Below are 57671 nucleotides of genomic sequence, written 5' to 3'. Positions count from 1 at the left end.
AGATAATTTATCTGAAGCTTTAGAAATTACGGTAAATGAAGAAATCGGAATACAGAATTTACTAAACACTTTAGAAAATAGATTAACAAAAATAGCTTCGTTTTCTAAAGAATATCAAGAAATCTCAGAAAGAATAACTTCTGTAAAAATAGAAATAGATGATATTGTTGCTGAGTTAGAAAGTGCTAATGAAAATGTAGATTTTAACCCAAACGAAGCAGAAGAAATTAACGATAGATTGCAGTTACTCTATAATTTACAGAAAAAACACGCTGTAAGTTCTAATAAAGAATTATTAACGGTTTTCGAAGAAATATCAGACAAGGTAGTTGCGGTAGAATCTGCAGATGAATTTATCAATAAAAAACAAAAAGAAATAGATACTGTTTCTGTAAAATTAGATTCTGTTGCAGAAAAAATAACAAAAGCAAGAAATACGGCAATACCTAAACTAACAAAAGAATTACAAGTTTTGCTAACAGATTTAGGTATGGAAAACGCTCGTTTTTCAATAAAAATAAAACCTACAAAAAACTATTTTTCAAACGGAAAAGACGAGTTAGAATTCTTGTTTTCTGCAAATAAAGGAGGAAGTTTTGGCGAGTTAAAGAAAGTAGCTTCTGGTGGAGAATTGTCTCGAATAATGCTATCTGTTAAGAAAGTATTATCAGAAAACACACAACTACCAACCATTATTTTCGATGAAATAGATACTGGTGTTTCGGGTGAAGTTTCTAATAAAATAGCCGCTATTATGCAGCAAATGAGTAATAATATGCAGGTAATTGCAATTACACATTTACCTCAAATAGCAGCAAAAGGTATTAATCACTACAAAGTTTATAAGAAGGAAGTTAAAGGAGTTACTACAACTAATTTAAAACAATTAACTACCGAAGAACGTGTTGTAGAAATAGCAGAAATGTTAAGTGGTAAAGATATTTCAGACTCTGCACTTACACACGCAAAAGAATTATTAAACTTAAAAAGTTAGAGTGCCATTTCGAAAAGAGCTTTTTAGCAATTTAGAAATCTCATAAAAATATTTAGCAGCATGTACAATTTATTAAAAGGAAAAAAAGGAATTATTTTTGGTGCCTTAAACGAACATTCTATTGCTTGGAAAACAGCACAAAGAGCACATGAAGAAGGTGCAACTTTTGTCTTAACAAATGCGCCAGCGTCTATAAGAATGGGAGAATTAGATGTTTTAGCAAAGAAAACGAACTCTCAAATTATAGCAGCAGATGCAACTTCAATAGAAGATTTAGAAAACTTAGTAGAACAGTCTATGGAGATTTTGGGAGGTAAAATAGACTTTGTTTTACACTCAATAGGCATGTCTGTAAACGTTAGAAAAGGCAAACCATACACAGATCCTAATTACGATTTCACTAAAAAAGGTTGGGATGTTTCTGCTGTTTCTTTTCACAAGGTAATGAATGTTTTATATCATAAAAAAGCAATGAATTCTTGGGGTTCTATTGTGGCATTAACCTATATGGCAGCACAAAGAGTATTTCCAGATTATAACGATATGGCAGACAATAAGGCATATTTAGAGTCTGTTGCACGTAGTTTTGGGTACTTTTTTGGTAGAGATTTTAAAGTACGTGTAAACACCATTTCTCAATCTCCAACGCCAACAACTGCAGGAACAGGTGTTAAAGGTTTCGATGGTTTTATAGCATATTCAGAAAAAATGAGTCCGTTAGGAAATGCAACCGCTTTAGAATGCGCAGATTATACAATTTCTATGTTTTCAGACTTAACAAAGAAAGTAACTTTACAAAATTTATTTCACGATGGCGGATTCTCTAATATGGGTGTAAGTGATGCTGTAATGGAAAAATTTGAGTAGTCTTTTTCGAAGCTATTTCCTGCTTTCGCTACTCGCTTTTTTCGTGCCTCAAAAGAGCTCAAACAAACCGCTCAATCAGGGCTAAACATTTTGTTAGCTTTTAGAAGGCCAAAAAGCAATTATAATTTTAAAATTTCTACATTTACAATATTACTCTTTAGAAAACGAACCTATATTTGAAACTAAAATTTTCCATAATAATACCCGTTTACAATCGTCCTAAAGAAATAGACGAATTATTAGAAAGTCTTACAAAACAAGATTTTACTAATAGTTTCGAAATCTTAATAATAGAAGATGGTTCTAAAGAAAGTAGCGATATTATAGTTCAGAAATATAAATTACAATTAGATTTAAAATATTTTTATAAAGAAAATAGCGGTGCAGGAGCAAGTCGTAATTTCGGTATAAAAAAAGCTACAGGAAACTATTTTATCATTTTAGATTCAGATGTTATAGTTCCAAAAGTATATTTATCTGAAGTTAACAACGCCTTAGAAGCTAATTATACAGATGCTTTTGGTGGGCCAGATGCAGCACATTCTAGTTTTACATCATTACAAAAAGCAATTAATTATTCTATGACTTCTGTGCTAACAACAGGCGGAATTCGTGGTAAAAAACAAGCGATAGGTAAATTTCAACCAAGAAGTTTTAATTTAGGTTTATCAGAAAAAGCTTTTGAACAAACAGCGGGTTTTTCTAAAATGAAAAATGGCGAAGATATCGATTTAACTTTTCGTCTTTGGGAAAAGGGTTTTGAAACACAATTAATAGAAAAAGCCTTTGTGTATCATAAAAGACGAAGTACTATTCCGCAGTTTTTTAAACAAACTTTTGGTTTTGGAACTGCAAGACCAATTTTAAATATAAAGTACCCAGAAACAGCAAAACCAACCTATTGGTTTCCTAGCTTGTTTATTATGGGTTTAGACTTAAGTCTCATCGTACTTGTTTTTGGGTATCCGCAATTATTTTATTGTTACTTATTTTATTTTAGTTTAATTTTTTTAGATTCATTAAGACAGAATAGAAATTTAAAAGTGGCTTTTTTAAGTATAATAACTTCATTTACGCAGTTTTTAGGCTACGGTTTAGGCTTTTTAAAATCTCAGTTTTTAAAGTAAAATGCGTAACTTAATTATATTTCACTATTTTAGTTCACAATTCAGAATTTTAATAAATGAAAATATATAAACTGCCTTTTTATTTCTCTCTATTTTTCTTTCTTATCAGTTGTCAGCAAGAAGAAATAAAAGTGTCACAAAAAGATAAAGCGTTACTATCTTATGTAAATCCGTTTATTGGTACCGGTGCTCATGGGCATACGTATCCTGGTGCAACAATGCCTTTTGGGATGATGCAATTATCACCAGATACACGTTTAGATGGTTGGGACGGTTGTTCTGGTTATCATTATTCAGATAATGAAATTTATGGTTTTTCACATACACATTTAAGTGGAACAGGAGTTTCTGATTATGGAGACATTTTATTAATGCCTACAAATAAACAGATTTTTAATAATGGAGCAGACGGTAAAGAAGGTTACAAATCTACATTTTCACATGACAATGAAATTGCAACTCCAGGTTATTATAAAGTACATTTAGATGATACAAATATTAATGTTGAATTAACGGTTTCTAAAAGAAGTGGACTTCATAAATATAATTTTCCCACAGCAGAAAATCAATTTGTAATTTTAGACTTATTACATCGCGATAAAGTATTAAAAGCTAAAATTACAAAGGTTTCCGATACAGAAATTGTTGGATATCGTTTTTCAGAAGCTTGGGCAAGCGACCAGCGCTTGTACTTTGTTATAAAAACCTCACACTCTTTTACAGATGTTTTACAATCTCCACCTAAAAAAGGAATGGATGGAGCGCAAAAAATAGCACTTAATTTTATAAACCCAAACAACGAACCTGTTATTCTAAAAGTTGGTATTTCTGCAGTTGATATTGAAGGGGCAAAGAAAAATTTAGATAAAGAAATTGGAAAATATACTTTTGAGCAAGTTAAAAAAATAGCAGAAGATTTTTGGGAGAATCAATTAGAAAAAATTGTTTTAGAAGATGATAATAAAGATAACAAGACTAATTTTTATACTTCAATGTATCATGTTTCTATTGCTCCAAATTTATATCAAGATGTAGATGGTCGTTATCGCGGTATGGATTTAAAAATTCATGAAACCAAAGACTTTGATTATTACACCGTTTTCTCTCTTTGGGACACTTATAGAGCAGCACATCCTTTATACACAATAATAGAGCAAGAAAAAACAAATGATTTTGTAAATACATTTTTAGCAAAGTATAATGAAGGTGGTATTATGCCAATTTGGGATTTATCTGCCAACTATACCGGTTGTATGATTGGTTACCATGCAGTTCCTGTAATAGCAGACGCTTATTTAAAAGGAATTAGAAATTACGATGTAAATAAAGCTTTCGAAGCAATGAAACATTCTGCATCACGAGATAAATTAGGTTTAGATTCTTATAAAAATTATGGTTTTATTCCCGTTGAAAAAGAATCTGAATCTGTTTCTAAAACCTTAGAATATGCTTATGATGATTGGACAATTGCAAAAATGGCAAAAGATTTAGGCAAAGAAATAGATTATAAAAATTACATAGAAAGGGCTCAGTATTATAAAAATGTATTCGATCCTAGTACTCAATTTATGCGAGGAAGATTTAGAAATACATGGTTTTCTCCTTTTGATCCTTATGAAGTAAATTTTAATTATACTGAAGCTAATTCTTGGCAATACAGTTTTTATGTTCCACAAGATATTTCTGGTTTTATAAAATTATTAGGAGGAAAAGAAAAATTAGAAGTTAATTTAGATAAATTATTCTCAGCAGAAGATAAAACATCTGGAAGTCATCAAGTAGATATTACAGGTTTAATTGGGCAATATGCACATGGTAATGAACCAAGTCATCATATGGCATATTTATATAATTTTGTAAATAAGCCACATAAAACACAAGAAAAAGTTCGTCAGATTTTAACAGAATTGTATACAAATTCGCCAGAAGGAATTTCTGGTAATGAAGATTGTGGACAAATGAGTGCCTGGTATATTTTTTCTTCATTAGGTTTTTATCCTGTAACACCCGCTTCTAATCAATATATTATAGGAGCGCCACTGTTTGATAAAGCAACAATTAATTTAGAAAGCGGAAAAACTTTTACGGTTAAAGCAAATAATAATTCGCCTGAAAATAAATACATCAAATCGGTTAAATTAAACGGAGAAAATTATGAATACTCATATATAAGTCATTCAGACATTATAAACGGTGGAAGTTTAGTTTTCGAAATGACGAATAAACCTTCAAATTGGGGTACAAAAGATAAATTTATTCCATCAACAAAAATTAAAGATCATCTAATTGTTGCCTCTCCATTTATATCAAAAGGTAATATTGCTTTTAAAGGAGCTACAGAAGTTAGCTTAGAAAATGTAGACAAAACAGCAACTATTTATTATTCTGTAGGAGATGAATTTCAAGAATATAAAAAGCCTTTTTTAATATCATCTAAAGTAGCATTAAAAGTATTTGCACAAAAAGAAGGCGTTAAAAGTAAAATAATTACAACAGATTTTTATAAAATAGATCCTAATCTTAAAATTGAATTAAAAACAACATATGCAAACCAGTACAATGCTGGCGGCGACAATGCCCTAATTGATGGTGTTATTGGTACAGAAGATTTTAGAACAGGCACTTGGCAAGGTTATTTTGATTCAGATTTAATTGCAGTTGTAGATTTGGGGAAAGAAAAGCCCATTTATAATGTAAAGGTTTCCTTTTTAGAGGATCAAAGGAGTTGGATATTTCTTCCTATAAATGTAGAAATATATACTTCTACTGATGGACTAAATTTTGTAAAACAGACAAATTGGGTTTTTAAAGAACAATATAAAAAGGAAGAAGTTAAAATAGAAACTGTTCATATATCTAAATTAGGAAAAGCTAGATATATAAAAGTAATAGCAAAGAAATTAGGCGAATTACCAAAATGGCATTTAGGCTATAAACATAATGGGAGAAGTTGGTTGTTTGTAGATGAAATTCAAATTAATTAATTATGAAAAGAAGAAATTTTTTAAAAAAAGCATCTGCAACTGGTTTCGGTTTGGTAGCAGTTTCATCAACTTTAATAAGTTGTGATGAAGTAATATCTTCAGAAAAAAAAATAGTTACACCAATATTACAACCAGTAAGACCATTGGTAATTGCAACTTGGAATACGCCTTTAGCAGTAGAAACAGCAGCAAAAATTTTACAGAATGGAGGTTCTGCATTAGATGCAGTAGAACAAGGTTGTAGAGTTGAAGAAGCAAATGAAAAAGGGCAATCTGTAGGAAAAGGTGGTTTGCCAGATAGAGATGGTAATGTAACTTTAGATGCTTGTATAATGGACGATAAAGGAAATTACGGAGCCGTTTTAGGAGTAAAAAACATAATGCATGTAATTTCTGTAGCTCGAAAAGTAATGGAAGACACGCCTCATGTAATGTTAGTAGCAGAAGGAGCAGAACAGTTTGCGGTATCTAAAGGCTTTAAGAGAGAAAATTTGTTAACTGCAGCCTCTAAAAAGAAGTGGGAAAAATGGAAGGTGAAAGCAGCATACAAACCAATTATTAATATAGAGAACCACGATACTATTGGCATGTTGGCAATTGATGCAAAAGGAAATATTTCTGGAGCTTGTACAACAAGCGGATTAGCATACAAACTTGCAGGAAGAGTAGGAGATTCTCCAATAATTGGAGGAGGTTTATTTGTAGATAATGAAATTGGTGGTGCGTCTGCAACCGGTTTAGGTGAAGAGGTTTTAAAAACAGTTGGTAGCTTTTTAATTGTAGAATTAATGCGACAAGGCAAGTCGCCGCAAGAAGCATGTGAAGAAGCAATTGGTAGAATTGTAAATAAACCAGGTAAAGATTTTAAGAATTTTCAAGTAGGTTATATTGCCGTAAATAAACAAGGAGAAACAGGAGCATATTCTATACATGAATGGTTTAGTTATAACTTATTTAAAGAAGGAGAGAATAAAAATATTAAATCAGATTATTTCAATAAAAAATAAATATGTTAACAAAATCAACTAATAAATCTTACAAAAGTGCTTTTATATTTCTAACAATGTTGTTTTTCTTATGGGGATTTATAACGGTTTTAGTAGATAGTTTGGTACCTCGATTAAAAGACGTTTTCGAAATGTCTTATTCGAAAACCGTTTTAGTTCAGTTTGCTTTTTTTGTAGCATTCTTTGTTTTCTCTTTGCCTGCAGGGTTTATATTGTCTAAAATTGGCTATAAGAAAGGCATTATTTTAGGACTCTTAATGATGGCATTAGGCTGTTTATTATTTTATCCTGCAGCAGCTTATCGTACTTTTTCTGTATTTTTAATTGGTTATTTTACATTAGCAGGTGGAATTACAATTTTACAAGTAGCCGCAAACCCTTATGTTGCTTTACTAGGAAGTGAAGATGGTGCAAGTAGTCGTTTAAATTTATCACAAGCATTTAATGCCTTAGGAACTACAATTGCACCTGTAGTTGGCGCATTGTTTTTATTAAGTGATTCAGTAAAAACATCTGAAGAAATAGCCTTATTATCAGATTTAGAAAAAACGAATTATTACATTGCAGAAGCTGCTACTGTGCAAACTCCTTTTGTTTTAATTGCACTTTCAATAACTCTTTTAGCATTAATTTTTAGATTTATAAAGCTACCTGCCATTATGGAAGATAGCCCTAAAGGAGGTTATATAACACTACTAAAAAATAAATTAATGGTTATGGGAGCCATAGGTATTTTTGTGTATGTAGGTGCAGAGGTGGCAATAGGTAGCTTTTTGGTAAATTATTTTTCAGACATGAATTTGTCTCTAGTAATATCTCAAAACGAAACCATGATGCAAATTGCAAATACTATAGCAAGCACTTTTAATAAAACTTTTACAAACTCAGATCCAAAATCTTTACTAGGTATCTTTGTCATTTTTTATTGGGGTGGCGCAATGATTGGTCGTTTCGTAGGCGCTTATTTAACCAAAATTATGGCTCCAGGAAAAGTGTTAAGTATTTTTGCTTTTTTAGCAATTGCAATGATTTTAATTTCTATTTATACAGTAGGTTTAATCTCTATGTGGTCTATTTTAGCAGTTGGTTTGTTCAATTCAATTATGTTTCCAACCATTTTTTCTCTAAGTTTAGAAGGCCTAGGAGATTTAAAAGCACAGGCATCTGGTTTATTATGTATGGCAATTGTTGGTGGTGCAATTATCCCTTTTATGTTCGGTAGCTTAATAGATAGTTTCGGGTTTAAAACAGCTTTTATATTAACTATAGTATGTTATGGTTATATATTTGTTTTCGGAAGAATTAAATCCAATAAAATAGCACAAAAATAAAATCTAAAACTAATAACAGTTTTTAAAGAACAATAAAAAGAACATTACTTTAGTTAGAATAGTAAAAATTAGTTTTTGTTTTTGGGCGTTACCTAAAGGTCGGGCTTTACGCACTCGCTTTTTTTCTAAAAAAAAGAAAAAAGAGCTCAAACAAAAGCTTCAATCCCTAACGCAAACACAATTGTTAGCGAAGTTTAAAAGCTAAAAAATATTAAATCCTTATTTTAAGACTGGTTTTAAAAGTAAAAAAAAACAATACAAAAATCTATAGAAAAAAGGATTAGAAGAGCGTACTTTTGTAGTTACAATAAAAAGAAAAGATATTTGTTTAAATTACTAATATATAGTGTTTTAGATTGTATTCTTTTTTAAGTGTAAAGTGGCATAGAAAATGCTATTATACAATTTGTATGTATCTAATTTATAAAAAAATCTAAACCTATTAAAGGTTTATAAGAATAGACTTTAAGTAAATTAGAAAAGAGAAATCAACTTATAAATGATTAAAAAAAACAGTTATAATAATATTACAATGTTGTTTAAAGTGTAGCATGAAATCTAAAATAATTTTTCAATCACACTAAAAGTAGAACATTAGATATCGATTAAAATATAATATTATGGCAACATTAACAAACAACTATGTTTTTAAAGCATTAGAGAATTACCCACACGATTTAGAAGAGGTAATGGAAGCGTTAAGTTTTGCGTTATCTTATGACGAAAACAATACAATGGCTTTAACTTTAATGGGTAGAGTCTATGCTGAAAAGTTGTATAAATACGAAGAAGCAATTTCTTTTTTTAAACAAGCTTTAGCAGAAAATATTTATGCTTTTGAGGCTTATGTGCCTTATGTAAACACACTTTTGTGGAACGAAGACTATAAAGAAGCAGAAGAATTTATCGATTTTGGCTTAACTGTAAAAGGAGCAGAAAAAGCCGTTTTATATTTAAAGAAAGCTATTTTATTCGAGCAATTAAAAGAATATAAAAAAGCATTAACTTTTATAAAATTAGCAAAAGAGTATACTTTTAATTCAGACTTTATGACAGATATAAACGTCGAGCAAGAACGTATAAAAGGAAAAATGCCTAATAAAAAGAAGAAGGGAAAATCATCAAAAAAAGATAAAAAACAAGAGAAAAAAACATCCTAATTTTATTTACTTATAAGTTAGTATTAAAGAGAAAATTTACTATTTTTAAATAAAATTGTTAGATATTTAAAATATGATTCATTCTCAAGAAGAACTCATAGAAAAAGCCGTTCTCTATTTTAAAAGAGGCGATTATTCTTTAGGTTATAGAACCCTTTTAGATGCTGCCTTAAATACAGATTCTGAAGAAATTTTTGTAAAAATTTTAGATTTTGTACAACAATATGAAAAAGAAAGTAGCGAAGATAAATCTTCGCTACTTTCTTTGTTTAAAGACTGTGCTACCGAAATAAAAAGTATTCAAATAAATAAAATAAGCCTGCTTGGTAAAACAATTTTAAAAGCAGAGAATATTACAAAAAACTACAACAATAATAGGTTCTTTCTAGGACCTGTAGATGTAGCACTTAAAAAGGGAGATATTTTTGGTTTGGTTGGTGAAAACGGAAATGGTAAAACAACCTTATTAACTGTTCTTGCTTCTATAGTTAAACAAACATCAGGTAATTTATCGTATTCATTTTCAACAGAAAATAAAGACAAATATGATGTATTGTCTAAGTTAGTTTACATTCCGCAAAGAACGCCTGTTTGGTATGGAAAGGTTTTAGATAACTTAAAATTTGCTTTGGTACATCATGGTGTAAAAGGAAATAAGAATAATTTATTAGTTTTAATGATGGTTGCTAGATTTGGACTCTGGAAATACAAAGACTTAAAATGGAGCGAACTATCATCTGGTTATAAAATGCGTTTTGAATTGGCAAGAACAATGTTACGTAGGCCAGAAATTATTCTATTAGATGAACCTCTAGCAAATTTAGATATTTTAGCACAACAGGTTATTTTAGAAGATTTAAGAATGATTTCTAAATCTCCGGTAAATCCTATTGCAATGGTATTTTCTTCACAGCAATTATATGAAGTAGAGAAAATTTCTGATGAGGTTATTTATCTAAGAAACGGTAAACCTTCTGCACATTTAAACCTAGAAGAGGAAGAAAAGAATTATTTGGTTGTAGAAATTGATACAGAGAATTCTAGAGATGAAATTGAAGCAATTTTTAATAACAATCAATTAGAAAAATTAGAATTTAATGGCGGTGTTTATATCTTATATTTTAAAGAAGGTTTTTCTTTTAATAATTGTTTAGCTACTATTTCTAGTAATAATTTTTCGCTACAATATATTAGAGATATTTCTAAATCTACAAGACGTTTTTTCGTTTATTAATTCTTAAAAAATTTCAAATGAATTTTATCAATAAAGTTAATAAACATCTTTTAGAAAATTATCCTTTAATTTGGAATACACGTTTAGCTTGGATGCTTGTAGCAAATGTTTTTGTGCATTTACTATTTTTTATGATTGGTTATTCTTCTGCAAATACAATAACAGATTTAAAAGAACATTATACATTAAGCAATTTCTTTTTTGAAACATCTACTGTGTATTATAATTTTTTAATATCGATATTTATCTTATTAATATGGATTATTTATTACTTACGAAACAACGCATTTAAGAATTTATACTCTTTTAAAAGGGGTATGTTATTTAAACAGTTCTGTATTATTCTATTTATATTTTTTATAAGTACAACCCAATATTTTTCATTTAAAAAAGGATTGGTAACCAAAATAAAGTCGCTTTATAGTTGGGTAGAAGTAAATGAAGATATTAAAGCATTTAATAGTATTAGTTTATTTCTGATGCATAATCAAGCAGATTATAAAATAGATAAAAAGAAGTATCCAAAACCATTTCCACTAAAAGTAGCTATTAATAATAAGAATAGTACAGATAATATAGATTTTAAGAAACCTTATTTAGAATATGAAGGAACTCAATTTCAATTTTATAACATTAATGAAAAACTTTGGCAAGAAGATTCTAAACAGAATGAATATTTAACTGTATACGGTAAACATAGTTTTAAATACAGAAATATAGAAGATATAAGTGCTTTTAAAGAATTACTACATCCATCATTATATAATTATTCTGTTACTAAATTTACTATTGGTCAAGATTCTATAGATTTAGAAAATCAATTAAAATACTTTCAAAATATACTAAATAACCAAGACGAATCTAAAATTAAAGATGATTTAAAAAAAGGACTTTATTTAGCGAGGAAATATGAATTAAGCACTAATTTAAGTATTGAATCTTGGTTTGACCTTGTTAATAATTCGCCTAACTATTTACTTAAAGAGTTAATTAATGTTTCTAATCCTGTAAATAAAGAATTAAGATCTTATACTAGCAATAGTAATAATGGTATTGATAATGTTGCAGATCTTCCTTACTCTAAAACACTTTATTTTAGCTTTAATAATTTAGATAACTTTTTTAGTAATGTGTATTCTTCATATTACCCTACTTTTAATGATGTAATCTTTAATTTTTTAGTAGCTATTGCATTCTTTTTAAGTGTAGTGCTTTTCGTTTTTAAAACAACAAATACAAAATCATTATTACTTAGTTTTGTAGCTAGTTTGGTTATTTTAGTTATTATAATTTGGTTAATGTCTAGTGGAGATTTTCTTCTTTCTGGAGATGAAGTTAGGAGTTATAGAGAGTTTTTGATAATGATATTTATTTCTCTAATAATATTAATACTTTCTATTATTCTTTATTTGAATAATACGAAGAAATTACTTATTTCGATAACTTTTACTTTGGGGCTTTTTGCGTTACCAATATTATTTGTATTTTCTAGTTTAGCATATATTAAATATCTAGATAAGAGCCATAAATACCTTTATCCTAAAGCATATAATTATGTAAGTGATTTCGAAAAATGGTTTAATAATTACGGTGTTTTTGCCGCAATTTTAGTTTGGTTTTTAGCGGTATTTATGTATGCTACGTTAATAAGAAAACTAAATGCTAGAGCAGAGTAGTGGCTATTTATACAAAGCATCTAAAGTTAATAGATCTAAGTAACCATCTGCGAATAGGTTGTTTTTTTCTTCAAATATTTTTAGAATATTAATGGTGTCTTCTTTAAATACACCGTCTTTTGTAATCTTATATCCTTTAGCTATTAATTTTTTTTGAACCTCATAAATTAAAGGACTTTTTTCTCCGTATTTTATCTTCGAAGAAGAGTTAAATAGACGTTTAATTTTATCTACAGCTAAAGATTCTTGATGACTTTTTAAGTTAGTACCCGTTTCTTCTAAAAATTTAATTTCTAGGTTCGTAAGTCCGTTTTCCTTTAAAATGGCAGATTTTTCTAACTTATTCTCAAAATATTTAACAATTGCTAGTTTATCTGCATATTTATTAACCGCATTTTTGGTTTCATTGTCGTCATCTTCAGGAGTTCTAACATCAATATCGTTTGCTGTCCATTGTAACATTACAAAACTATTTAAGTCTTCAATAGCTTTGTTGTAGTTCATTAAAAACTCTTGGTTATGGTATTCTAAATCAATTCTCTTATCAACTTTATAACTAACTTCAGGAGAATTATATCTTTTGTACTGTTTGTATTTACCGTAACCTATAAAGAAGGTAATAACCAATAATAAAATAATTATAATTTGTTTCATAATAAAGACTTAGGTGGGGAATGAGTTAATGGGCAAAAGTAAGTAAAAGTATCTAAAAATATAGAATTTTAAAATTGAGAATAATCTATGTATTAAGATTTAAAAGAAACGGTTATTTAGCATTTAGATACACCCAATTATTATTTTCTTTACAAAAGGTAGAGTGCTCTTCTATAACCTCTAAATTTCCGTTTTCTAAAAAGAAAGCTTTAAAATTAACGGTATTTTCTGTAAAATTTAATATCTCTAATTTAACCCATTCAACAGATTTCGTCCACTTTTCTAATTCTTTGTACTCTTTCTTAGAAAGTCTTGTAGAACTATGGTGGCTTTTATGCAGATATAGTACATCTGCTAAAACAAAAGCACTATATCTAGAACGCATTAGTTCTTCTGCAGATGAAACAGTTATAATATCTTTATGTGCTTTTTTACAGCAATTTTTGTACAAGTTATTTGGGTTACAAGGACAAATCATAATTAATTTATAAGTTCGTTTTCTTTAATTCTAAAACAGCGTTCTTCACCTAAATACAGAGGGTTTCCATATTCTTCAGACCAAAAACCGTCTAATATATCTTTAGAAATGCATCTATAAATAACAACACCATTGTAAATATCATTTTCGTCTCCTTGATATTGAAAGTTAATCGCTAAAATATTGTCTTTAAAAAAACCTGTACCAAACTGTTGTTGACTCTTATTAATAAGCCATTTTGCAGAAATTCTATTATTTTCATCTAAAGATAAATCTAATGTACCTTTATAGGATTTTTCTGTTTCATCTTGGTTACTACCAAGTATTTGAAACCTTCCAATTAAATCTTCAATTTTCATTTGATATAATTCTTGTTTTCAAAGTGTTTTGTCATCTAAAGATAAAAAAAAACGTTTTTACATTTTATACAAAGAAAAGCAAAGTTTATTACTTTATCATTTCAATATTTTACTTTCTTATAAGTGCTATCAGAAAAAAAAGTATTCATAAAATGAAATTTATTAGTAATTATAAAACTTTAAGAAAATAATATTTAAATAATATGTTGCCTACAATTAATGAAACTTTTCTGTTTTTTCAATTGTGTAAATACTTTTTTTGCTAAGATCTGTTAAATGCTAAAAAGGATAAATACTTGCAGTCTCTATGAATATATTAATGTTTGTTTCTGTCTTTTTATAGGTTTACTACTCAATTTTTTATTAAAAAAATTTTGTAAGTTTTAAGTTTCATACTACTTTAGTGTCCTTGTCATGTAATGGTAACTCTTAAAATAAAGATAAATTGAAACACATAATTAAATACATATTTTTTTTAAGCATTATTTTGTGCTTCAGTTGTAATCAAAAAGGAAAAATAGAAAGTAAAAATGAGTTGTCTAATGAAACAAGTCCTTATTTATTACAACATGCAAAAAACCCAGTAAATTGGAAAGCATGGAATGATAGAACGTTACAATTAGCCGAGGAAGAAAATAAATTAATTATTATTTCTATTGGTTATTCTGCATGTCATTGGTGTCATGTTATGGAAGAAGAAAGTTTCGAAAACGATTCTATTGCTAAAATAATGAATGACAATTTTATTAGTATTAAGGTAGATAGGGAAGAGAGACCAGATATTGATAATGTCTATATGAATGCTGTACAATTAATGACAGGCAGCGGAGGTTGGCCACTTAACTGTATCGCATTACCAGACGGAAGACCAATTTTTGGAGGAACCTATTTTACTAAAGAGCAATGGAAAGAAATTTTATTAAACATCTCTAAACTTTATAAAGAAAACCCTAAAAAAGCAATTGATTTTGCAACAAAATTAACAGAAGGAATTCAGGAATCTGAATTAATTACCATTAGAAAAGATAAAGCAAACTTTAAAGAGATTGATCTAAAAAATGCGGTTTTAAATTGGCAACAAAATTTAGATCTTACTTATGGTGGATCTAAAAGAGATGAAAAGTTTCCAATGCCTAATTCTTTGGAGTTTTTATTAAGATATAGTTATCAGTTTGATGATGTAAAGGTGAAAAAACATTTAGAAAACACATTAACAAAAATGGCTTTTGGTGGAATTTATGATCAAGTAAATGGAGGCTTTTCTAGATATTCTACAGATAAGAAATGGCATATTCCTCATTTTGAAAAAATGCTTTATGATAATGCACAATTAGTTAGTTTATATGCTAAAGCGTATCAAAATGATAAAAAAGAACTCTATAAACAAGTAATAGAAGAAACGTTAAGTTTTGTGGAGCATGAATTAACCGACCAAAACGGTGCTTTCTTTTCTTCTTTAGACGCAGATAGTAAAAATGATGAAAACGAATTAGAAGAAGGTGCTTATTATTATTTTACGAAACAAGAATTACAAAATTTAATTATTGATAATTTTTCCTTATTTGAAGATTATTATGCGATAAATGAAACAGGTTTATGGGAAAAAGATAGGTATGTCTTAATAAGAAATGCTACCAACGTAGCATTCGCAAAAAAACATAAATTAAGTATAGATAGTCTTTTATTAAAAATAAAAAACTGGAAATTAATACTAAAAAAAGCAAGAGAAGAAAAAGCCAAACCAAATTTAGATGATAAGGTTTTAACTTCTTGGAATGCTTTAATGATAAAAGGATATACAGATGCATTTAGAGCATTAAAAAATGATGATTATTTAAAAAAAGCAATTAAAAATGCAGATTTTATTTTAAAGAATCAATTACAAAAAGATGGCAATCTTTACAGGAATTATAAAAATGGAAAAAGCACTATTACTGCGTATTCTGAAGATTATGCAACTCTAATTGATGCTTTTATAAATTTATATGAAGTAACACTTGATGAAAAATGGTTAACAACGTCAAAAAAATTAATGGACTTTACGTTAGAAAACTATTTTAATACAGAAAATAATATGTTTTATTTTACTTCAAATAAAAGTGAAAAATTAATATCAAGAAAAGTAAAAGTTGATGATAATGTAATTGCTTCTCCGAATTCTATTTTAGCAAATTGTTTATTTAAGTTAAATCTTTATTATTCAGAGACTAATTATAACAAAATTGCAAATCAAATGCTTCATAATATGAAAGAAGATGCTTTAAAAAGTCCTTCTAGTTATAGCAATTGGTTAAATTTAATGATTAATTATACAAGACCTTATTTCGAAGTGGCAATTGCTGGTGATAAAGCAAATGCACTTAACAGCGAATTGTTAACCTATTATAAACCTAATATAATTATTGCAGGAACTAGAGCAATAAACAATACAATTCCCCTATTAAAAAATAAATTTATAGAAGAAGAAACTTTCATCTACGTTTGTAATTTAGGGACTTGTAAATTACCTCAAAAAGAAATTATAAAAGCAATTCGTCAAATTGAAAAATAAAATATTTATTACAATGTATTGTTTTTCAGTTGCTAAAAATAAAAAAACTAATTATACCTGCTTAGTTACAAACTTTCCGTTTTTAAGAACATAAATTTAGCTACAAATACATACATTTGTTGCTTAAAATTGTAGCTAAATGAGTAATTTGTCTGAAAATATAAAACATTTAAGAGCTTTAAGAAAGTTAACACAAGAATCTTTAGCAGTAGAGTTATCTGTTTCAAGATCTAGAATAAGTTCTTATGAAGAGAATAGATCTATGCCTACAATAGAATTTTTAATAGATTTTTCTGAATATTTTAAGATACCAATAGATATTCTTGTAAAGAAAAATTTAACAAAATCGAAAGATATTTCTTTTATGGAAGTAGGAAACAAACGCGTCTTATTTCCTATTGCGATAGATAGTAACAATGAAAATTTAATAGAAGTAGTGCCTGTAAAAACATCTGCAGGTTATTTATTAGGTTATGATGATCCGGAGTATATAGAGCAGTTAGAAAAAATAAAATTGCCGTTTTTACCTACCGGAAAACACAGAGCTTTTCCTATAAAAGGAGATTCTATGTTACCAATGAAAAATGGTTCTTATGTTGTTGCAGAGTTTGTTGAAGATATAAAGGAAGCTAAAAATGGTTTTTCTTACATCGTAGTCACAAAAAATGACGGAATGACCTATAAAAGATTAGAGAATTTAGTAGAAGAAAAACAGTCTTTTCTATTAAAATCAGACAATACAAGTTACCAGTCTTATGAAGTTCCCGTTACAGAGATCTTAGAATTATGGAAATTTACATGCAGCATTAATACACAAGAATATGAAGAACATGAGCTAAAGCTTAGTAGTATTATTCAAATGTTTAATGGTTTGGGAGTAGAGTTAGAAGCGTTAAAAAAAACGTTAGTTTAAGTTGTTGCCTTTAATTAGTATACTGCCCTATTAGTAACCTTTTACCAATGTGAAGAAACTTAATAAAGCAGTTTTATAAATAAATTTTTAGGCAGTTATTTTAAATAAATTTGGTTTATTTATTTTTATTTTACCCATACAAAAACCATACACGATATATTTTTTTTCTTATTAAGTTCAATTTAATGTAACTTAGTAACCAAACAAGAGTGTAACTATAGAAGTATGGGTAGAATTAGTATTTTGTTTTTTATTGTAATTTATTTTATTCAAGGAAATCTTCTTTCCCAAGAGTTGCCCCCAATTAATGTTTTTTATGCTTTAGATTATGGCGCAGAAAATCAGAATTGGGAAATCTCACAAGCAGACAATAATTTTATTTACGTAGCCAATAACAAAGGGTTATTAGAATACAATGGATCTTCGTGGCAATTATATGTTACTCCCAATGAGACAATAATGAGATCTGTAAAAGCTTATGAAAATAAGGTTTATACTGGTTTTTATATGGGATTTGGTTTTTGGGAAAAAAATGATTTTGGTGTTTTAGAATTTACTTCAATAGTAAAAGATAAAAACATTCAAATGATTGAAGATGAGCAAATTTGGAGCATTGTTGAAATAGATGGTTGGATGCTTTTTAAATCGTTACAGAGGATTTATATGTATAATTTAACTTCGAAATCTATAAAAATTATACATACCGAAAATGAAATTAATAGCTTGTCTAAGGTAGATGATGTTATCTATTTTCATGAAGATAAAAAAGGATTATATAAAATTGAAAAAGGTGTACCAAAATTGGTTTCTAATCATCCAATAGTAAAGAATAATTTTATAGTAGATGTTTTTAAGAAAGATAATAAACTTCTTTTTTTAACTCAAGAGAAAGGTTTTTTTTATTTAAAAGATGGCAAGGTAGAGCAATGGGAAACTTCTTCAGATAATTTATTAATAGGAAAAACCGTGTATAGTTTTAAACTTCTAAAAGACAAAAGTTTTGCTATTGGTACAATTTCAAACGGACTTATTAATTTAAAAAATAATGGTGAGTTAAATTATCAGATCAACCAAGGTTCTGGTTTAAGTAATAACACCGTTCTTTCTGTTTTCGAAGACAGAGAAAATAATATTTGGCTTGGTTTAGATAATGGTATCGATTGTATCAATAATACTTCACCTTTTAAAATTTACAATAAAAAGAGCGATTTTTTAGGAACCATATACGCTTCAATAGTTTATGATAACAATATTTATTTAGGTACAAACCAAGGTCTTTTTCATAGAGAAGTTAATTCCAATGAATCATTTAAATTTATAGAAGATACACAAGGGCAAGTATGGAGTTTAAAGGAAATTGATAACACTCTTTTTTGTGCTCATGATTCTGGTACCTTTATAATAAAAAATAATAAAGCTAAAAATATCTCTAATAGTCAGGGTACTTGGGATATGATTAAAACAGCCAATAATACTATTATTCAAGGTTGTTATGATGGTTTATATGTTCTTAAAAAAGAGAATTCTGTTTGGACTTTAAGGCAAAAAATTAAAGGATTTAACAATTCAAGTAAATATATTGTTCAGGTAGATGAAAATAGAATTTTTGTTAACCACGCTTATAAAGGTCTTTATAAGTTAACATTAGATAAAGATTTTAAAGAGGTTGTTAATCTAGAGGTAGAAAAAACCTTGTCAAAAGGAATACGTTCGAGTATTGTTAAGTATCAAGATAAGATTTTGTATGCAAATAAAAACGGCGTTTATAGATATTTAGATAATGTCAATTCCTTTGTTATAGATAGTCTTTATAGTAAATTATTCTCTAAAGATTCTTATATCGCAGGAGAATTAGTGCAGAACACATCTAATAATAAGTTATGGGTTTTTTCTAAAGACCATATAAAATATTTGTCTCCCGGTAAATTAAGTAATAAACCAGAAATTAATAAGATATCAATATCAGAAACTATATCTAAAGCTGCACCTGGTTACGAGAATATTATACAAATAAATAATGAAGTATATTTAATAGGAACTTCAGACGGTTATATTCAAGTAGACTTAAAGATGTTAGAAGATACTTTAGGTTTTAATGTGCATATAAATAAAATTAATTCTTTTGTTACAGACGAAAGCAGTAAGCTATTAAACTTGTCTAAAGAAGTTGTGTTAAACTCTAAAAATAATAACATAGAATTTTTTTACAGCGTACCAAATTACAATAAAATGCTTTCAACCAAATATCAATACCATTTAGAAGGTTTTAATAAAGGTTGGAGTATTCCTTCAGAATCTAATTCTATTTTATTCAAAAACCTTTCTTATGGTAGTTATACTCTAAAAGTAAAAGGAATAATTGGAGATAGACTAAGTAATAATGAAGCAAGTTTTAGTTTTAAAATTGAAAGACCTTGGTATTTATCTAATACATCGCTAACTTTTTATGCTTTCTTGTTTTTACTTGCGTTTTATCTTGTACATATTTTGTCTAAAAGACATTATAAAATACAAAGAGAAGAGTTGTTAGATAAGGCTAAAAAAGAATCTGAGTTAAAAGAATTAGAGAGTTCACAACAAATTATTAAATTAAATAATGATAAGTTAAGAAGTGATATTGATAGTAAGAACAGAGAACTTGCTACTTCTACAATGAATAGTATTAAAAAGAATGATTTTTTGAATACTATAAAGACTGAGTTGATTAATGGTGGGGAGAAAAATATATCTAAAGTTGTACAGATTATTGATAAAAACCTAAACAATACAGATGACTGGAAAATGTTTCAAGAAGCATTTAACAATGCTGATAAAAACTTTCTTAAGAAGGTTAAAGATAAGCACCCAAGTTTAACACCTAATGATTTAAGACTTTGTGCGTACTTAAGGCTAAATCTATCTTCTAAAGAAATTGCTCCTCTACTTAATATTTCTCCAAGAAGTGTAGAAGTAAAAAGATACAGATTAAGAAAAAAGATGGAATTACCCCATGACTCTAACTTAACAAACTACATCTTAGAAATTTAAAACCCAAACAAGTCTTTTTTTCACCCAAACATTACCTATACAATATCAATATATAATCTATTTAGGGTAATTTCATACATGTTTATAGAGCCTTGTGTTTATTAGAGATATCGTGTTTTTTCGACCTTATTTTTACAATGTATGCTTTTTGTAGTGGTTAATTTTATGGTTTAACTATAATTTAACTATAATTTTATTGTCAAATACTAAATACCTTAATTCATGAGAAAAAAAATCACATTGTTACTCCTTGTACTTATAGGTTTTTGTGCTAATGCACAAACTATAGATATAAAAGGTGTTGTTAAAGATGCTAAAACAGGCGATGCATTGCCTGGAGTTAGTATAATAATTAAAGGAACAACTGTTGGTACAGAAACTGATTTTGACGGACTTTATAGTCTTTCTAAAGTAGAAAAAGGAGCAACCCTTGTATTTAATTATTTAGGATATGGACAAAAGAATGTACTAGTAAATCAACAAACTGTAAATGTATCTTTAGATGAATCTGCAGAATCTTTAGATGAGATTATTGTTGTTGGTTATGGTAAACAAAAGAGAAAGGACGTTACTGGTGCTGTATCTATTGTTGGTGAAGAAACTTTAGATATTTTAAAACCTATAGATGCAACAACTGCACTACAAGGAACAACTTCTGGAGTTGCAGTAAACCTTTCTTCGGGAGCACCCGGAGCTAAAGTAAATATTTTAATTAGAGGTGTTAGTTCTAATACAAACAACCAACCTTTAACTATTGTAGATGGTTATGAAGGAGATTTGAATAGTATTAACCCTAATGATATAGAATCTATTACCGTTTTAAAAGATGCTCAGGCTGCTATTTATGGTATAAAAGGTGCAAACGGAGTTGTTTTAGTAACTACCAAAATTGGGAAGAAAAATAAAAAAGCAACTGTAAAATATGATACATATGCAGCTTTTCAACAAACAACAAAAAAACTAGATTATTTAAATGCTACAGAATATGCTTTGGTATTAAATGAAGCATATGCTGCAAGTGGGCAGTCTTTACCTTTTAACAATATTAACCAATTAGGTAAAGGTACAAACTGGCAAGATGAACTTTTTAATGATGCATTATTAATTAATCATAACATTAGTTTGTCTGGTGGTGGAGAAAACTTTAGGTATTTTATAAGTGCATCTCGTACAGAGCAAGATGGTATTATAGCTAAAGAAAAATCTAATTTTATTAGAAATAATATTAAATTAAATTTAGGCGTAGATATAAGCGACAAGCTTAATTTCTCTGTAATTGCAAACTATTTTACAAGTGCATCGCAGGGATTCGATGGCTCTTTATTATTTAATGGTTTAAATTATGCGCCAACTTTTGGTACAGATGAGAATGACACAAATAATTTTTTAGGAATAGAAGTTGTAAATCCTTTGTCTTTACTACAAAATACATTTGGTGAAAACAACGGAAATGGAATTGAAGGAAACTTTAAGCTAGAATATAAGCCTATTGAAGGTTTAAATGTTGTTTCTCGTGTTGGTTATAAAATTTTTAACGAAAAACAACGTACGTTTACTCCAATTCAAGAATATGGAGCAAGTAAAGTTTATAACAAAACACAAAGTTCTGTTTATCAATTTAAAGCAACTTCAACAAGAGTACTTTGGGAAACATTTGCTACTTATCAAAAAACATTTGCAGAAAATCATAATACTACTTTAACCTTAGGTACTAGTGTACAAAACGATTTATTTGATGGTATATATGCTACAGGTTTTGATGTACCTAACAATTCATATGAATTTGCAGATATTAGTTTAACAAACTCTCAAAACGAACAAAGAAGTATTAATACTGGTAGTAGTGATATTAGATTAACTTCTTTATTTGGTAGGTTACAATATGATTATAAAGGAAAATATTTATTTTCTGGTTTAATAAGAAGAGATGGTGCTTCTGTATTTGCCGAAGATAAAAGAGTAGACAATTTTTGGTCTGTAACATCTGGTTGGAAACTGTCAGATGAAAATTTCTTAAAAGATAATAAAACTATTAGCTTTTTAAAGTTAAGAGCAAGTTATGGTACTTTGGGTAATTTAGTTGGAGATAATTTATATAGGTCTCTATTAAGTGGTGAAGGAGAATATGTTTTCGATGGAAGTTTGGTAGATGGTACAGCTCAAGGAGGTTTACCGAACCCACAAGCAACATGGGAAACTGCAGAAAAATTAGACATTGGTTTAGATATTAATTTATTTAACGATAAGGTATCTATAGTTGCAGATTATTTTGAAGAAACAAGAAAAGATTTATTAATTCAAAATTTCCCAGTTTCAGGTTTATTAGGTTCAGGTGCTCCCGGAGGATCAAACCCAACTGTAAATGCAGGTACTTCTAAAAACACAGGTGCTGAATTAGCAATTAATTACAAAGCTTTTTCTACGGAAGATTTTACGTTAAACTTTGGTTATAATGTAACATATGTTAAAAATAGAGTTACAGATGTCTTAGATAATGCTTTTGTAGAAGGAGGAACTTTTGCTATTGGTAATCTTGCTCCATCAAGAATGGAAGTAGGTCAGCCAATTGGTTATTTCTACGGATTACAAACAGATGGTATTTTTCAAAATCAGGCAGAAGTAGCAGCACATGCTTCTCAAGCAGGATTAGGTTCTAGTACAACATCTCCTGGAGATATTAGATATAAAGATGTAAATGGTGATGGTGTTGTAAATTTTGATGATAGAACTAATATTGGTAATCCTCAAGCAGATTTTTACATGGGTTTCAATATTTCAGCAAAATATAAAAATTGGGATTTTACAACTTATTTATATGCAGAGTTAGGAAAAGAAATGGTTAGAAACTTCGAACGTTTTTTACCTAACGTAAACAAACCAGCATATTATTTAGATAGATGGACGGGTGCTGGAACAAGCAATTCTGTACCAAGGTTAACAAACGATGCTACAAACAACAAATTGTTTTCAGATTTCTTTGTAGAAGATGCTTCATTCTTACGTATGCAAAACATACAAGTTGGTTATAATTTTTCTCCAGAAGTATTAGAAAAAGTAGGTTTAGCTAAAGTAAGACTTTACACATCTGTTAATAATTTATTTACGTTAACAGATTATACCGGTTTCGATCCATCAATTAACGGAGGAGCAATAGGAGCAGGTATAGATTCAGGAAACTATCCGTCTGCAAGACAGTTTTTATTAGGTTTAAATGTTACATTTTAAAAAATAAAAGATGAGAAATTACAAACAAAAAATAAAATTAGGATTCATCTTTATGACAAGCTTATTTATTTTAAGCGCATGTTCAGATGAATATCTAGACAATTCTAAAATTTATGCAGAAGATTCTGAATCTTTTTTCAATTCAGAAGCAGATTATTACAATGCTTTAGTAGCAGCGTATGATCCTTTACAATCTACATTTATAAACGTATTAATGGGAGAAATAGCTTCTAACAATACACTTTGTGGTGGTGAAAGTGCTACAGATGTTCCTGGTTACCAACAAGTAGATGACATGACGCATACACCGGTTAATGATCAACTTCAAAACCTTTGGAGTTGGATGTTTGGTGGTGTTAATAGAGCCGCTTATATAATAGAATTTCAAGATAAAACAGATTTTACAGGTAAAGAAGTAATTATTGGAGAAGCTCGTTTCTTAAGAGCTTATTATAATTTCGAATTGGTAAAATGGTTTGGAGATATTCCAATGAAAGCAGAAGGACGTTTTATTTTAGGTGATGAAAAAACAATTCCAAGATCACCCAAAGCAGATGTATATGCTTTAATTGAAGCAGATTTAAAATATGCTGTGGCAAATTTAACTTATACAGCGCCACAAATTGGTAGAGCTACAAAAGGTTCTGCAGAAGCATTATTAGGTAAAGTTTATTTATTTCAAGAAAAATTTACAGAAGCAGCAACAGTTTTAGAAAGTATTATTAATAACGGAGGTTATGTTTTAGAATCTGATTATAACAACATTTTTGAACTTTCAGGAGAAAATGGTACAGGTGCAGTCTTCGAAGTACAATATACAGACACACAAGGAGCTGGTTTTGGATGTTTACAGTGTAGTGAAGGTAATGTTGCTGTAGGTTTTCAAGGTGTTAGAGGATACCAAGGAGATTTATTTACATCTGGTTTTAGTTTTAATATTCCAACCCAAGAAGTTGTAGATGAGTTTGAAGCAGGAGATAACCGTAAAGAGGTAGCTATTTTAGATATTGATGCTTGGTCTGCTTCTACAGGTGCAGCTTTTACAACAGGTTATGAGCATACAGGTTATTACAACAGAAAGTATTTACCAAGAGTTAGAAGTACAGATGCTGCAGGAGATTTAAATTTAACAAATCCTAATAATTACAGAGCAATTCGTTTTGCAGATGTTTTATTAATGGCAGCAGAAGCTTTTAATAGAAAAACTACAGCAGATGATGCTAAGGCAAAAACGTATTTAAATAGAGTTAGAGAAAGAGCGTTTGGTAATTCAGATAATAATATAACTACAACAGGTACTAATTTAACGGCGGCAATTTATAAAGAGCGTAGAGTTGAATTAGTTGGAGAAGGTCATCAATTTTTTGACTTGGTAAGAACAGGAAGAGGATCTCAAATTACTGGTTTTTCAACAAGTAAAAATGAAGTATTCCCTATTCCTTTAGAAGAAATACAGTTTTCACAAGGAAACTGGTCACAAAATCAAGGTTATTAATATAGATAAGTATGAAGAAACTTAAAACAATATATAGAGCATTAATAATACTTCTTGTTGTTACTGCTTGTACAGAAGATAGAAGTCTAGATTTTTTAGACTCAATTAAAGCACCAACTAATGTTGCGGCGGTATATAATATAACGCAAGATAATAGTGGTTTGGTAACAATAACACCAACTGCAGAAGGAGCATCATCATTCGATATTCATTTTGCAGACACAACTGTAGATCCAGAAAATGTTGAAGCAGGTAAAAATGTACAACATACTTATGTAGAAGGAATTTATGACGTAAAAATTGTAGCGTATAATGCTAATGGAGATACTACAGAAGCAATACAACAGTTAATGGTGTCTTTTCAAGCACCTAAAAACCTAGTAGTTACTTTAGAAAATGACATTGCAGTCTCTAAACAAGTAAATATTACAGCTAACGCGGATTTTGCAACTTCTTTCGAATTCTATTCGGGTGAAGCAGGAATTGCACAGCCAGTAGCAACAGCTAATATTGGTGATGCACTTTCATATCAATATACTACTGCAGGAATATATTCTGTAAAAGTAATTGCAAAAGGTGGTGCTATAGAGACAACAGAATATACAATGGAGTTTGAAGTAACAGAAATATTAGCACCTATAGTTTCTGCAGGTACACCACCAGCTAGAAATGAAGCAGATGTAATTTCTATTTTTAGTGATGCTTATACAGATGTTGCAAGTACAGATTTAAACCCTAATTGGGGGCAACAGACAGTGTATACAGCATTCGATTTAAATGGAGATGCTATGATTCAATATAGTAACTTAAATTATCAAGGAATTCAAATAGGAGCAACCCAAGATATTTCTACAATGGAATTTCTTCATTTAGATGTTTGGACAGCAGATGCAACCGATATAGAAACTTATTTAATTAGCGTCGCAACAGGAGAAAAACTAATAAAAACGTCTCTAACAAAAGATGCTTGGACAAGTATTAATATACCATTATCAGAATTTACAGCACAAGGTTTATCAATTAATGATATTCACCAATTTAAATTTGTTGGAGCAGGTTCAGTATTTATAGATAATTTATATTTCTACAAAGCGCCATCAAGTGGTGTATCTGTTTCTAGTGTTCAAGATTTTGAAGGAACACCGCCAGCTTTTACTGCTTTTGGTAACATTGCAGGAGTAGAAGTTGTTTCTAACCCAGATGCAACAGGAGTTAATACAACAGCCAATGTTGCTCAATTAACCAAAACAGCAGGTTCAGAGGTTTGGGCAGGTGCATTTTTCGAAACGTCTCCACTAGATTTAGTTAACTATAATAAAATTAGTGTTAAAACATGGTCTCCTAAATTAGGTGCACAAGTTAAGTTGAAGTTAGAAAATGCAGATGCAAGCATTGTTCATGAAGTAGATTTAAATACTACAGTAGCAAATTCTTGGGAAGAATTAGTTTACGATTTTAGCGATGCACCAACTGCAGATTATGTAAAAGTTGTACTCTTTTTTGATTTTGGAAATGCAGGTGACGATTCAGTTTATTATTATGATGAAGTAAATTTAGTAAATAATTCAGGCGCTTCTAATTCAGCTTTAGGGTTTCAAGATTTTGAAGGAACAGCGCCAGAGTTTACCGCTTTCGGAAACATTGCAGGTGTAGAAGTTATTTCTAACCCAGATGCAACAGGAGCTAATACAACAGCTAATGTTGCTCAGTTAACAAAGACTGCTGGTTCAGAAGTTTGGGCAGGTGCATTTTTTGAGGTTGCAACTTTAGATTTAAATAATTACAGTAAAATAAGTGTTAAGACTTGGTCTCCAATTAACGGAGCTCAAATAAAAATGAAACTAGAAAATGCAGATGCTAGTATTGTGCATGAGGTAGATTTAAATTCTACTGTAGCAAATTCTTGGGAAGAGTTAGTTTACGACTTTAGTGATGCACCAGCTGCAGATTATGTAAAAGTGGTACTCTTCTTCGATTTTGGTAACGCAGGTGATGGTGCTGTTTATTATTATGATGAATTAGCCTTAACTAATTAATAAATAAAGATTTATATTATGAAAAAATTTAAAAATATTTATATAATTCTATTTTCTATGATGACGGTTTTTTACGGTTGTCAAGAAAATGATCATGAATTCGGAGACATAATTATACCAACAAATATTGTTATAGCAGCAGAAATTGTAGGTGTAGATGCTAGTAATCCTAACGGAGACGGTAGTGGTTCTGTAAATTTTACTGTAAATGCAGACAATGCTTCTTCTTATGTATTTTATTTTGATGGAGTTGCAGAGTCATCACCATCTGGTATTTTATCTAAAAGATTTTCTAAAGTAGGTGTAAATACATATACTGTTGCTGTTAAAGCAAATGGTACTGGTGGTGTTTCATCAGTAAAAACAATAGAAGTAGAAGTTTTTAGTTCTTTTTCTGATGTTGCTGCAGAAAACCTTTTAAGTGGTGCTAATGTAGGTGATAGTAAAAAATGGTATTGGCAAGCAGATAAAGATGTACACGTAGGTTTAGGACCAGTTACAGATGATTATGGTAATGGAGAGTTTGCTTATGAAGCATGGTGGAATGGTATAAAAGCTTGGGATGCAGAAAAGGGATGTATGTATGACAATGAATTTGTTTTTACTAGAACAGCAAATGGTTTAACTTTTGAGCAAACCGTAGGACCTGCTTTTTTACCAGCAACGTATTCAGATATTTTAGGTGTTGGCGGAGATCAATGTCATGATGAAACTGTAGCAACAAAAATGTTCGGATTAAAAACAGTTTCTTTTGGTCCTTCAACTTCTAAAGCAGCTACAGAAGGTTCTTATAACAATGTGCCATATAGAGGTACTACTTTCGAAATCTCTGATGGAGGTTTTATGGGGTGGTTAGTAGGTTCTGGTACTTATGATATTATTTCTGTTACGAATGATGAGTTAATTGTAAGAGTAATTCAGGCAGGAGATGGTTTTGCTTGGTATCATAAATTTACTTCTACAAAGCCTGTACAAGGTTCTAACTATACGTATAATAATTTAGTTTGGGAAGATGATTTTAATACAGATGGTGCACCAAATGCAGCAAACTGGACTTATGATTTAGGTGCAGGTGGTTGGGGTAATGGAGAATTACAAACCTATACAAACACTGCAGAAAATGCAAAAGTAGAAGGTGGTTCTTTAATTATTACTGCTAAAGCAGATGGTAGTGGAGGTTATACTTCTGCAAGGTTAAAATCTCAAGGCTTGTATAAGTTTACATATGGTAGAGTAGAAGTAAAAGCAAAGTTACCTGCATCACAAGGTTCTTGGCCAGCAATTTGGATGTTGGGATCTAATTTTCCTACTGTAGGATGGCCAACATGTGGTGAAATAGATATTATGGAACAAAAAGGAGGTGATAAAAATATAACATTGGCTACCTGCCATTGGTTAGATGCTGCAAGTTCTACTAAAGCAGATTTTGGACAAACAACGGCAATTTCAAATGTTTCAGAATTTCATTTATATACTTTAGAATGGACAGATGAATCTATAAAAATTTACTTAGATGATGTTCCTTTTTATGAATTAGCAAATGATGGAACTTTACCATTTAATGCAGATTTTTTTCTAATTCTTAACGTAGCAATGGGTGGTACTCTTGGAGGAACTATTGATGCTGCTTTTACAGAAGATACAATGGAAATTGATTACGTAAAAGTATATCAATAATAATTTTAATAAGGTTGGTTGTATCACTGGCCTTATTTTTTCCTTTTTATTTATCAAAACATAATTCGGTTTTACAATCTAAATTTATAATAATGAAAATCATTCTCTTAAAATTTATACTTCTTCTATTTTTTTTTACTTCTTGTACACAAAAAAATGAAGTAGCCGTTTTAAGTAATGAGCAAGGAATGAAGTTAGTTGTAAACGGAGAAGATTTTATAATTAATGGGATGAATTGGGATTATTTTCCGATAGGAACTAATTTTTCTTACAGTTTGTGGCAACAATCAGACGCATTTATTAAAGAAGCTTTAAATAAAGAAATGACGCTGCTAAAAGGCATGGGAGTTAATACAATACGTGTTTACACAAGTATTCAACCTAAATGGATTACTTATATCTATGAAAAGTATGGTATTTACACCATGCTAAATCATCCTTTTGGTAGATATGGCGTTTCCGTAAACGGAAATTGGATACCTGTAACAGATTACAGAAATGTAGAAACTCAAAAATCTTTATTAATAGAAGTTTCTAAAATGGCAGAAGAGTTTAAAAACACACCAGGTTTGTTATTATTTCTTTTAGGTAACGAAAATAATTATGGTCTTTTTTGGGCAGGTGCAGAGACAGAAGATTTTCCGGAAGGAGAAGGTCAAAATAAAAAAGTAGGAGAATTAAGAGGAAGAGCCATGTATAAATTAATGAATGATGCAGCTCTTAAAATAAAATCGATTACTACTTCAAATCCTGTTGCCATTTGTAACGGAGATTTATTATTTATAGATATTATAGCAGAAGAATGTAAAGACGTAGATATTTATGGTACAAATATGTATCGTGGTAAATCTTTTCGGGATGCTTTTGATGTGGTAAAAAAGAAATTAAACATGCCAATTTTATTTACAGAATTTGGCGCAGATGCTTTTGACGCAATTCATAACAAAGAAGCTCAAGAAATGCAAGCTTTTTATATGATTGAAAATTGGAAAGAGATTTATGAAAATGTTGCTGGTTTAGGAAAAGCAGAAAACTCAATAGGAGGTTTTACTTTTCAATTTAGTGATGGTTGGTGGAAATACGGACAAACAATCAATTTAGATAAACACGATAATAATGCTTCTTGGGCAACGAAAGCTTATGATTTTGATTATAAAGAAGGTAGTGATAATATGAACGAAGAGTGGTTTGGAATTTGCGCAAAAGGTGCTACTAACCAAGACGGATTTTATACGTTAAAACCAAGGGCCGCTTATTATGCTTTAAAAGAAGCGCATAAAATCAATCCGTATTCGAAAGGAGTTACTATAGACTTAATATCGAAACATTTTAGGGGAATTAAATTACAAGAAGTCCTTTTAAAAGCAACATTAGATTAAAGAACTAAATAAATACACAGGATTTTAAAATATTCTGAAGAAATAAAATATTAATTACAACCTCTTTTAAAATAGTTGCAGAGGTTTTTAGAATACCAACTTTAATGACAAACAAGACCATCTTTTTAGGAAAAAATAAAGCAGATTTTCAATCGCAAGCAGTAAAAGGAGAAATGATGAATTTCGAAAACGAAGTTTATTATAAAATTGCCAATAGTAATGAAATGAGACCTTTCTTTATGAGTATTGTTTCAGATTCTAACCATTGGATGTTTATTTCTAGTAATGGAGGTTTAACTGCTGGTAGAAAAAATAGTGAGTATTCATTATTTCCTTATTACACAGATGATAAAATTACAGAATCTGCAGATGTAACAGGTAGTAAATCTATTTTTCAAGTTTTAAAAAACGGAAACATTTATTTATGGGAACCTTTCTCTCAAAGACAAATTGGACTATATAAAACAAGACAAAATTTATATAAAAATAGCTTTGGTAATAAAGTTGTTTTCGAAGAAATTAATGAAGATTTAGGTATTACTTTTAGATATCAATGGAGTTCTTCAGATAAATTCGGATTTGTAAAAAAATCAACATTACTTAATAATTCATCAGAAGAAATACAAGTTACCTTTTTAGACGGTTTACAAAATATTATTCCTTCGGATGTAGAAACAGATCTACAAAATTCTCGAAGTAATTTAGTAGACGCTTACAAAAAAAGTGAATTACAAGCAGAAGCTGGTTTAGGTATTTATGCTTTAAGTGCTATTATTGTAGATAAAGCAGAACCAAGTGAAGCTTTAAAAGCAAACATTGTTTGGTCTTTAGGTATTGAAAACCCTACGTATTTATTATCATCATTACAATTAGATAATTTTAGAAGAGGTAAAGATGTACAACAAGAAGTAGATGTAAAAGCAGAAAAAGGTGCTTATTTTATTAGTGCAGATTTAAATTTAGCAGCAAACGAAACCAAAGAATGGAGTTTTGTAGCGAATGTAAATCAAACAATTGGAGATATTGAACGTATTTCTAAAGCAATTATTTCTGATAAAAATTTAGAAGAAAGTATTAAAGAAGATATTGAATTAGGTACTAAAAACTTAATTGCTTTAACAGGTGCTGCAGATGGTTTACAAGTAACAAACGATCCTTTAGTGAACACAAGACACTTTGCAAATACACTTTTCAACTTAATGAGAGGTGGTACTTTTGATGATGATTATAAAATTGAAAAAGAAGATTTTATAAAATACATTGCAAAGGCAAATAAAAAAGTAATCAAGAAAAAAGAAGAATTGTTAAATGACTTACCAGAGGAATTTACTTTAAATACAATTCTTGAGATAGCAGATAAAGATGAAGATAAAAACTTTAAAAGACTTTGTTTTGAATATTTACCATTAAAATTTAGTAGAAGACATGGAGATCCGAGCAGACCGTGGAACAAGTTTTCTATCAATACAAAAAATGAAATTGATGGTTCTAAAATTTTAGATTATGAAGGGAATTGGCGTGATATTTTTCAGAACTGGGAAACATTAGCACATTCATATCCAGAGTTTATAGAAAGCATGATTCATAAGTTTTTGAACGCAACAACTTTTGATGGTTACAATCCTTATAGAGTAACAAAAGATGGTTTCGATTGGGAAATTATTGAAGAAAATGATCCTTGGTCTTACATTGGTTATTGGGGAGATCATCAAATAATTTACTTATTAAAATTCTTAGAATTTATAGAAAACCATTATCCTAATCAATTAGAAAAACGTTTTTCTGAAGAAATTTTCGTGTATGCAAATGTACCTTATAAAATAAAAGATTATAAAAGTATACTTCAAAATTCTAAAGATACTATAGATTTCGATCATGAATTAGATGCTAAAATTCATCAGAAAAGAGAAGAGTTAGGGGCAGATGGCGCTTTATTAAGAGATAAAAATTTCTTTATTTGTAAAGTAAACCTAATAGAAAAATTATTAGCAACCGTTTTAGCAAAAGTTTCAAACTTTATTCCTGAAGGAGGAATTTGGATGAATACGCAACGTCCGGAATGGAATGACGCGAACAATGCTTTAGTTGGTAATGGCGTTTCTATGGTAACATTAAATTACTTAAATCGATTTATAAATTTCTTTGAAAAAATAGTTGCAAAATCAACAACAGAAGAAGTAGAAATTTCAACAGAATTGGCTACGTTTTTTAATAAAGTTGTAGTAACTTTTAATCAAAATAAAAACATTCTTTCAGGTAGTGTTTCAGATACCCAAAGAAAAACAGTTTTAGATGGTTTAGGTGAAGCTGCAAGTACCTATAGAACTGAAATTTATGATAAGGGTTTTTCTAGTGATAAAACTAAGATTACTAAAATAGAATTATTAGAATTCTTCACAATTACAAAACAATATTTAGAGCATACTATTAAGGCAAACAAGCGTTCAGATAATTTATACCATGCGTATAATTTAATGACGATAAAAAGTGATACAGAAGTTGTTGTCTCTTATTTACCAGAAATGTTAGAAGGGCAAGTAGCTGTTTTAAGTGCTGGTTATTTATCATCAAAAGAAGCGTTGGCAGTTTTAGACGGAATGAAGGCAAGTGCTTTGTTTAGAGAAGATCAATACAGTTATATTTTATATCCAAATAAAAATTTACCACGTTTTGATGAGAAAAATGTGATTACTAAAACGGCTGTAAATAACTCTAAATTATTAACCCAATTGGTTAGTGATGGTAATACACAAATTATTACTCAAGATATTTCAGGAAAGTTTCATTTTAATGCAAACTTTAACAATGCAAATAGTTTAAAAGATGCTTTTGAAGAATTACCAGAAACATATTCAAATTTAGTAGAAAACGAAGCAGGTTTGTTGTTAGGAACTTTTGAAGAAGTCTTTAATCATAAGGCATTTACAGGTCGTTCTGGAACTTTCTTTGGGTATGAAGGTTTAGGTTCTATTTATTGGCATATGGTTTCTAAATTGTTATTAGCAGTACAAGAAAACTGTTTGTTGGCTGTAAAAAATAATGAAGATGAGGTTGTAATTGGTCAATTATTAGATCATTATTATGAAATTCAAGCAGGTATTGGTGTACATAAATCACCCCAATTATATGGTGCATTTCCAACAGATCCATATTCTCATACACCAGGAGGTAAAGGAGCACAACAACCAGGAATGACTGGTCAAGTAAAAGAAGATGTGTTGAGTAGAATTGGTGAGTTAGGTGTTTTTGTAAAAGACGGAAAAATCAATTTTAACCCAAGATTATTAAGAGAAAGTGAGTTTATTAAATCTCCAAAAACTTTTAATTATACAACGATTAGCAAAGAGGCAAAATCAATTAATTTAAAAGAAGGTTCTCTTTGTTTTACGTATTGTCAAGTACCAATTGTATATAAAAATACAGATAAAGAAAGTATAAAAATATTTTTTACTGATAACCGTATTGAAGAAGTACAAAATTTAATTCTAGATAAAAATATTTCGAAAATAATTTTTGAAAGAACAGGAGAAATAGAAAAGATAGAGGTTTCTGTTAAAAAATAAAGTATAATAAATTAGTACAAAAAACACCAAAAGATGAATTCAGTTTTTAAAATATTCTTTGCAATTATTGTATTGTCTTTTGGTGTTGGTTGTACTTCAAAAACACCAAAAACATCTGAAAAAGTAATACTAAAAGAATCGAAAACAGCAGCACAGATTTTAGGAAATTCTAAATACTTAGCAATTTCTTATGGTGGTTATAGAGAAAAATCAAGAGAAGAAAATCAGCCAACAATTGCGCAACTTAAAGAAGATTTAAAATTGATGCACGCCATAGGAATTAGAATTCTAAGAACTTATAATGTGCAACCAAATTTACCACATGCAGCAAATGTTTTAGAAGCAATAAGTCAGCTAAAAAAAGAAGATGCTAATTTCGAAATGTATGTAATGTTGGGTGCTTGGATAGATTGTTTAAATGCTTGGACAGACAAAGAACCAGATCATAATTTAGAAAGTGAGGCAAACGAAGGAGAAATTGCAAGAGCTGTGGCCTTAGCTACTAAATATCCAGAAATTGTTAAAGTAATTGCAGTTGGTAATGAAGCTATGGTAAAATGGGCTGCAAGTTATTTTGTGCAACCAGAAGTTATTTTAAAATGGGTAAACCATCTTCAAGATTTAAAAAAAAATGGAAAATTATCTAAAGATTTATGGATAACAAGTTCAGACGATTTTTCTTGTTGGGGTGGAGGCGATTCAATTTATCACACAAAAGATTTAGAAAAATTAATTAAGGCAGTAGATTATATTTCTACTCATACGTATCCATATCACAATTCTCATCATAATTCAGAATTTTGGAAAGTACCAGAAAATGAACAAAACTTATCTGATATAGAAAAAGTTGATGCAGCAATGTTAAGATCTAAAGAATTTGCAATTAATCAGTATAACAACGTGAAAAAATATATGAAAAGTTTGGGAGTTAACAAGCCTGTTCATATTGGAGAAACAGGTTGGGCAACTATTTCTAATGGTTATTATGGTAAAAATGGTTCTAGGGCAACAGATGAATATAAACAAGGTTTGTACTATAAAAGTGTAAGAGAATGGACAAACGATAATAGCATTTCTTGTTTTTATTTTGAAGCTTTTGATGAACAATGGAAAGATGCTAATAATGCTGATGGATCAGAAAATCATTTTGGTTTGATAAACTTAAAAGGAGAAGCTAAATATGCTCTTTGGAATTTAGTAGATGAAGGTATTTTTAAAGGATTAACCAGAAATGGGAATCCGATAACAAAAACATACAAAGGAAATAAAGAAGCTTTAATAAAAGACGTTTTAACTCCTAATACAGATTATAAAAAATAAACATAATGAAGACAATCTATTTTTCTGCAATACTTTTTTTATCACTTATAATTAGTTGTAATAAAATTGATAATAAGTTACTTGTAGATGTCTATGAAACCTCTGAAAGCGGAAATAAATTAACGAATATTACAGCATTTTCTTCGGATAAAAATGCAGCAACCATAAAATTAAATCCAAGCAAAACATTTCAAACGATTACTGGTTTTGGAGGTGCTTTTACAGAATCGTCTGCTTATTTATTAAACAAGTTAAGTAAGAAAAATAGAGATACTATTTTACAAGCTTATTTTGCAGAAGATGGGGCAAATTATTCACTAACAAGAACACATATGAATTCTTGTGATTTTTCTCTAAGTCAGTATTCATATTCTCCCGTAGAAGAAGATATGCTTTTAGAGCATTTTACAATTAAAGAAGATATGGATGATTTAATACCAATGATAAAAGATGCAATGAAAGTATCTAAAGATGGTTTTAAAATATTTGCTTCTCCTTGGACAGCAGCACCTTGGATGAAAGATAATAAGAAATGGGTTGGTGGTAAATTATTACCAAAATATTATGATACTTGGGCATTATTCTTTTCTAAATATGTAGACGCTTATAAAACAGAAGGAATTGATATTTGGGGTTTTACAGTAGAAAATGAACCTCATGGAAATGGAAATAATTGGGAAAGCATGCATTATTCTCCTGAAGAAATGACGGAGTTTGTAGAACATCATTTAGGTCCAAAATTAGAAGCAGATGGAAAAGGAGATCTTAAAATTTTAGGATATGATCAAAACAGAGCAGGTATAAAAGAATGGGTAGATGTTATGTTTAAAGATGAAGCTTCATCAAAATATTACGATGGAACTGCTATTCATTGGTACGAAAGTACAAACAAGATTTTTCCAGAAGCGTTACAGTATGCACATAATAAAGCACCAAATAAGTACTTAATAGAAACAGAAGGTTGTATAGATTCTCAAGTACCAGAATGGAAAAATGATGCTTGGTATTGGCAAAAAGAAGCAACTGATTGGGGTTGGGATTGGGCACCAGAAAAAGACAAACATTTACACCCCAAATATGCACCTGTAAATAGATATGCAAGAGATATTATAGGTTGCCTTAATAACTGGGTAGATGGTTGGGTAGACTGGAACATGGTTTTAGATAAACAAGGTGGACCAAATTGGTTTAAAAACTGGTGTGTTGCACCTGTTATTGTAGATCCAGCAACAGATGAAGTTTATTTTACGCCACTTTATTATACCATGGCACATTTTAGTAAATATATAAGACCAGAAGCGCAAATTATTGATTTAGAAAATTCTGATAAAGACTTACAAGTAACGGCTGCAAAAAATACAGATGGTTCAATAGCAGTGGTCGTTTTTAATGAAGGAAAAACAAAAAAGAGTTTCAAGTTATCTCTAGGAGAAAAAGAAACACTTATAAACATAGATGCACAAGCATTACAAACAATTATAGTGTCAACTAGTAAAAACTAAAAAGATGTCTAAGATAAGTTCTTCTTCTAAAGTACCAATGGGTAAAAAAATTGCATTTGGTTTGGGTATGTTAGCCAACCAAATGTTTCCCGCTGCTTTAGGTATTTTTATGGTGGTTTTAGTAAAAGACTTAGGTTTTCCTACTTGGATGTGGAGTATTTTATACTTTTTACCTCGTATTTTCGATTCTATAACAGATCCTATAATGGGTTTTATTTCAGATAATACGCGTTCTAAATGGGGTAGAAGACGTCATTATGTTTTTATTGGGGCAATTATAATGGGTATTTCATTCGCTTTTATGTGGCAACTTCACAGAGAAGATAGTTTGAATTATAATTTTGTGTATTATTTAATTTGGTCTTTAGTATTCTATTTAGGTTTAACCATTTTTAGTGTTCCTTATGTAGCAATGGGGTATGAAATGAGTGACGATTTTCATGAACGTACTAGTATAATGGCTGTTTCTCAATGGATTGGGCAATGGGCTTGGGTTTTAGCACCTTGGTTATGGGTTATTATGTATGATCAAAGTTGGTTTGAATCTGGTGATGTTGCTACAAGAACATTGGCAATTTGGGTGGCAATAGTATGTGCTCTATTAGCAATGGTACCTGCAATATTTTTAAAAGACAAATCTACTTTAGATGATGATAGTTTAGTGCCTTTAACTATTAAAAACATTGGAGGTAGTCTAAGAGAAATTCTAAAAGGTTTTAGAGAAGCATTTAAGATTAAACAATTTAAAAAATTGTGTATCGCTACATTCTTTATTTTTAATGCATTTAATACAGTTGCTGCTTTTTCCTTTTTTATAATTGTGTATTATTTATTTAATGGAGATGCTGGTGCAGCTTGGATTTGGCCAACATTATTTGGTAGTGTTGGGGCTTTAATAACTACATTTTTAGTAATTCCTGTGGTTGCTAAAATGTCTAAATCTATGGGTAAAAAGAATGCTTTTTTAATATCTCAAGGAATATCAATTATAGGTTATATTTTGTTGTGGTTTCTTTTTGTACCAGGAAAACCATATCTATTTTTATTCGCGTTACCATTTTTCTCTTTTGGTATTGGTGGGTTATTTACAATAATGATGTCTATGACTGCAGATATTTGTGATTTAGATGAATTAAATTTCGGACAAAGAAGAGAAGGTATTTTTGGCGCAATTTATTGGTGGATGGTAAAGTTTGGTTTTGCTATTGCAGGAGGTTTAAGTGGATTGATAATGCTTTTAGTTAATTTTACACCAGATGCAGCTACCCAACCAGAAGGTGCCGTTACTGGCTTAAGAATTTTCTTCTCATTGTTTCCTATAATTGGTACTGCAATAGCAATGTATGTAATGAAAGATTATGATCTTACTGAAGAAAGAGCAATTGAGATTAGTGCAGAATTAGAGAAGAGAAAAATAGCGAAGAAAACGAAAAAGAAACACTACAAATTTGATTGATTTAGAAATTTATAATCACTAAATTATATTTTCTAAAAGAGATATTTACAGAACTAATAAACCTCGAAATTCTTGTAAATAGATACATTGTTTAATTTATAAAAAAGTTAGTATAGATAATTATACTAACTTTTTTTTGTGTTAAAAACTATACTCTAAGTTACTTGTAATAAGTGTTCTAAAAGATACCCATACATTTCCCATACAAAGTGATTTTCTAATGATTATTGGTAGAAAGAATACTATTTAATTTTCTTTTACAGGTAAGGGATAGACGAATATAAGGTTGTTTTTTTTTCTTTGTATGTTTTTTGTTGCGGTTGTAAAAGTTAAAATAGAATACAATAAGGTTAATATTGTTGTATACTAATTTTAAAACAGAACTATTATGAAAAAAATTACTTTACTAGTTGCCTTATTGATTACATCAATAGGTTTTTCACAACAACAAGAATATCATTTAGATTTTGAAGAAGGAACTCCATCTGGAGAAGCTGCAAATTGGTTTACTTTCGATAATGAACCAGCTGCTGCAGAAATTGTAGACAACCCAGATTTAGATGGTGTAAATGCTACTGCTTCTAAAGTAATGAAAGTTGTGGTTGGACCCGGAAATGCTTTTTACGCAGGTGTTAATAATAAGTGGGAAGACTCAAAATTTGGAACATGGAAATTAGACAAATCAGTTGCAAGTAATTTAACTTTAAGTATAGATGTAAATAAAAATTATGTTGGTACTGTTGGTATTAAAATGGGAAATAATAGTGCAGGAACTGCTTTTCAAATAACAGATCAAAATGTTGGTAATACAGTGGTTGATGAATGGCAAACTTTAACTTGGGATCTTTCTGCTATTGAAGACGGACTTTTATCTGATTTAAGTCAAGTTGTTGTTTTTGTAGATTGGACTCAAGGTGCCGCAGATAGAGCAGAAGGAAGTACAATTTTTATAGACAATATTAAATTTAATGCAGAGAAATTAACAGAAGCACCAGCAACACCTATTGCGGGTACAGCTATTTTGCCATTAGATTTTGAAAGTGCAACAACTTGGACAGATTTTGATGGAGGAGTTGTAACTACAGAAACAAACCCATATAATAATGCAGACAACACTTCTGCTAATGTTGGTAAAATGGTTAAGAATGCTGGCCAACCTTGGGGAGGGAGTTCTTTAATTTTAAGTTCTGCAATGGATTTTGCAAATAATGATACGTTTACAATGAAAGTTTATGCTCCTAAAGTAGGTGCAAAAGTTTTATTAAAAGTAGAGAATTCTGCAGATGCAAATACTAACTTCGAAAAAGAAGTAACTATGACTACGGCAAATGCATGGGAAACAATCACTTTTGATTATTCAACAATTGCTAGTGCAAATACTTATGATAAAGTTGTACTAATTTTCGATTTAGGTACCGTTGGAGACGGAAGTGCCAATTTTACTTTCTATATGGATGATATTACTTTATCTTCTTCTGGTGTTGTAGTGCCAACCGTTGCTTTACCATTAGATTTTGAAACAGCAACAACTTGGAGAGAATTTGGAGGAGGAGTGGTATCAACAGAAACAAATCCTTTTAATAATGCAGATAATAGTTCTGCAAATGTTGGTAAAATGGTTAAGAATGCAGGTGAAACTTATGGAGGTAGTGTTATAACTTTAAGTTCTGCAATGGATTTTGTAAATAATGATACTTTTTCAATGAAAGTGTATGCTCCAAAAGCAAATACAAAAGTTTTATTAAAAGTAGAAAATTCTGCAAATCCAGCAACTAACTTCGAAAAAGAAGTAACTATGAGTACAGTAAATGCATGGGAAACAATCACTTTCGATTATTCTACAATTCCTGCAGGAACCTATGATAGCGTTGTTTTAATTTTTGATTTAGGTACAATGGGAGATGGAAGTGCTAATTATACTTTTTATATGGATGATATTACTTTAACTAATTCTGCAACTGCAAGTGTTTCAGATAATGACTTGTTAAACATTTCTATGTATCCTAATCCTACTTTAGATATATTAAATATTTCTGCTAAAACAACTATTAAAAATGCAGCCATTTATAATATTATAGGTAAAAAAGTGATGAGTTTAGATATTAATAAGAGTAATGAATCTATAGATGTCTCTAATTTAGATGCTGGTGTTTATTTAATTAAGTACAGTGTTAATAACTCTGTAGGAACAGCAAAGTTTATTAAAGAATAATTTAATTTTTACTTAACAAAAAAAGGATGCTATTTAGCATCCTTTTTTTTGTTTCAAATATTTTATACTCTTGCTAAATTTATTTCTTTAATATTCTTAAGGGAGCATTTAAGTTATCTATTTTTATAAAATAAACACCTTTTTCTAAACCATCAATAGAAAAAGTACTTGCTTTATTAAATGAACCTTTAAACTCTTTAATTTGCTTTCCTTGTATATCGAATATAATTAAATGTTTACTGTCTGCATTTAATCTAAATAGGTTTTTTGTAGGATTAGGATACGCAAGAAGTTGCTTTTTAGAAAGTATTTCTTCTGTAGCTAAAGTTGCTTGTTTATTTGCTAAAATCTTAAATTCACCTGGCGCCAAAGTAATTGTACTATTTACATTAGAAACATTTATGGTTGCATTATTTTCTAATAAACTATACCAAGTTCCAGCAGTTTGAAAAGTAGGGTTTATATTTTGGGCTGTTACACCAAAGTTTCCTATTATGGTTATATATTGTATTTCAGATGAATTTGTTTTTGTTAATTGAATTTTCTTTAAACCATTAGAATTATTAGTGTCTAATGTAAAATCTGTAGATTCAAAAATATCATACTTTAATTTTAATTGAATTAATTTTGAATAAGTATTATAAACATCCTTTCTGTTTTGTTCTTCAAAATAGTTCCATAAAATAGGTTTATTACCAACTCTACCATTTTGATCTATAGAAATATCATAGCCTAACTCACCAAATTGCCAAATCATTTTTGGTCCTGGTATTGTAAAGTAAAAAGCACTAGCTAGTTCTATTCTGTCTAAAGCTGTTGGTAAATTTTTAATATTATAAGAACCATTAGAATTACCAAATTGTAGGTTTTTAAACATTAAGCGTTCTTCATCATGACTTTCCATATAACTTACATTTGCTGGTACAGACCAACCTCTGTTTTTATAAGAAACCCAAGATAAATCAGATTTTCCACTAGCGTTAAAACCCAGTGTTGCTTCATTATAATTACCGTTATGATTTCCCCAAACCATAATACCTTTTCCTTCACTTAGTCTATAATTTACCCATTCTGTTTCTTCGGTATTTGTACCTAAATGTTCAAAAATAACATAGAAATTAGGGTCTTTTTCCCATTGATAATCTGCGTATTCTTTTAAAACATCAACTCTATCTTGTTGAAAAGCATTTGTACAACTATCATTTCCTTCAGAACAATTTTGAGTGAATCCTTTAGTTAAATCCCATCTAAAACCATCAATTTTATATTCATCAATCCAATATTGCGTAGTTCTTTTTACATAATCTTTTACAGCTTGTTTGCTGTGGTTAAAATCATTAAAAACACTATAAGAATGTTTTGCTGTTGCATTAAAAAACGGACTATCTGCAGCTGCTTGTCCGCCGAAACCACCATTGTCTGTATTATACATTCTGTAATATGGGTTTTGGCCAGAAGCATGGTTATACACAATGTCTAAAATAATAGCAATTCCTCTTCTATGGCATTCGTCTATTAATTGTTTAAAAGTATTCTTGTTGCCATAATACTTATCTAAAGCCATATGAAAAGAGGTATTATATCCCCAAGATTCATTACCATCAAACTCACTAACAGGCATTAATTCTATGGCATTTATACCTAAATTTTGTAAATAATCTAAACGTGCTTTTACAGCATCAAAACTATGTAGCGTATCAAAATCTCTAATTAATAATTCATAAATTACTAAATCTGTTTTTTTAGGTTTCACAAAATTTGTTGTTTGCCAAACAAAATTTGTTTCACCTGTTTTTAATAAAGTAACCGCATTTGTTGTTTTTCCTGAAGGATAATTTGGTAAATTAGGATATGTTGTATTATTAATAAAACTGTCGTTATTTTCTGATAAAATAGTTGTAGAATAAGGATCTGCAACACGTAGTTCACCATCAACTAAATATTGATACGTATGGTTTTGTAGAGGTGTTAGATTGGTTAATTCAATCCAAAAACGATTTTTAGAACTGTCTTTTTTAAGTAAATAATTATTATCGATTTTCCAATCGTTAAAATCTCCAAGAACATGAATAAAATTTTTCATTGGAGCATAAAAAACCAATGTAGCTTTTGTATTATCTGAAGGATTAAAATTAATACCATCTTTTAAACCCGCGGGAAGTGCCGCTTCTGTAGTAGTAGGTTTTACAATAGCAGAAAATTCATTTGTTATTGTTGTACCGTTATTTGTTGTCTCTAAAATAAAATCTGTATTTTCTAAAACAGTAGGAGAGAAGTTGTAGTTTGTAATATTAGATTTTTGATCTATTGATGTTCCGTTTGCCTTTAAATTGAAACTAGATGATAATCCTGCAGTTGCAGAAATAGTTAGCATATCTCCTGTGTTTAAAATTGTAGTTTCTTTTGAAGGAGAGTTTAAGGTTACTTGAAATTTACCAACTTCTAATAAATTGTCTTGTGTTTTTTTATCACCGTCTCCGTTTTTTGCTTTTACTAACATACCAATTCTACCGATATCTGTTCTGTTGTAAAATGTAGACGGAGTAAGCGTTATTGAAAAAGTGGTACTATTCACTTTTGTCATTTTTTGAGCTTCGCTAGAATTAGTCCAACTTCCGTTATTAGGCGAATCTATTTCATTTTCATCATTTAAGTCATAAGACCAAGACCATAAATAGACATCGGTTACACCCCAAGTAGTTGTGTTTATATTATTTATAGTTATGGTAATTTCATCTGTAGCATCAAAAGAAGCAGGTGAAACAGCGTAATTTACATTCTGCTGTTGTGCATTAATTATTAATGCAAAAAATAAAAGAATTATTAACGTAATTTTTTTCATGATATTAATTTTTTAAAAAAAATAAAGGCTATCCATATTAAGAATAGCCTTTATAAAAAATATAATTTTATTGAACAGTTACAGTTCCTTTGGTATAATCTACAGTTACTTTGTAAGTACCATCTCCAGGAGATTTTATGTTATTTTCGTTATCTCTAACTAACATTCCTGCATAAGTTCCACTTTCTCCCCAATCATTATTCCAAGAACCTTGTACAGGTAATAACTTAAATTCATCTGTAGCTGTTAAAGCTAAAGACATTTCAAATATACCTTCAGATAACTTTGTAAATGCTGGTGCTGTTGTATTGTCCCAACCATTAGGCGAACCTACCAAATACAAATTAGAAGGAACTTCTAATAAAGTAAAAGTTAATGTATTAAAATCTACAGTTACCATGTAAGTTCCTGCTGTTGCAACTTTAATGTTATTTTCATCATCTTGAATAATGCTTCCTAGAGAAGTTTTGCTTTCTCCCCAATCTCCATCCCAAGAACCAGACGTTGGTAATAATTTAAATTCATCATTTTCAGAAAAAACTTGCATTTTAGTAAAAACACCATTACCAGAAGTATTAAATTCTTGTGTTGGGTCTGCATTGTTCCAGCCATTATGAGCACCAACCATAAATAAAGTATTAATGCTAGACAGTTTAAAACTTAAAGTATTAAAATCTACAGTAACTAAATAAGAACCAGCGGTAGTAATTTTAATATTGTTTTCACCTTCTTGTACTATTTTACCAACGTTATTTGGGTCTTCACCATAATCACCGTCCCATGCACCAGATGTAGGTAATAATTTAAATTCATCTCCAGCAGAAAATGTTTGAACCTTAGAGAACACACCATTTCCATCATTAAAAAATTGTTGTGTTGGGTCTGCATTGTTCCAACCATTATGTGCACCAACCATAAATAAGTTGTCTGGTATAGCAGCTTTAAAAGCTGTTAAAGAAAGTGTAACTATTTCAGATGTTCTTTCTAAATCTCCACCAGCTGTTTTGGCTACTGCTTTTAATCTAAAATCAACATCTGTGGCAATTGCAGCTTTTACACCACTAGCAATTACTAAATCATTTAAATTATCATGAGAGATTTCAAAAAGATTAGTTGTTGAAGTTCCTACTAAAGTAGCATTAGCAAAACTGTTTCCTGCTAAATCCATTTCTACATTATAAACGATTTCAATAGTACTGTTTTCTGTAATTTCTAAATCTTCCCAAGTTAATGTTAAAGCTGTTTCATCTAGGTTTGTATCTGATAAAATTGTGCTAAACCCATTTACAGGACTTGTTATAGTAGGAGGATTAACTACAAATTTAGAAACTTGAAACAAAATATTGTTTGATACTACTGTTCCTATATTTAATCTTAAATAAACACTTGTGTCTTCAAAAGACTTCGTGTTTGCATCGCTTAACACTTCATTAAATTGCGCAACAGACATTGTAAAGTTCTTTTGTTCTGTAGCTCCTAATACAACAGGAGTATTAAAATCTGCATCTAAAGACATCTCTACATTATAAGTAGCACCAGAATTAATCTCATCTACCCATGTAATTGTAAACGCAGGATTATCTGGTAAAGCAAAATTTAAAAATACATTACTAATTCCTGGTTCAATTAATTTAAATACAGAATCTGGACTGGTTATTGTTAAGCTTTCTTCAGTTTCACAAGCACCAAGTAAAAGTGTTAGTGATAAGAATAAGAAGCTAAACCTTTTTAAATAAGTTTTCATATTTTATCTATTATAAGTTAAATTGATATTATAAGTTTAATGGTATAAAGATATAACGACCGGTTAAGTCATTAAACCAAACATCATAATCATCTTCTACAATTACAGGAATTTCACCACCACCATCTGTTGCTAAGCCAGAAAAAGAAGTTGAAGAACCCCATTTTGCACTTGCATCAGTTACAAACTCTATATTACCAGGAGTTAATCTTATGCTTTTAGCGTACCAAAGATGACCATCAAAATCTAAAGGAGTCATTGCAACATTAAGTGTACTGGTACCTTGTATTTCTAATGAAGTAGGACTTGTTTTTCCTGCAGCATCATATGATACAAGTGTGTAATCTTTAGAAGCAAAGTTTATTTTAAAAGTATAATAACCTGTACTTGTAACTCCAAATCTACCAGGATCGCTAGATTGTGTACCTGGGTTTCCTGCAACTTTACCACTTTCACTTGGGTCATCACTACCTTCTGGGTTTATTTCTCCCCATTGTGGTTGCCATAAACCTATGTTTTCTAAAATTTTAAACCTACCGTCATCATAACCAGAATTATCATTTTTTATTAAACCTGTGTAATAGAAAGTATTACTATCTGTGTGATCTCTAAATAAAGGAGGATTATTGTTGTTATTATTCCAACCTGGAGCAAGACCATTACCAACTAAAAAATAATCTTCAAATACGTAATTAAAGTAAGGGTATACATTAAGTTTAATTACGTTAGAAGTAGCTGTTTCAGTATTTTGTGTTCCTAAAGAAGCAACAATTCTTATATAAACGTCTGACCAATTAAAAGGATTAACACCTGTACTTCCTGCAGCTGAATTTACTTCACTAATAGATAATGTAACCGAAGTTTGCCCTGTTATAGTAGAAGCTGTTATAGGTGTAATAAAAGTATCTTCTTTAGAAAATTGAATTGCGTAATTAACAGCAGCTTGAATACCGTAATTTGCTTCATCCCAATTTAATGTTAAAGCTGGGTTAGAAGTGTTTACTGCATCTAATTCTAATTGAGTGAAATTTAATTCAGCCAATATAGGTGCTGTTGGTTTTGATATCGTAAATGTATCAGTAGTGTCATCGCAAGATTGGAAGAATAAAAGAATTAGTCCAATGATACTAACTGCTGAAAACCTTTTCATATTTTTTATCATTTGTATTTTGTTTTTTAAATTAATACCCAGCATTTTGAGTTAAATTAGGGTTAGAAGCTAAACTAGCAGAAGGCATTGGGTAAATTTTCATATGTGAAGGCAATGAAATACCATTACTACCATTTCCTTTCCAAGCCCAATTATAATTACCACCTGTAAATAGGCCGTAACGAATTAAATCTTGTCTTCTGTGAGCTTCCCAATGTAATTCTCTTGCTCTTTCATCAATAATAAAATCTAAAGTAATTTCTGTAGAAGTTAAATTGTTTTGAGGATTGTTAGCTCTAGTTCTTAAGCTGTTTATATATGTTTCCATATCTGCATTAGAACCACCAGAACCACCTCTTAAATGAGCTTCTGCATACATTAAGTATACATCTCCTAATCTAAATAAAGGGAAATCTGTATCAACAAAAGTTTCATTAGAACCAAATGTACCTGTTGAGGTTGCATTAGAGTATTTTTCTAAAACATAGCCTTGGTCTTTATCTGAAATATCTGTAATATTAATATCTCTAGTTCCAGAAATAATAGTATTTCTAGAATCTCCAGAATAAATACCTCCATTAAATAACTCTGCAAATTGTTTTCTTACTCTTATTGCGCCTCCCCAACCAGCAGCACCAACTCCTAAAGCAGCACCGTTAGCTTCTAAACTACCTATTTGTCCGTTAATCATAATAGTTGTTGGACCATAGTTTTGTGTAATTAAACCATCAGAAATTAAAGGAAATATAATCTCATTATTTGCAGAATTAGTATTGTTATCTGCCATAAATAAGTGACTATAATTAGTGGCTAATGAATAACCTCCTCCAATAATTTTTTTACAATTATCTATAGCTTCAGTATATTTAGGCTCTCCTATATAAACTTCTGCATTTAAATACATTTTTGCTAAAATCATCCAAGAGACCGCTTTGTCTGCTCTACCATGTTGGTTCGTTTTTGGAGCCATTAAATCTGCTTCAATTGCTAACAATTCACTTTCTATGAATGTAAATAATTCTGCTCTTTCTACTTGTGGCGGATTAAAACCTGCAGTTGGGTCTGTTTCTAAAACCATAGGAGCTTTTCCATATAAATCCATAATATGATAGTATGATAAAGCCCTTAACAATCTTGCTTCTGCTCTAAATGTTACTATTTCTGCTCTAGTAGCAGTAGTTACATTTCTAGAATCTAATTTTTCAGTAGTAGTTTCACGTAAAAAATTATTTGTAAATGCAACAGAAACCATTGCTCTACTAAACATACCTAAAATTAAAGGGTTTTGAGCCGTCCAAATATTACGTTGTATTTCTCTTGTTCCTGGATCATTTTCATAAGACCAAATCATTTGATCTGCAGAAAGTGTTTGTAAGTATAATAATGTTCTACCATATTGGCTTGTACCTGCATCTAAACCTTGAATATTTGAACTTCCTGGGCCATCTACACCTGTTAACGATAAATTTGCATAAGCTCCTGCTAAAACATCTAAATAAGCACTTTCATTTTTAAAAAGAGCATCACTTAAAACAGTTTGATCGTCTTCTGGTACAATGTTTAAGTCTTCTGTACAAGAAGTAATTACTGATGTTAATAAAATAACAACCAATAGATTTTTTATTGTTTTTATATATTTTTTCATCTTGTTTTTATTAGAATTTAATATTAGCACCAACTAAGAAGTTCCTAGATCTTGGATAAATTAAATTATCAATACCGTTAAATACTTCAGGATCTAAACCAGAATAGTTTGTTAAAGTAAAAACGTTTTGCACACCAGCCCATATTCTTATATTACTATAAGAAAATTTCTTTATAGGATTGTTAAATACATAACCTAAAGTTATATTATCCATTCTTAAATAAGAAGCATCTTCTATATAAATATCAGAATTAATAACATCTGAAGTTCTTAAGAAATTTGTGTTTAAAACAGAATTTGGTATGTTTCCTAATACAGCATTGTCTTGTAATAATTCATATTGCGCTCTAGAAGAGTTTACATTATTATATACATAATTACCAAGACTTGCCCTTAAGTTAAAAGCTAAATCAAAATTCTTATAATTAAAGCTAGATTGAAAACCTAAAGTAACGTCTGCATTTGGGTTTTCTTTTAAATACCTATCATCATCATTAATAATATTGTCTCCATTTAAATCTGCATAACCACCTTCAATTGGTTCGCCTGCAGTATTGTATAATTGTTTATATACATGAAAAGAGTTAGGCGCAAAACCTTCTCTTAATAATTGAATAGTATTTCCTGTACCACCAGAAGTGCCACCAGTTCTTACGTCTTGATTGTTTGCAAGTTCTGTGATTTCTCTATCTAAATAAGTCGCATTAAATGTAAAATTCCAATTAAAATCTTCACTTTTAAGAATGTCTCCGTTTAAAGTAAATTCTAAACCATCTATTTGTAATTGACCAATATTCTGAATAGCACTGTTTCCAAAATTTGTTCCATCTGCTAAGGCAGCATTAAATAACAAATCATCAGATATTTTTCTAAAAGCACTTATAGATCCATTAAACCTATTATCAAATAAACCATAGTCTACACCAAATTCGATAGTTGTTGTTTGTTCCCATTTTAAATCTGGGTTTACTACAGAAGGTATTGTAGATTGTACCGCGTTGTTACCAAACAAATATCTAGAATTTTCATTACCAAAACGATATCTATCTAAATAAAGGTCGTTAACTCCTGGTAAATTTTGTTGACCAGTTAAACCATAACTAGCTCTTAATTTTAGGTTAGAAACAACTTTAGATTCTTTTAAGAAATCTTCATCACTAACATTCCAAGCAATTGCTGCACCACCAAAGTTACCCCATCTGTTATTTTCGCTAAAACGAGAAGTACCATCTCTTCTAAAGTTAAGAGTTAACAAATATTTTTTAAGGTATGAGAATTTTGCTCTACCAAAGAAACCAATATTTACAACATCTGGGTCTGCAAAAGTAGTTGCAAAAGAATCTGGATCTCTTGTGTTTCCTGAATTTGCTCCAAAGTTTTCAAAACGTTGGTAAGAATAACCAGCTGTTATATCTAATTTAAGATCATCTAATTCTTTTACATAGTTTAAATAACTATCAAATAACTCATTAGATCTTTCTTGAGTTCCATTAGATTTAGAACCAGCAAATTGCTGTGTTAAGTCTGCATTACCTATTTGAAATCTATTTAAACTATTTGTAGATCCTTTAGTTTTGTCAAAACCAACATTTACAACACCTCTTAGTTCTGGTAAAAAGTGAAATTTATAATCGAAATTTAAGTTTCCGTATTGTCTAAAGTTAAAACCAGTGTTGTTTGCTAATAATAAAGAGGCTACTGGGTTTTGTGTTCCGTTTGAAACTACGTTTCCGTTTCTGTGCTGAAAGTATCCTGCAAAAGGAGAACTATCGTCATATACAGGTTGTGTAGGATCGTAACGTAAAGCTGCACCAACTTGTCCAGAATCACCAAAACGACTTTCTTCAAAAGCTCTATTATAGTTTAAGTTAATTTTTAAATGATCTTTAAACAAAGAAGGATTCATAGAAAGTGAAATTGTTTTTCTATCGAATTGAGATGTAAGTACCGCTCCTTCTTGATTTGCAAACCCTAAAGATAGTCTTGTAGGTATTGCACCAAATATTTCTCCTTTTGCTGTTAAGTTATATAAAGAAGAAACAGTAGAACGTAAAATTTCATCCTGCCAGTTAGTGTTATTACTTCCTAATAAACCTACATCGCTAGGTCTTCTTTGGGTAATTAAATTTCTAAACTCGTCTGCAGAAAAAACATTTACTCTGTCTATTACTTCCCCAAAAGTATACTGCATATCTAAATCTAAAGTATACTCTTTTCTACCTTTTTTAGTAGTAATAATAATAACACCGTTAGAAGCTCTAGAACCGTAAATAGCGGTTGCAGATGCATCTTTTAAAACAGAAAAAGATTCAATATCACTAGGGTTAATACTTGCAAGTACACCTCTAGAACCACTAACACCGTTTTCTTCTATAGGTAAACCATCTATAATAATTAAAGGATTATTAGAAGCACCAATAGAAGAACCACCACGAATTGTAATTTGAGAACCAGAACCAGGAGCTCCACTAGTAGTTACATTAACACCAGAAACTCTACCGCTTAATAAATTTTCTGGGGTTACAATGTTACCTTTTGTAAAGTCTTTAGCAGTAATAGATTCAACAGATCCTGTAGCATCTTTAACGGTAGTTGTACCATAACCAACAACAATAATTTCATCTAGTTGCTCAGATGATTCATCTAGCTCTACGATTAAGTTAAAGTTTGTATTAATAGTAATTTCTTTATCGGCGTAACCAAGATATCTAAAAACAAGAATAGCTCCTGTTTCTATTTTTTTTAATTCAAAGTTTCCGTTAAAGTCGGTTTCTGCACCAATAGTAGTACCTTTTACTACTACACTAACACCAGGTAAAGCTATACCTGTTGTTTTTTCTTTTACGATACCTTTTACAGTTTGTTGAGCAAACATTGTAAATGATGTACTTAAAAGAATACCAATCAACAATAATTTAAAGTTTTTCATGTATAATTTGTTAAATAATAACTATAATTTGAATTTGTTATTAACAATAAATTTACATTCCACAGGGTAAATATAGAAGTAAGATTTACAATAACAATATTCTAAAAGTTACGAAATCGGTTTCGTGTTGACAACTTTACTTAAAATATCATTAATATTCTAAAAAAGACCTTAAAAAATTGCATTTTTGTATAATATGAAGCAAAAAATTACTATAAAGACAATTGCTAAAGAATTAGGTGTTTCTACTTCTACTGTTTCTAAAGCATTAAAAGACAGCCATGAAATTAGTAAGGAGACTAAAGAGCGTATACAAGCATATGCAGATTTTTATAATTACAAGCCTAATAATTTAGCGCTTCAATTAAGAAATCAGAAGACAAAGTTAATAGGTGTTCTTTTGCCTAAAATTGTACATCATTTCTTTTCTACTATAATTAAAGGTATAGAAGAAGGAGCAAGTGAAAAAGGATACAGAATAATGGTTTGTTTTTCTGATGAATCTCACACCAAAGAAGTAGAAAACTTAAAGGTTTTATCTAATGGAAGTGTAGATGGTTTAATTGTTTCTATAGCAAATGAAACGTTAGCTAATAAAGATTTTAAGCACTTTAAAGAGTTGGTGTCAGAAGAAATACCTTTAGTCTTATTAGATAGAGTTGTAGATGAAATTCATTGTGATAAAGTAGTTGTAGATGATTTTGGCGCAGGATATAAAGCAACAAAACATCTTTTAAATACAGGTTGTAAAAGGGTTGCAATAATTACTACACCAGAATATGTTAACGTTGGTACACTTCGAAGAAAAGGATATGAAAAGGCCCTTTTAGAAAGAAATATAGCAATCGATAAAGATTTAATTATAGAGATTGATGAAAAAGAGAATATTAAAGAACAAATAAGACCAGTTTTTGATTATAATATTGATGCTATTTTTGCTGTAAATGAAATTTATGCAGCAAAATCGATAAGAGTTGCTAAAGAAAAAAGTATTAGAATTCCAGAAGAATTGTCTGTAACAGGTTTTACAGATGGTCTAATTTCAGAGTATTCTACACCGTCTATTACAACGATGGCACAACATGGTTTAACTATGGGAAGACAGGCTGTAGAAGCTTTAATTGATAGAATTGAGAATGAAGCAGAAAACTATGAACCTAAAACGATAGTAGTTTCTAGCGACTTAAAATTACGAGAATCTACGAAACCGTCGTCGTAGATTTATTAAGTTTTAATTATCAATATGGTAATTAAAGACTATTTTTGTTACATTATTACGATTTATCAATAAATTACATTCCACACATGATAATAATTGATAAGTCTAACATACTTATCGTAATATTAATTTAATAGTATAACGGTAATGAATAAAAAGAAATTAAGTTTCTTGCAAATCTGGAACATGAGTTTTGGGTTTCTTGGAATTCAATTTGGAATGGCCTTAACAGGTGGTTTCATGTCTCGAATTTTTCAAACACTTGGTGCAGAGATAGATGATATTCCTATTCTCTGGGTCGCGGCTCCTTTAACTGGTCTTATTGTACAGCCAATTATTGGTTACATGAGCGATAGAACTTGGAGCCCTAAATGGGGAAGAAGAAGACCTTACTTTCTAGTAGGTGCAATTCTAAGTTCATTGGCGTTAATTATTATGCCACATTCACCTACTTTATGGATTGCAGCTGGTTTTCTATGGATTTTAGATGCGTCTATTAATATTTCTATGGAGCCTTTTAGGGCTTTGGTTGCAGACAAATTACCAAGTTCTCAAAGATCTTATGGTTTTGTTATGCAAACTTTAATAATAGGAGTTGGTACTTGGGTTGCAAGTAGTTTACCTTGGATGGTTTCTCAATTTGGTGTAAGCGATTCTGCGGCATCTGGTATAGTACCAATGTCTGTAAAAGTTGCTTTTACAATTGGTGCCATTATCTTCTTATTAAGTATTCTTTATACTGTTTTTACTACAAAAGAATATCCACCAGAAGACATGGTTGCTTTCGAGAAAGAGAAATCAGAAAAAAACAGATTTGTTAAAGATATTTTAGAAAATATTGGAAACATGCCAACAATTATGAAAAAGCTAGGTGTTGTCCAGTTTTTTAGTTGGTTCGCATTTTTTACAATGTGGTCTATGGCAAACCCTGCTTTAACAGCGCATGTTTTTAAAACTCCTGCACCAATAGAAAAAGAATTTGTAATGACAGATGTTTCTCAAAAGGCAACTTTTGATATTCAGAATACGGCATTCCAAAAATCTTCTAACGAAGTTGGTTCTTACATGGGTATTTATGGTTTATCTTCTATGGTATTTGCTTTAATTCTAGTTTTATACACAAGAAAAAGACGTATTAATAGAAAGTATATTCATATGACATCTTTAATCTTAGGCGGTTTAGGTTTTATATCGATGTATTTTATTCCTTCACCAGAATATTTAGCAATTTCATTTATACTTATAGGTTTTGCTTGGGGAAGTGTCTTATCGATGCCATACGCAATGTTATCTAGCGAAGTAAATCCGAAGAAAATGGGCGTTTTTATGGGGATTTTTAACATGTTTATTGTTATACCTCAAATAATTGCTGCCATTGGTGGTATCAATTTTATTTCTGGTCTTTTAGGAGAGCAAACCATAAATGCGATGATAGTGGCTGGATTAAGTTTAATTATTGCAGGCTTCTGTAATTTCTTAATCACAGAAAAAAGTGCAATTACATATCAAGAGAACAATTAAAATGAATAAGAAAGGATTTATATTTGATTTGGATGGTGTTATAGTAGACACTGCCAAATATCACTATTTAGCTTGGAAAAAGTTAGCAAACCAATTAGGTTTCGAATTTACCAAAGAACAAAATGAATTATTTAAAGGCGTTAGTAGAAAACGTTGTTTAGAAATTTTATTAGAAATAGGAAATAGAGAAGCAACACAAGAAGAGTTTGATACTTGGATGGTTGAAAAAAATATAGACTATTTAGCCTATATAGAAAATATGGATGCATCAGAAATACTACCAGATGTTCCTAGAGTCTTAGCATTTTTGAAACAAAATAACATTCCTATAGCTTTAGGTTCTGCAAGTAAAAATGCAAGACCAATTTTAGAGAAAGTTAATTTAATACATTATTTCGATGCAATTGTAGATGGTAATAATGTAACAAAAGCAAAACCAGACCCAGAGGTTTTTCTTCTAGCTGCAGAACAGTTAGGTGTAGATGCTAACAATTGTATTGTTTTTGAAGATGCTGTTGCTGGTGTAGAAGCAGCAAATGCAGCAAAAATGATAAGTATTGGTATTGGAGATAAAAAGGTGTTATCTAAAGCACAATTTATTTTTACAGATTTTACAGAAATCAGCACCAACTTTATTACAGACTTATTAAATAGATAAAAAATAAAAGAGAAGATAGAAATAAGATAAAAAGGAAGTTTTACAACTTCTTTGTTCTTGTTCTGCGATTCTTTTATCTAAAAAAAAACAGAATGAATCAAGATTATATAAAACCAAATGAATGGTCGATCCTAGAAGAAGGTTTTGATGCTCAAATGGTAAAATCATCCGAAAGTTTATTTAGTATTGGTAATGGTGTCATGGGACAACGTGCCAATTTTGAAGAAAATTATACAGGAGAAACTTTTCAAGGAAGTTATATTGCAGGAGTATATTACCCAGATAAAACACGTGTTGGGTGGTGGAAGAACGGATACCCAGAGTATTTTGCTAAAGTTTTAAATGCGCCTAATTGGATAGGAATTAATGTTTTAATTAACGATGAGAAATTAGATTTACATACTTGTAAAGAAGTATCTAATTTTCGAAGAGAATTAAACATGAAAGAAGGTTGGTTGTCTAGAAGTTTTAATGCTGTTTTACAAAACGGAATACAGATAAAAGTAGATACAAAACGTTTTTTAAGTTTAGAATTAGATGAGGTAGGTGCTATTGATTACAATGTAACTCCTTTAAATACTCATGCAAAAATTACTTATATACCTTATTTAGATGCAGGTATTACAAATGAAGATACCAATTGGGATGATCAATTTTGGGATGTATTAGAAATTTCACAAAACAACCAACAATCTTACATTGAGGCAAGAACCATGAAAACGCACTTTTATACGTGTACTTTTATGGAATCTCGACTATTTATAGATAAAGATGAGGTAATTACAGGTTGTAATAATGAAAAAACAACAAGTTTTACTTCTTGCAATTATCAACAAGAAATTAAACAAAACCAAACCTATACAATTCATAAATTTGGTGGTTATGTAGTAGATAGAAATCATGATAAAAATGAGTTAGTTGCTGCAGCAAAAGAAGCTTTAGACAAAGCCGTTAGTTTTGGTTTTGATGCTTTGTTAGATATGCAAAAACAATCTTGGGCACAAATATGGAAAATGTCTGACATTACTATAGAAGGTGATGTAAAGGCGCAACAAGGAATTCGTTTTAATATTTTTCAACTAAACCAAACCTATTTAGGTACAGATGCCTCTTTAAATATTGGGCCAAAAGGTTTTACAGGAGAAAAATACGGTGGAAGCACGTATTGGGACACAGAAGCTTATTGTATTCCTTTTTATATGGCTACAAAAGACCAATCTGTTGCAAGAACTTTGTTAGAATATAGATACAATCATTTAGATAAAGCTATTGAAAATGCAGAAAAACTTGGTTTTAAAAACGGAGCAGCATTATACCCAATGGTTACTATGAATGGTGAAGAATGCCATAATGAATGGGAAATTACATTTGAAGAAATTCATAGAAATGGTGCTATTGCTTTCGCTATTTTTAATTACTATAGGTTTACTGAAGACTATTCTTACATTCCAGAAAAAGGGTTAGAAGTTTTAATAGGAATTGCACGTTTTTGGCAACAAAGAGCAACATTTTCATCAGATAAAAATAAATTTATGATTTTGGGTGTAACCGGCCCTAATGAATATGAAAATAACATTAACAATAACTGGTACACAAATTACATTGCAAAATGGTGTATTAATTATGCGTTAGAGAATATTGATGTAGTAAAAAACGATTATGTTTCAGATTATATAAGAATTAAAGACAAAGTTAATTTTACAGATGAAGAATTATCTCTATGGAAAAATGTAGCAGATAATATGTATTTTCCTCATTCAGAAAAACATAATATCTACCTACAACAAGATGGTTTCCTAGATAAAGAATTAATTACTGTTGCAGATTTAGATCAAAAGCAAAGACCAATCAATCAGAAATGGAGTTGGGATAGAATTTTACGTTCACCGTACATAAAACAAGCAGATATTTTACAAGGTTTTTATATGTTCGAAAATGATTTTTCTACGGAAGAATTAGAGCGTCATTTCGATTTTTATGAACCTTTTACGGTTCATGAAAGTTCTCTTTCTCCTTGTGTACATAGTATACAAGCAGCAAAATTAGATAGAATGGACCAAGCATATACATTCTATTTACAAACCTCTCGTTTAGACTTAGATGATTATAACCATGAAGTAGAAGAAGGTTTACATATTACTTCTATGGCAGGAACTTGGATGAGTATTGTTGAAGGTTTTGGAGGAATGCGAGTCTTAAATAATACACTTTCTTTTTCACCAAAAATTCCTAAAGGATGGAAAACGTATTCATTTAAAGTAAACTTTAGAAATAGAGTTATTACAGTTAATGTTTCTCAAAACGGAACTCATTTTGAGTTAGAAGGAAAAGAAGAAATAGATATTTTAGTAAATGGAGATGTAGTTACAGTATCTCCTAATAATTTATTAACTGTTTAAAATAAGATTTATGAAACTTATCAGAAGCATTTTTTATTCAGTATCAATTTTTGTTTTTATTGCCTGTAGCAATACAGAAATTAAAGAAAATGTTTCTGAAGTTTCTATTTCTAATACTTCAATAGAAAGAGTAGAACCGCCAAATTGGTGGATCGATTTTAAAGATACTTCTTTACAATTACTTATAAAGGAAGAAAATATAGGATTCTCTGAAGCATCTATTTCTTATGCAGGAGTTTCTATAAAAAAAGCAAACAAAGCCAATAGTAAAAACTATTTGTTCTTAGATTTAAATATAGATAAATCTACAAAAGCAGGTAAATTCGATATTATTTTTACATTTAAAGATGGCCTAAAAAAAACACATACGTACGAACTAAAATCAAGAGAAAAACTGGCAGAAGATTACATTGGTTTTAATAGTACAGATGCTATTTATTTAATTACACCAGATCGTTTTGCAAACGCAGATACAACAAATGATATTGGTTCTAGAATTACTACAGAGAATGAAACAGGTGAAGTTGTTCACTTTTTAAAAGAAAATACCATTAATAGGGCAGATGATTATGCGAGACATGGTGGCGACATTAAAGGAATTACAAATCATTTAGAGTATATAGATGAAATGGGCTTTACTGCAATTTGGTCTTCGCCATTATTAACAAACGACATGCCTAAAGGTTCATACCATGGTTATGCGATTACAGATTTGTACGAAATAGATCCTCGTTTTGGAACCTTGGCCGATTATAGAGAATTGGCAGATGTATCTAGAAAAAAAGGATTAAAGTTGATTATGGATCAGGTGGCAAATCATTGTGGTAGTGAGCATTGGTGGATGAAAGATTTGCCTTTTAGAGATTGGGTAAATCATCAAGAGAATTTCGAAAATAAAGGAGATTTAATAACATCAAACCATAGAAGAACTTCTAACCAAGATATATACGCTTCTAAAGTTGATAAACAAGGAATGACAGATGGTTGGTTTGTGTCTACTATGCCAGATTTAAATCAGAAAAATCCTTTTATGGCAAAATACATTATTCAGAATAGTATTTGGTGGGTAGAAACAATAGGATTAAGCGGAATTAGACAAGACACGTATCCGTATCCAGACAAACAATTTATGAGTAATTGGGCAGGTTCAATTATGAAAGAATATCCTAATTTTTCTATTGTAGGAGAAGAATGGAGTTACAATCCGTTATTAATTGGCTATTGGCAAAAAGGTGCCAATAATAAAGATGGTTACGAGTCTAATTTAAAATCTACGATGGATTTTGCGATGCAACAAAAGGTTGTAGATGCATTAAATGAAAAAGAAACTTGGGACA

At 29.9% G+C, this 57671-nt stretch carries 35 protein-coding genes (2 of these 35 only partly in view); 27 read left to right on the top strand and 8 right to left on the bottom strand.

Annotation, left to right across the window (positions count from 1 at the left end):
- The 9 genes from recN to SHK09_RS05790 all read left to right on the top strand — a co-directional run.
- On the top strand, positions 1–994 hold the 3' portion of the coding sequence (gene recN / locus SHK09_RS05830) for a DNA repair protein RecN (protein WP_319809837.1). 668 nt of this gene lie to the left of the window's left edge; 994 of the gene's 1662 nt are visible here — the last part of the coding sequence; its start codon lies beyond the left edge, outside the window; its stop codon occupies positions 992–994.
- A gap of 60 nt (positions 995–1054) precedes the next feature.
- Positions 1055–1861: an enoyl-ACP reductase gene (locus SHK09_RS05825; protein WP_319809836.1), complete on the top strand. Its 807-nt coding sequence runs from the start codon at positions 1055–1057 to the stop codon at positions 1859–1861.
- A gap of 176 nt (positions 1862–2037) precedes the next feature.
- Positions 2038–2988 carry a glycosyltransferase gene (locus SHK09_RS05820; protein ID WP_319809835.1) on the top strand — a complete coding sequence of 317 codons (951 nt, stop codon included), beginning with the start codon at positions 2038–2040 and terminating at the stop codon, positions 2986–2988.
- A 56-nt stretch (positions 2989–3044) separates the two neighbouring features.
- A complete protein-coding gene (locus tag SHK09_RS05815; RefSeq protein ID WP_319809834.1) occupies positions 3045–5972 on the top strand; it encodes a GH92 family glycosyl hydrolase in 2928 nt (975 codons plus the stop codon).
- A gap of 2 nt (positions 5973–5974) precedes the next feature.
- Positions 5975–6979, top strand: coding sequence for a N(4)-(beta-N-acetylglucosaminyl)-L-asparaginase (locus SHK09_RS05810; protein ID WP_319809833.1), 1005 nt, complete (start codon positions 5975–5977; stop codon positions 6977–6979).
- Positions 6980–6981: 2 nt separating this feature from the next.
- Entirely contained in the window at positions 6982–8310 is a 1329-nt protein-coding gene (locus SHK09_RS05805) for a sugar MFS transporter (protein ID WP_319809832.1), read from the top strand.
- A gap of 620 nt (positions 8311–8930) precedes the next feature.
- Complete coding sequence (locus SHK09_RS05800) at positions 8931–9470, top strand: hypothetical protein (protein ID WP_319809831.1); 540 nt, start codon at positions 8931–8933, stop codon at positions 9468–9470.
- A 73-nt stretch (positions 9471–9543) separates the two neighbouring features.
- Positions 9544–10704 (top strand): ABC transporter ATP-binding protein, encoded by a 1161-nt coding sequence (locus SHK09_RS05795; RefSeq protein ID WP_319809830.1) that lies wholly within the window; start codon positions 9544–9546, stop codon positions 10702–10704.
- 17 nt (positions 10705–10721) lie between these two features.
- Positions 10722–12380 (top strand): hypothetical protein, encoded by a 1659-nt coding sequence (locus tag SHK09_RS05790; protein ID WP_319809829.1) that lies wholly within the window; start codon positions 10722–10724, stop codon positions 12378–12380.
- Between the two features lie 3 nt (positions 12381–12383).
- Here SHK09_RS05790 and SHK09_RS05785 read toward each other — a convergent pair whose 3' ends face one another.
- The 3 genes from SHK09_RS05785 to SHK09_RS05775 all read right to left on the bottom strand — a co-directional run bounded on the left by SHK09_RS05785 (position 12384) and on the right by SHK09_RS05775 (position 13871).
- The gene (locus tag SHK09_RS05785; protein ID WP_319809828.1) at positions 12384–13034 is read right to left on the bottom strand and encodes a peptidoglycan-binding domain-containing protein; all 651 of its coding nucleotides are present in this window, start codon (positions 13032–13034) and stop codon (positions 12384–12386) included.
- Positions 13035–13146: 112 nt separating this feature from the next.
- The gene (locus tag SHK09_RS05780; protein WP_319809827.1) at positions 13147–13512 is read right to left on the bottom strand and encodes a YchJ family protein; all 366 of its coding nucleotides are present in this window, start codon (positions 13510–13512) and stop codon (positions 13147–13149) included.
- Positions 13513–13514: 2 nt separating this feature from the next.
- A complete protein-coding gene (locus SHK09_RS05775; protein WP_319809826.1) occupies positions 13515–13871 on the bottom strand; it encodes a hypothetical protein in 357 nt (118 codons plus the stop codon).
- Between the two features lie 445 nt (positions 13872–14316).
- On the opposite strand from SHK09_RS05775, the gene SHK09_RS05770 reads away from it, so the two are divergent.
- The 13 genes from SHK09_RS05770 to SHK09_RS05710 all read left to right on the top strand — a co-directional run bounded on the left by SHK09_RS05770 (position 14317) and on the right by SHK09_RS05710 (position 40227).
- Positions 14317–16422 carry a thioredoxin domain-containing protein gene (locus tag SHK09_RS05770; RefSeq protein WP_319809825.1) on the top strand — a complete coding sequence of 702 codons (2106 nt, stop codon included), beginning with the start codon at positions 14317–14319 and terminating at the stop codon, positions 16420–16422.
- Positions 16423–16561: 139 nt separating this feature from the next.
- On the top strand, positions 16562–17335 hold the full coding sequence (locus tag SHK09_RS05765; protein WP_319809824.1) for a LexA family transcriptional regulator: 774 nt from the start codon (positions 16562–16564) through the stop codon (positions 17333–17335).
- Positions 17336–17560: 225 nt separating this feature from the next.
- Positions 17561–20362, top strand: coding sequence for a triple tyrosine motif-containing protein (locus SHK09_RS05760; protein WP_319809823.1), 2802 nt, complete (start codon positions 17561–17563; stop codon positions 20360–20362).
- A gap of 222 nt (positions 20363–20584) precedes the next feature.
- Positions 20585–23587, top strand: a complete 3003-nt coding sequence (locus SHK09_RS05755) for a TonB-dependent receptor (protein WP_319809822.1) — start codon at positions 20585–20587, stop codon at positions 23585–23587.
- Between the two features lie 10 nt (positions 23588–23597).
- Entirely contained in the window at positions 23598–25082 is a 1485-nt protein-coding gene (locus tag SHK09_RS05750) for a RagB/SusD family nutrient uptake outer membrane protein (RefSeq protein ID WP_413774271.1), read from the top strand.
- Between the two features lie 11 nt (positions 25083–25093).
- Positions 25094–27118 carry a PKD domain protein gene (locus SHK09_RS05745; protein ID WP_319809821.1) on the top strand — a complete coding sequence of 675 codons (2025 nt, stop codon included), beginning with the start codon at positions 25094–25096 and terminating at the stop codon, positions 27116–27118.
- A gap of 18 nt (positions 27119–27136) precedes the next feature.
- Positions 27137–28795: a family 16 glycosylhydrolase gene (locus SHK09_RS05740; protein ID WP_319809820.1), complete on the top strand. Its 1659-nt coding sequence runs from the start codon at positions 27137–27139 to the stop codon at positions 28793–28795.
- Positions 28796–28887: 92 nt separating this feature from the next.
- Positions 28888–30174, top strand: a complete 1287-nt coding sequence (locus SHK09_RS05735; RefSeq protein WP_319809819.1) for a glycoside hydrolase family 2 TIM barrel-domain containing protein — start codon at positions 28888–28890, stop codon at positions 30172–30174.
- Between the two features lie 104 nt (positions 30175–30278).
- Positions 30279–33737 carry a hypothetical protein gene (locus tag SHK09_RS05730; protein WP_319809818.1) on the top strand — a complete coding sequence of 1153 codons (3459 nt, stop codon included), beginning with the start codon at positions 30279–30281 and terminating at the stop codon, positions 33735–33737.
- A gap of 33 nt (positions 33738–33770) precedes the next feature.
- Positions 33771–35057 carry a glycosyl hydrolase family 17 gene (locus tag SHK09_RS05725; protein ID WP_319809817.1) on the top strand — a complete coding sequence of 429 codons (1287 nt, stop codon included), beginning with the start codon at positions 33771–33773 and terminating at the stop codon, positions 35055–35057.
- 5 nt (positions 35058–35062) lie between these two features.
- Positions 35063–36559, top strand: a complete 1497-nt coding sequence (locus tag SHK09_RS05720) for a glycoside hydrolase family 30 protein (RefSeq protein ID WP_319809816.1) — start codon at positions 35063–35065, stop codon at positions 36557–36559.
- A gap of 4 nt (positions 36560–36563) precedes the next feature.
- Entirely contained in the window at positions 36564–38015 is a 1452-nt protein-coding gene (locus SHK09_RS05715) for an MFS transporter (RefSeq protein ID WP_319809815.1), read from the top strand.
- A 388-nt stretch (positions 38016–38403) separates the two neighbouring features.
- Complete coding sequence (locus tag SHK09_RS05710) at positions 38404–40227, top strand: T9SS type A sorting domain-containing protein (RefSeq protein ID WP_319809814.1); 1824 nt, start codon at positions 38404–38406, stop codon at positions 40225–40227.
- 79 nt (positions 40228–40306) lie between these two features.
- On the opposite strand, the gene SHK09_RS05705 is transcribed toward SHK09_RS05710, so the two are convergent.
- The 5 genes from SHK09_RS05705 to SHK09_RS05685 form a co-directional block, all read right to left on the bottom strand.
- Entirely contained in the window at positions 40307–43069 is a 2763-nt protein-coding gene (locus SHK09_RS05705; RefSeq protein ID WP_319809813.1) for an alpha-amylase family glycosyl hydrolase, read from the bottom strand.
- A gap of 67 nt (positions 43070–43136) precedes the next feature.
- On the bottom strand, positions 43137–44813 hold the full coding sequence (locus SHK09_RS05700) for a SusE domain-containing protein (RefSeq protein ID WP_319809812.1): 1677 nt from the start codon (positions 44811–44813) through the stop codon (positions 43137–43139).
- 28 nt (positions 44814–44841) lie between these two features.
- The gene (locus SHK09_RS05695) at positions 44842–45963 is read right to left on the bottom strand and encodes a SusE domain-containing protein (protein ID WP_319809811.1); all 1122 of its coding nucleotides are present in this window, start codon (positions 45961–45963) and stop codon (positions 44842–44844) included.
- A gap of 31 nt (positions 45964–45994) precedes the next feature.
- Entirely contained in the window at positions 45995–47608 is a 1614-nt protein-coding gene (locus SHK09_RS05690) for a RagB/SusD family nutrient uptake outer membrane protein (protein ID WP_319809810.1), read from the bottom strand.
- Positions 47609–47618: 10 nt separating this feature from the next.
- Entirely contained in the window at positions 47619–50537 is a 2919-nt protein-coding gene (locus SHK09_RS05685) for a SusC/RagA family TonB-linked outer membrane protein (RefSeq protein WP_319809809.1), read from the bottom strand.
- A gap of 187 nt (positions 50538–50724) precedes the next feature.
- Between SHK09_RS05685 and SHK09_RS05680 the strand changes: the two genes are divergently transcribed.
- The 5 genes from SHK09_RS05680 to SHK09_RS05660 form a co-directional block, all read left to right on the top strand.
- Positions 50725–51756, top strand: a complete 1032-nt coding sequence (locus tag SHK09_RS05680; RefSeq protein WP_319809808.1) for a LacI family DNA-binding transcriptional regulator — start codon at positions 50725–50727, stop codon at positions 51754–51756.
- Positions 51757–51903: 147 nt separating this feature from the next.
- Positions 51904–53277: an MFS transporter gene (locus SHK09_RS05675; protein ID WP_319809807.1), complete on the top strand. Its 1374-nt coding sequence runs from the start codon at positions 51904–51906 to the stop codon at positions 53275–53277.
- 1 nt (position 53278) lies between these two features.
- On the top strand, positions 53279–53935 hold the full coding sequence (gene pgmB / locus SHK09_RS05670; RefSeq protein WP_319809806.1) for a beta-phosphoglucomutase: 657 nt from the start codon (positions 53279–53281) through the stop codon (positions 53933–53935).
- Positions 53936–54027: 92 nt separating this feature from the next.
- Positions 54028–56334, top strand: a complete 2307-nt coding sequence (locus tag SHK09_RS05665) for a glycoside hydrolase family 65 protein (protein ID WP_319809805.1) — start codon at positions 54028–54030, stop codon at positions 56332–56334.
- A 10-nt stretch (positions 56335–56344) separates the two neighbouring features.
- Positions 56345–57671, top strand: the 5' portion of a protein-coding gene (locus SHK09_RS05660) for a glycoside hydrolase family 13 protein (protein ID WP_319809804.1). 632 nt of this gene lie beyond the right edge of the window; 1327 of the gene's 1959 nt are visible here — the first part of the coding sequence; its start codon is at positions 56345–56347; its stop codon lies beyond the right edge, outside the window.

Source organism: Polaribacter sp. PL03 (genome assembly GCF_033875165.1).
In the GTDB taxonomy this organism is placed as follows: domain Bacteria; phylum Bacteroidota; class Bacteroidia; order Flavobacteriales; family Flavobacteriaceae; genus Polaribacter.
This window is presented reverse-complemented; position numbering and strand designations above follow the sequence as displayed.

Excerpts from the sequence above, each read along its gene's own strand:
- SHK09_RS05805 (WP_319809832.1), top strand. The coding sequence starts at position 6,982 with ATGTTAACAAAATCAACTAATAAATCTTACAAAAGTGCTTTTATATTT.
- SHK09_RS05755 (WP_319809822.1), top strand. The coding sequence starts at position 20,585 with ATGAGAAAAAAAATCACATTGTTACTCCTTGTACTTATAGGTTTTTGT.
- SHK09_RS05740 (WP_319809820.1), top strand. The coding sequence starts at position 27,137 with ATGAAAAAATTTAAAAATATTTATATAATTCTATTTTCTATGATGACG.
- SHK09_RS05790 (WP_319809829.1), top strand. The coding sequence starts at position 10,722 with ATGAATTTTATCAATAAAGTTAATAAACATCTTTTAGAAAATTATCCT.
- SHK09_RS05750 (WP_413774271.1), top strand. The coding sequence starts at position 23,598 with ATGAGAAATTACAAACAAAAAATAAAATTAGGATTCATCTTTATGACA.
- SHK09_RS05815 (WP_319809834.1), top strand. The coding sequence starts at position 3,045 with ATGAAAATATATAAACTGCCTTTTTATTTCTCTCTATTTTTCTTTCTT.
- SHK09_RS05690 (WP_319809810.1), bottom strand. The coding sequence starts at position 47,608 with ATGAAAAAATATATAAAAACAATAAAAAATCTATTGGTTGTTATTTTA.
- SHK09_RS05745 (WP_319809821.1), top strand. The coding sequence starts at position 25,094 with ATGAAGAAACTTAAAACAATATATAGAGCATTAATAATACTTCTTGTT.
- SHK09_RS05775 (WP_319809826.1), bottom strand. The coding sequence starts at position 13,871 with ATGAAAATTGAAGATTTAATTGGAAGGTTTCAAATACTTGGTAGTAAC.
- SHK09_RS05735 (WP_319809819.1), top strand. The coding sequence starts at position 28,888 with ATGAAAATCATTCTCTTAAAATTTATACTTCTTCTATTTTTTTTTACT.
- SHK09_RS05810 (WP_319809833.1), top strand. The coding sequence starts at position 5,975 with ATGAAAAGAAGAAATTTTTTAAAAAAAGCATCTGCAACTGGTTTCGGT.
- SHK09_RS05675 (WP_319809807.1), top strand. The coding sequence starts at position 51,904 with ATGAATAAAAAGAAATTAAGTTTCTTGCAAATCTGGAACATGAGTTTT.
- SHK09_RS05700 (WP_319809812.1), bottom strand. The coding sequence starts at position 44,813 with ATGAAAACTTATTTAAAAAGGTTTAGCTTCTTATTCTTATCACTAACA.
- SHK09_RS05685 (WP_319809809.1), bottom strand. The coding sequence starts at position 50,537 with ATGAAAAACTTTAAATTATTGTTGATTGGTATTCTTTTAAGTACATCA.
- SHK09_RS05765 (WP_319809824.1), top strand. The coding sequence starts at position 16,562 with ATGAGTAATTTGTCTGAAAATATAAAACATTTAAGAGCTTTAAGAAAG.
- SHK09_RS05795 (WP_319809830.1), top strand. The coding sequence starts at position 9,544 with ATGATTCATTCTCAAGAAGAACTCATAGAAAAAGCCGTTCTCTATTTT.
- SHK09_RS05720 (WP_319809816.1), top strand. The coding sequence starts at position 35,063 with ATGAAGACAATCTATTTTTCTGCAATACTTTTTTTATCACTTATAATT.
- SHK09_RS05785 (WP_319809828.1), bottom strand. The coding sequence starts at position 13,034 with ATGAAACAAATTATAATTATTTTATTATTGGTTATTACCTTCTTTATA.
- SHK09_RS05780 (WP_319809827.1), bottom strand. The coding sequence starts at position 13,512 with ATGATTTGTCCTTGTAACCCAAATAACTTGTACAAAAATTGCTGTAAA.
- SHK09_RS05705 (WP_319809813.1), bottom strand. The coding sequence starts at position 43,069 with ATGAAAAAAATTACGTTAATAATTCTTTTATTTTTTGCATTAATAATT.
- SHK09_RS05730 (WP_319809818.1), top strand. The coding sequence starts at position 30,279 with ATGACAAACAAGACCATCTTTTTAGGAAAAAATAAAGCAGATTTTCAA.
- pgmB (WP_319809806.1), top strand. The coding sequence starts at position 53,279 with ATGAATAAGAAAGGATTTATATTTGATTTGGATGGTGTTATAGTAGAC.
- SHK09_RS05665 (WP_319809805.1), top strand. The coding sequence starts at position 54,028 with ATGAATCAAGATTATATAAAACCAAATGAATGGTCGATCCTAGAAGAA.
- SHK09_RS05825 (WP_319809836.1), top strand. The coding sequence starts at position 1,055 with ATGTACAATTTATTAAAAGGAAAAAAAGGAATTATTTTTGGTGCCTTA.
- SHK09_RS05725 (WP_319809817.1), top strand. The coding sequence starts at position 33,771 with ATGAATTCAGTTTTTAAAATATTCTTTGCAATTATTGTATTGTCTTTT.
- SHK09_RS05710 (WP_319809814.1), top strand. The coding sequence starts at position 38,404 with ATGAAAAAAATTACTTTACTAGTTGCCTTATTGATTACATCAATAGGT.
- SHK09_RS05800 (WP_319809831.1), top strand. The coding sequence starts at position 8,931 with ATGGCAACATTAACAAACAACTATGTTTTTAAAGCATTAGAGAATTAC.
- SHK09_RS05715 (WP_319809815.1), top strand. The coding sequence starts at position 36,564 with ATGTCTAAGATAAGTTCTTCTTCTAAAGTACCAATGGGTAAAAAAATT.
- SHK09_RS05695 (WP_319809811.1), bottom strand. The coding sequence starts at position 45,963 with ATGAAAAGGTTTTCAGCAGTTAGTATCATTGGACTAATTCTTTTATTC.
- SHK09_RS05760 (WP_319809823.1), top strand. The coding sequence starts at position 17,561 with ATGGGTAGAATTAGTATTTTGTTTTTTATTGTAATTTATTTTATTCAA.